This is a genomic window from Undibacterium sp. TC4M20W (genome assembly GCF_049340245.1).
GTDB lineage: Bacteria > Pseudomonadota > Gammaproteobacteria > Burkholderiales > Burkholderiaceae_D > Undibacterium.
Genome location: NZ_JBMPPI010000011.1, coordinates 1 through 56,741, shown reverse-complemented (window position 1 = coordinate 56,741; position 56,741 = coordinate 1). Strand labels below are relative to the sequence as shown.

Genomic DNA, 56,741 nt, shown 5'->3' with positions numbered 1-56,741 from the left:
GCAAGAGCCGGTGATGGAGCAGTTGTTGCCCCTGACAGCGGACAAACTGGCGACAGATAAAAATGCCCATACCTGGGATTATCTGTATGAACCAGATGCTGCAACCGTGATTGATGAATTGTTGATACGTTATGTAGAAGCACTGATTTTCCAGGCCGTAGCGGAAAACATGGCATCTGAACAATCGGCCCGTATGGTGGCGATGAAATCAGCAACTGATAACGCAGGTAACGTGATTGGCGAACTGAAACTGGTTTATAACAAAACCCGTCAAGCCGCCATTACCAAAGAGCTCTCCGAGATCGTCGCCGGCGCGGCAGCGGTCTAAACTGAATTTAAATATTAAGAAGGAACGAACATGGCTAATGGCAAAATCGTTCAGTGTATCGGCGCTGTTGTGGACGTTGAATTTCCACGCGACGCGATGCCTAAGATTTATGACGCCTTGAAAATGGAAGGCTCCGAGCTGACATTGGAAGTTCAGCAGCAATTGGGTGACGGCATTGTCCGTACCATTGCTCTGGGTACTTCTGATGGTCTGCGTCGCGGCATGATTATTTCCAACACTGGCAAACCTATCATGGTACCAACCGGCAAAGCAACGCTGGGCCGCATCATGGACGTACTGGGTAACCCTATCGATGAATGTGGTCCTGTCAGCCGTGAGCAGACAGCATCCATCCACCGTAAAGCCCCTGCATACGACGAACTGTCCCCATCCCAGGAATTGCTGGAAACCGGTATCAAAGTTATTGATCTGGTTTGCCCATTCGCTAAAGGTGGTAAGGTCGGTCTGTTCGGTGGTGCGGGTGTGGGCAAGACCGTCAACATGATGGAACTGATCAACAACATCGCCAAGGCACACAGCGGTTTGTCCGTGTTTGCCGGTGTGGGTGAGCGTACTCGTGAGGGTAATGACTTCTACCACGAAATGGCTGACGCAAAAGTGGTTGATCTGGAAAATCCAGAAAACTCCAAAGTTGCGATGGTGTATGGTCAGATGAATGAACCACCAGGTAACCGTCTGCGCGTTGCTCTGACAGGTTTGACGATTGCTGAAGGTTTCCGTGACGAAGGCAAAGACGTTTTGTTCTTCGTGGATAACATCTACCGTTACACACTGGCCGGTACTGAAGTATCCGCTTTGCTGGGTCGTATGCCTTCCGCTGTGGGTTATCAACCTACTCTGGCTGAAGAAATGGGCCGTCTGCAAGAGCGTATTACTTCCACTAAAACTGGTTCCATTACGTCCATTCAGGCCGTATATGTTCCAGCGGATGACTTGACCGATCCATCTCCTGCAACTACGTTTGCTCACTTGGATTCCACCGTTGTTCTGTCCCGTGACATCGCTTCCCTGGGTATCTACCCTGCGGTTGATCCACTGGATTCAACATCCCGTCAGCTGGACCCACAAGTGGTTGGTGTAGAGCACTATGAGACAGCCCGCGCTGTTCAAGGTACTTTGCAGCGCTACAAAGAATTGCGTGACATTATCGCGATTCTGGGTATGGATGAATTGGCTCCTGAAGACAAACTGCTGGTTGCACGTGCACGTAAGATGCAGCGTTTCCTGTCTCAGCCTTTCCACGTTGCTGAAGTGTTTACCGGTGCTCCAGGTAAATACGTTTCCTTGAAAGAAACGATTCGTGGTTTCAAAATGATCGCTTCCGGCGAACTCGATCACTTGCCAGAACAAGCGTTCTACATGGTAGGTACTATCGACGAAGCAATCGAAAAAGCGAAAAAACTGGCTGCTGCTTAATTAATTAAGCGCACTGGCGGTGCAGTTGATATTGACTGCACCATAGCTTTTTTGAGCGAATAATAAGGGTCCAACATGGCACACACTATTCACGTTGACGTGGTTTCTGCAGAAGAGCTGATCTTCTCCGGTGAAGCCGAATTCGTCGCGTTGCCGGGTGAGGCTGGTGAATTGGGTATCTATCCGAAACATACACCACTGATTACCCGCATCAAGCCGGGCGCGGTGCGCATCAAGGTTCCGGGCAAAGCCGAAGACGAATTCGTATTCGTCGCCGGTGGCCTGCTTGAAGTGCAACCGAATGCAGTGACAGTTTTGGCCGATACAGCGATTCGCGGTCACGATCTGGACGAAGCCAAAGCCAGCGAAGCCAAGAGACTGGCAGAACAAGCTTTGGTTAATCGTGATTCCAAGATTGACTATGCGCAAGCACAGGCAGAACTGGCATCCGCGATCGCCCAATTGGCAGCGATACAAAGATTGCGTCAAAAGCGTTAATTTCGCTGCGAAATTTTTTCGCGACGAAAGCAGTACAATGGAAAGGCAGCTCAGGCTGCCTTTTTGTTTTTCCAAGCTGTCAAACTGGACCAATACTGGAACTGCCCATGCCTGTGGAACACGACTTGATTGCCGAGATACTGAGCAAAAGTAAAACCATCGCCGTCGTTGGTCTGTCGTCAAAAACTTCCCGCCCCAGTTATGGCGTGGCGGCCTATCTGCAGGCGCATGACTATCGCATCATCCCGGTCAATCCGCGTGAGGCTGGGAATATGATACTGGGAGAACATTGTTACCCTGACCTGATCACTGCCGCAGCAGAACACCGTATCGATATTGTCGATTGCTTTCGCAATGCGGCTGATATTCCGCCGATTGTGGAAGAGGCCATACAGATAGCCGCGCCTTATCTGTGGATGCAGTCAGGCATCATCAATGAAGCTGCTGCTGCCAGAGCCGAAGCAGCAGGTATTAAAGTAGTGATGGACAGGTGCATCAAGATAGAACATCTTTACCGTGTCTGAGTTTGCTTTGCTGATCGCAATTGCTGTATGTAGGCAAGTTCGTTTTGCGCCAGTTTATTTTCAGGTTCGATTTGCAGGGATTCCTGAAAAGCTTTTTCTGCCTCATCGAGCTGCTTAAGCTCTATCAAAGAAAATCCTATGCCGCGCAGGGACATCGCCAGGTAAGGGCGCTGTGAGTAATATTGTTTGCTCAATTCGTGAGCATGACGATAGGTTTGCAAGGCTTCCGTTGGCTTGGCCAGCTGATTCAAGACATAGCCAATTTCTACCGAGGTGCCAGCAGAAACCGGGGCCAGATATTCCACTTTTCTGAGCATGGACAAGGCCTGTTGCAAATCCCTTCTTTCAACCGCAACAAAGGCCTGGACTTGCAGGCAGTTTTTATAACCCCATTCTATCCATTCAAAATCCAGTTTGCTGGCTTTGCTGAATTCCTCAAATTCTTGAGTCGTCTGGAAAGAGAATTGCTTTTTGCTGCTGTCAAAGATGGATTCATAAGACCGGCAATTTTCTTTCGCTTTTCTGTCTGCCTCTTCAAATTTACCCTCCTTGATCAGCAGATTCAATGCTTTTGATGCAGCTGAGAATTCCACCCCCTTGGCACTGTCTGCGACTAAATTGGTATGGGTGGTAATCGTAATAATCTTGTCGTCAGCCGTAGCACAAGCGGGCAAGGCCGCCGCCAATGAAAAAGCAGCTATCCATTTGCGGAAACGCATTATTCTATGTGGAGTAAAAAAATCAGTCATGTTCAGGGTAAGGTGATTATTCATAAAAAGCCCGGTGTGGCTCCACGTAGATCAATTTTATCGACTTGAGCAGTTTGAAAATGATCGCCGCCAGCAATACATAGAAATACCCTACCAGCAGGCCGTATAAGCCGCCTATCATAAACAGATAGAACAGGTCAGCGATATAGATGCGCCTTTCGTTGATCATCATAATGACCGCAGCACTAACACCAAATGCCAGCGCCATGACGAACGGTGCAAAATGGCAGTAGAAAACAAACTTGTTTTCATCCAGACGAAAAAAAGCAATGCTGAACACCAGCAGCGTCAGTAAATACGGTATGCCACCAATGAACAGAGATCCAATCAGAAAGCGCGATAATTCGCGCAACACGCCGAATTGCGCGCATGCGACACTGCGTAAGCTCAGGGCTATGGGCAATAACAATGCGGCCAGATAATAAGTTTTCTTTCGTATCATGTGCAATGAGTTGGCGATGTATGCCACACAAACAGTGTCAGCCTGTTGAAAGCATTTGTAGTCTTGCTAGGGTATGCGGCACTTTTCATATTATCATCAAAACATTATCTCTAATTTTGAGATCTATTTTTTGTAAGCTAAACAATATTGATTGGAGACTTGAATGACAGTTGCGGACTTGTTTCGGGTAGGTAAAGGTTTTCAGGTCAAGGATGCTAATGCCAATAAAAAGCTGGTGGGTACGGCCGCCACTGAAAAAAATGCAGACAAGGCCGCCGACAAACTGGCAACCTTAAAACTCGCAGAAGAAATTTCTGACCTGCAAAATGTTTTGTACGCTGCTCATGACCGCAAGCTATTGATCATCCTGCAGGGTATGGATACTTCTGGTAAAGATGGCACGGTCAAAGGTGTGTTCGGGCAAATCAATCCCCTGGGAGCCCGCACGGTGGCTTTCAAAGCCCCCAGTACCGATGAAAAAAATCATGATTACTTGTGGCGCATCCATAAAGAATTGCCGGGCAAGGGCGAAATTACCATCTTCAACCGCAGTCATTATGAAGATGTGTTGATTACCCGCGTACATGACTGGATAGACCAGGCGGAATGCAAGCGCCGTTATGCGCAGATACGCGATTTTGAACGTATGCTGGCCGAGACGGGGACGGTGATCTTGAAATTTTTCCTGCATATTTCCAAGGCCGAGCAAAAAGTCAGGCTGGAAGAGCGCCTGGCTGATCCTGAAAAACATTGGAAATTCGATCCCCAGGATCTGGTAGAGCGCAAATACTGGGACGCATATCAAGAAGCCTATGAGGATGCCTTGCAGGCAACAGACGCCGATCATGCGCCCTGGTATGCCGTGCCGTCGGACTCCAAGACCCAGCGCAACCTCGTCATTGCCAGCATTGTGCAAGAAAAACTGCTAAGCCTGAAACTCAAATACCCACCTAGTAATCCTGAATACAGCAAACTCAAGGTGGAATGAAGGTCAAGCCAAGGTGAAGTCCAATTCCAATAGTAAATTCAACTACTGGCCTGAACTGATTGCTGCAGCCTTATATCCCTTGCTGGCCTGGCAAGGGCGGCGCACCCGTGCGGTGACACCGCGCTTGCCCGAAGCCAGTGACCAGACATATGGGCTGTGGGCTCCTGCCCATCTTTCTGTGGATAACTTGCGGGTTCTGGGTATAGGCGAGTCACCGGTTGCCGGAGTTGGCGTTGCAAATTATAAAGAATCCATCACGGCACAATTGGCCAAAGCCCTGGCTGGCAAACTTGATACTGCTGTGGAATGGCAGGCTTTGGGGCAAAACGGCGCACGCCTCTCATGGGCCAGACAAGTTTTGCCTGCGTTTCGTCAGGCACAAGGCCATGCATCGCCAGCGTGGGATCTCATTCTGGTCGCTTTTGGTGTCAATGATACGACCAGCTTTTGCGCGGTTAATAGTTACCGCGCAGAGTTGCAAAGCTTGCTGGACGAATTGCAGGTGTTGCTAAAACCAAGTGGTCTTATCGTATTGGCGGGCGTGCCGCCGATGCAGGTTTTTCCCGCTTTGCCCGCTCCTTTGCGCCAGATTTTGGGCATGAAGGCGCGTGCGCTGGATCAAATAAACCGCGAGATGGCAGCGTCCCGGCAACGGGTTTTGCATTTGCCGTTTATCGCAAATCTTCAAGATGTGCGCCAGATGGCAGAAGATGGCTACCATCCGTCAGCACTTGGCGTCAGTATTTGGGCAGAAGAATTAGCGAAAACATTTCTGCAAAATCGTCAAGAAAAATAATAAAGCTTTGGTACTTATGCACAATTTCGTTTGCACGCGATTTATGCTAAAAAACGGGAATTTTTCATAAACTGGTATTCCTTCCCAATAAAATCAATGACTTACAGAATAATCCTGTTAACCGAATTTAAAATAAATCAGTAAACTGGCATTCTGTCATTTCTATCCACAAAGTTATCCACAGTTTATTACTGGAAATTTTGCTGAAAATTGCGCCACTTGTTGCAGATCAGATGCCTATCCTGCGCGCATAGGCGATAATGTCGCTTACACAGCAATAGCTTGCGTAGTTTGACAATGTCAGTAGATAAGCAGATGCACGCAGCGTCACCGAAAGCACTTATGTCCATGAATTTTGCCCCACTCAAAAACGACACCTTCCTGAGAGCCTTGTTGCGCCAGGAAACTGATTACACACCCTTGTGGCTGATGCGTCAGGCTGGCCGTTATTTGCCAGAATACCGCGCCACCCGCAAAGGTGCGGGTTCTTTCCTGAGCCTGGCCAAGAACCCTGGTTTCGCCACTGAAGTGACTTTGCAACCGATAGACCGTTATGGCCTGGATGCTGCCATTCTGTTCTCTGATATTTTGACTGTGCCAGATGCGATGGGCCTGGGCCTGTACTTTGAAGAAGGCGAAGGCCCTAAGTTTGAACGCCCGCTAAAAGATGAAAAAGATGTCATGGCACTCAAAGTGCCAGAAGCAGGCAGCCTGCAATATGTATTTGATGCTGTAACGCAAATCCGCACCGCTTTGGATGGCCGCGTGCCGCTGATAGGTTTTTCCGGCAGCCCATGGACACTGGCTTGTTATATGGTGGAAGGCCAGGGTTCGCGCGACTTTCATACCGTCAAGAGCATGATGTACAAGCGCCCAGACCTCATGCATCACATCTTGCGCACCAATGCGGATGCTGTTGCTACCTATCTGAATGCACAAATCGATGCCGGTGCCCAGGCCGTGATGATCTTTGACAGCTGGGGCGGTGCACTGGCAGATGGGGCTTATCAAGAGTTCTCGCTATCTTATATGCGCGATATCGTCAGCCAGCTGCAAAAAGAAAAAGATGGCAAGCGCATTCCAGCCATTGTTTTTACCAAGGGCGGTGGTCTGTGGCTGGAACAACTGGCGGATATTGGTGCTGATGCTCTGGGACTGGACTGGACCATGAATTTGGGTCAGGCACGTGCCAAAGTGGGTGACAAGGTCGCCTTGCAGGGTAATCTTGACCCGGCAGTACTGTTTGCTGAACCTGAACAAATCCGCAAGCAAGTCATTGCTACGCTGGATAGTTATGGCAAGCCTGCGGCGGGGCATGGCCATGTATTTAACCTGGGTCATGGGATTTCGCAATTTACCCCGGTTGAGTCAGTCACCGTGCTGGTCGAAACGGTGCATGAATACAGTCGCCAGCAACGTCAGTCTGCTTAAAGACAGGTATTTATTTATAAAATAAGCATGATTTTTCGCCACGGACTGATAGCAGAGTGGCTGGTCCAGCCAGTGTTTCTGGTCAGGCCGCTGGCAAAGTCTGTATATTCAGGCACTGGCAAAACAACAAGTGGCTGAGACGCTTGTCTTTGCGTCATGTTGCTCTGCAAAACATAGTACTGGCGTGCTTTTCCAGCCTGAAAGCTGTGGAAAACCAATGGATTAGCGGCAGAAAAATTTTGCATTTCTATGCACATTTTCTGTCACTTATGCACAAAATCGGGGCGGCAAAAAATATTTTCAAAAATATTTTTTTGTCTTCCAGCATTTTTTATAAGTCATTGATTTTAAACGACTAAATTCTTGGCTCTGAGACAGGGCTTTTTGTGGAAACCCCCGTAAACGCTAGCGAAAACCGATGTCAATAGACCTTTCTCCACAAAGTTATCCACAGAAACTGTGGATATGTCAAAAAGCCTTATGAAATCAATAGTTAGCGCCGATTTTCATGTTCAGGCTTAGATCGTGAAACAAGTTTATTTACGCATAGCCCTCGATACCCCACTTGACAGCACCTTCGATTATCGGTGGACCGCACAAGAAGAGGGAGGGGCTGTTGCCAACCTGCCCCAGCCCGGGCAACTGGCTGCTGTGCCCTTTGGCCGCCAGGAAGTCGTCGGCCTTATCATGGACGTGGTGAACGAGACGGATGTCCCGCCCGCCAAGCTGCGCGACGTCATTGCTGTCAGGCATGAGCTGCCAGCCATGAACAAGGAATGGCTGGCGCTATGCCAGTTTGCTGCCGAGTATTATCAGCGCCCCATAGGTGAGGTGGCTGTACCCGCCTTGCCCAAGAACCTCAAAGCCATCAAGACAGTATCCCTGCAGCGCGCCATCAAGAAGCTGGCCAAATTGCCTGAGCAAGCTGATGTCAGCCCGCTGGGTGAGCCTCAATTGAATCCTGAGCAACAGGCCGCGGTGGATGCGGTTGCCAATGCCGAAGGCTATGCCCCGCATCTCTTGTTCGGGGTAACCGGCAGCGGCAAGACGGAAGTGTATTTGCAGACAGCCGCCAAAATACTGGCAAAGACGCCTGATGCCCAGATTTTGATCCTGGTGCCAGAGATTAACCTGACGCCACAGCTTGAATCCCATATCCGCGCCCGTTTCCCCGGCCTGATGCTATCCACCCTGCACAGTGGCATGGCAGAAGGTGAACGCATGTTGCACTGGCTGGCTGCACATACGGGACGTGCCCGCATCGTACTCGGCACACGCCTTGCCATGCTGGCATCCCTGCCCAGGTTGAAGCTGATCATCATCGATGAAGAACATGATCCGTCCTACAAGCAGCAGGAAGGCCTGCGTTATTCTGCGCGTGATCTTGCCGTGTGGCGGGCGCGCCAACTGTCGATACCCATCTTACTGGGTTCTGCCACGCCTTCGCTGGAAAGCTGGCAGGGTGCGCAGACTGGCCGTTATCGCTTGCTGGAATTGCGTGAGCGCGCAGTTCAGCACGCCGTCTTACCCATCATACGTATCATCAACCTGGAAAGAGAAAAACCCAGCGAAGGCCTGACACAAAGACTGATAGGTGCTATCAAACTACGTCTTGAGAAGGGTGAGCAATCACTCCTGTTCCTTAACCGGCGCGGTTACGCACCAGTACTGGCATGTGATGCCTGCGGCTGGATCAGCAATTGTACGCGCTGCACTGCCCATCTGGTCTTGCACAAAGGCGACCATAGATTGCGTTGCCATCACTGTGGCCTGGAACAACGCATACCGCGCTCATGCCCGACTTGCGGCAATATTGACCTGCAACCCCTGGGTCGCGGCACCCAGCGCATGGAAGAAAGCCTGGCCCTGCTGTTCCCCGAGGCCAGGGTTTTCCGCATCGATGCCGACTCCACCCGCCTCAAAGGCAGTGCCGCCGCCGCTTTTGAACGCGTGCATGCCGGTGAAGTCGATATCCTGATAGGCACGCAAATGGTGGCCAAGGGGCATGACTTCAAACGCCTGACTCTGGTGGCAGCGCTGAACCCGGACGCTGCGCTGTTCTCGCAAGACTACCGCGCCAGTGAACGCCTGTTCGCCCAGCTCATGCAGGTGGCAGGCCGGGCAGGGCGGGCGGCGCAAAAAGAAGGCGGCAATGCATCCGAGGTGCTGGTACAAACCCGCTACCCCGATCATCCGCTCTACCATGCGCTGATGTCACACAATTACCCTGACTTTGCCAAAGACTTGCTGGACGAACGGCAGCAAGCCCATATGCCGCCTTTCATGTACCAGGCTTTATTGCGGGCAGAAGCCAGAGAGCTGGAAACTGCCATCGCCTTTTTGAAAGAAGCTGCGCTCTGTACCGAGCATCAGGGCATCATGATCAATGACCCCATCCCCATGACCATGACGCGGGTGGCTAACGTCGATAGGGCACAATTGCTGGTCGAATCAGTCTCACGCCCGGCGCTGCAAGCCTTTGTCAAAGCCTGGATAGCAGATTTGCGCGCCATGAAAAGCCGGGTCAGGTGGTCGGTGGAAATTGATCCTGTGGATATCTGATGGATTATCCACATGAGCATGGGCTAGTGATCAGTTAAAATTGCTGTTCAGAAGATTATCAAACCCTATACAGCACCATGCCACTCAGCCCTTACCTGACTACCTTTCCTGAAGTATCTGAAAATTGCTATATCCACCCCAGTGCCCAGATCATCGGTGATGTACAAATCGGGCCGGATAGTTCGGTCTGGTGCAATGCCGTCTTGCGCGGCGATGTCAATCACATACGCATAGGCCGTAGCAGCAATTTCCAGGACCTGGCCATGGGCCATGTCTCGCACAAGAATGCCAATAAGCCTGCTGGTTCACCTTTGATTATTGGTGATTATGTGACGATAGCCCATTCCGTCATCCTGCATGGCTGCAATATCGGTGATGAATGCCTGATAGGCATGGGCAGCATCGTCATGGATGATGTCATTATCCACAAGCATGTCATGCTGGGTGCTGGCAGCCTGGTGCCACCGGGCAAGGTACTGGAAAGCGGCTACCTGTATGTAGGCCGCCCGGCAGTCAAAGTCCGCGCCCTGACGGCAGAAGAAATCAGCTATTTCAAATACTCGGCAGAGCACTATGTGCGCATCAAGAATAATTACCTGGCCAGTGCTGTAGGCCAGCCATCTGAATGAACTTGAAAGTGGCTAAGTGGTCTGAACCTGGCAGTACATTTTTGAAAGATTCTCAAGCACCCAAACAGGAGGACAAAAAGGCATGAACGCAACACAGGCTGACGAATACTGGATCACCACAGACAAGGACAAGATCGATATCGACCTCGTCCATCAATTTTTGACGACTGAAAGTGGCTGGGCCACAGGTATCTCACGACCTGTAGTAGAGGAATCCCTGCGCAATTCCCTGTGTTTCAGTATCTTCCAGCAAGAACGCATGGTGGGCTTTTGCCGCATCATTACCGACATGGCCACCTTTGGTAATCTTGTCGATGTATTTGTTGTCACTGATATGCGCGGCAAGGGTATTTCCAGATTGCTTATGGAAGAAGTCATGGCACACCCGGTAGTCAGCAAGTTGCGCCGCTTTACGCTATCAACCAGTACCGCCGCTGGCCTGTATGAAAAGTTTGGTTTCACGCCACTGAGCAAGCCTGAGAACTTTATGGAAGTGTACAAGCCCAGGATTTACCTGGACTGAAACCACATTATTTTACTGAGCAGGCTGGTAATTCAGTTCACCGACATTGCTGGCCTCGAAATACATCATCATCTGCCGCTGGCTGCCTTTTTTGATTTCCGTCACCTTTTTGACGATCTGCTCAGAACGTTTAGCCTTGTCATGGTATTGCGCCTCCACTTCATAGCGGCCTTCGGGCAGGCTCAGGAATAACCAGGGGCCATCCAGCGTCGTTGTCAGCAGCACGGCTTTGGTTTTGTCGTCTCTCACAATAACTTTGATATCCGCCAGATAAGCGCCGGATTTATTGGCAGCAGTGCGCAGCCACAGATTGTATTGCCCGGCCTGCTGTTGTAATTCTTCCCTTTCTGTAGCACCTATACCACCGGTGACGCAGGCAATGTCCTTGTTTGAACAATTGCTGCCCATGGCCAATGCAGGCATGTTTAGACAGAGAAAAAATGACAAGGGTAATAGCGCAGTTAATTTCATATATTTCACGGCTGAGTTCTCCTGTGTAAAACATGCAATATAGTATTTGTGACATGAAGGTGTTTGAGATGAGTCAAAGCTGCAACACCTTGCATACCAGCATGATGTTTATACTTGTCTGTGACCATCAAACTGCGGCATATTGAAAGGGACAGGCCCCCGGGGCCTCATTGCATAGACTACAGATTCTTTTTTTCCCATTCAAGATGCTTTCATCCCTGCTTAAACCTGCCATAGCCATGACGGTGGCACTGGCTTTCGCCGCACCCTCGCAAGCACTGGAGTCTGCCCTGAGTCTCAAGGACATCTACGCCAGCACCGTGGTGCAGCAGGTACAACCGCCGCCAGAAGACTTGCAATCTTATATAGAGCAGATGGCGACCGCCCTCAGCAGTAACAGCATCACCAGCCTGCCTTCTCAATATATTATGCTGGTCGATCGTAACCCCAAGGTCCAGGTTGCGATGTTGTTCTGGTTAGACCAGGAAGGGCAATACCAGTTCATCGGTGCTTCGCCTGTTTCTACAGGGCGCTCTCCAGGCTTCGAACATTTTGAAACCCCTGTCGGGGTATATGCGCATAGCCTGGCCAATCCTGATTACCGTGCCGAGGGCAGCAAAAACAGCAAGGGCATACGTGGCTATGGCATCAAGGGTAGGCGTGTCTTTGATTTTGGCTGGCAAAAAGCCAAAAAAGGCTGGGGCGATAAAATCATCGCCGACATGCGCCTGCAAATGCATGCGACCGACCCCGGCGCACTAGAATCACGCCTGGGTACAGTGCAATCCAAGGGCTGTGTACGGATACCAGGTACTTTGAATCTCTTGCTGGACCGCTACTCGGTGCTGGACGCAGACTATATGCAAGGCGTGGCAGAGGGCAAGAAATTCTGGGTACTCGACAAAAACCGTCAGGACAATCCCTGGGCCGGGCGCTATATGGTCATCATCGATAGCGGTAAAGAGCAAAAACCGGAGTGGGCAGCTTATATGCCACCTGCACCTTCTGTGCCATCTACGCCCGCAACCCGCAAGGTAGCCAAAGCTTCTTGAGCCTCAGGGTAGGTGTCCTGCCCTGAAATCGACTAAGATATCCCTGAGAGCTTATTCAAATTACTTTAGGGAGCCCGCATGTCTATAGAAACCTGGTTGCTGTATGTCCTTGCCGTTCTGGTATTAACCATTACACCCGGCCCTGCCGTACTCATGTGTATCACCAACAGCATCAATTTCGGTGCGCGCATGACCCTGTTCCCGGCGCTGGGGAATATCACTTCCCTGATTGCCATCATGACTTGTTCGGCAATAGGCATAGGTGCGATTCTGGCGACCTCGGCGCTGGTATTTACCATTATCAAATACCTCGGAGTGGCTTACTTGCTCTATCTGGGTATCAGCAGCTTGCGTGCCAAGAGCAGTGATTTTGTTTTGCCAACAGAAACCGAGTTGCGCGGCACCCGCCTGCGCCTGTATGTCAAAGGCATGCTGGTCGGAGCCAGCAATCCCAAGGCCTTGCTGTTCTTTACCGCCTTCTTCCCGCAATTCATCAATCCGGCTGCAGCCAAGCTGCCGCAATTCCTGGTCTTGTGCAGCACCTTTGTCTTTTTTGAATTCAGTGTGCTGATGCTATATGCGGTATTTGCCGAACGCATGGGGCCGTGGCTGCGTTCCAAAGGCAAGGCAAAAATGTTCAACCAGTTTTCGGGTGGGGTATTCGTGGCAGCGGCGGGTTTGCTGGCCACCGTGAAAAAGGCGAATGATTGAGGAGCAAGATCATGTCACATAGCAAAGCGTACAGTGAAAACGGTTTTTGGAACAAGCTTAAAAAATCTGCACAAGCTGCTGGCAGTGAAGTCATAGAAAAAGTACTCTGTCTGTATTATGCAGCGCAAAGGCCGGAGACACCAGCCTGGGCCAAGACCGTCATCTTTGGCGCATTGGGTTACTTCATTTTCCCTCTCGATGCCGTGCCGGATATGTTGCCCGTGGTTGGTTACAGCGATGATCTGGGCGTGATCGCCGGTGCGCTGGTGACCGTCAGTTTTTATATTACGGATGAAGTGAAGCAGAGCGCCAGAGATAAGATGAAGGGCTGGTTTGGCAGTGGGCAGGTTTGAAGTCTTGCTGAGGCTCAATCCAGCTCAGGGCTGACTGGATTGAGTCAGAATTGAGTCATATATTTTTATCCGCAAAAATCAGGCCTTCAGCCAGCAGCCTTCCTGGTAGAATTTTTGATAAAGTCGCCATGCCTGAACCGTAATGCCGACCAGTCTTCATCAATCGCCACCATCCTCACCGTATCAAACCCCGCCGCCTTGATCACATCCCAACCAGTATCGCGGTTGAATTCACATTGATATTTCTTTGAGCTTCCCTTGGGGTAAGCAAACCACAGCAAGGCATCTCCCTCTACCAGCTTGCTCAGGGCCAGGGAGATTTCATCAAGCTCTTGCTGCTTGCTGACGAATACCAAAGCAAAATTCAGCTTTTTGATGCCAGACAATTTCTTGAGCACCTTGACACCGGTCAAAGCCGCGATTTCCGGCTCAAATGATGCTGGTGCATGCAAGACCAGGATTTCACTCTGATCTTTCAAATTCAATTTGTTAAAAATGGCAGACATGGACACTCCAGAATTTATAGTTGCTCACCCAACTCGCGAATTTTGCGCATGCTCAAAAAATTAGGCAAGAAGCGCCAGGCGGCAAGGCCTGAGACCAGCAGCAATATCCAGTAAAAATTGCTCTTTCTGAAAAAGACAAGTGCGACGATGATGGCAATGGCCAGAAAAACCCGCATTTCTTGCCCTGCCCAGCCCTGGTTTTCTGTGCGTCTTGCCAGCAGTTGATTGAGCTCGCGGGATATTCCTGCGGCAATGTGTTCTACCCGCGATGCACTCTTCTTTGCTTCCTGCCATGCTGCTTCCGTGCTGGCTGAGGCGCGCAGTTTTTCCAGCAATACATAATACTCTTCCAGTGCCTTTTGCAAGTCTTCTACTGCGCTGTCAGGCAAGAGACTGTCAGTGGCAGCCGTGCGCAAGCTTTTGATACTTTGCAAGACTTCCTGCTTTATTGCTGCGGCGGCATCCTGCTCTGTGCTACGCAGCCAGGCATCGGCTTTTTGCTGGCGTTCAACGGCTTTTTGCGCCTCCGGCAACAGGGCTTCGAGCACCAGCAGCGAGGCCACTGGCATTTGCTTTATCTCACCCAATGCAGATAACCAGGGGCAATAAGCCTGTAGGCCGGCATAGGCGATCTGCAGGCGCTTGCGCAGGCGCTCAGGCCAGCGTTCATCATAGACCAGCGCCAGCACCCGGGCATGCAATCTATGCAGGGGGGCGCTGTCATCTGTCTGAAGGCCGTACATGAGTTTGTCGATATTGCCATGTTCCCCCGGCAATTGCTTGCTGGCATAGTCTTTCACGAGGCCAAAAGCTTCTTGCCAGGCCTGCTCGATTTGCTTGCAGCAAGCCTGCCATTTTTGCACTATGCTGGCGACCTCTTTGTTACCCGCATCGGCATAGGCTTCCAGCACGCCATAGTTGTACAACTGCTTCAGCCAGTTGCTGGCAGCTTCATCACCTTTCAATGAGCGGTTGGCATAGCCCAGTATCGCTGGCAGTTCTATGGTTTCACCGCGCCAGACCGGTGGTATGCCGGGTGCCAGATGCAATATCAGTCGCAATAGCTGTACATCGACCGAGAGCTTTTTATCCTGACGCATATCGAGCAAGACCCGCACCGCATTCTGGTCTTTTTGTACATCGCGAAACCAGGACAGCAATTGCGCATTCGAGATATCCCTGACGCCATCATCCCAGTTGCGGGCTAGCGCCACTGCCAGTTGTTCGCGGGTGTGGCACAGATACTGACCTATATGATACGGCTCACGAAAACCGCCCATGGCCATGGTTTCAACGGCATCTGGCAAGCTGGCATCGCGCGCCAGCCAGCGCATGATCTGATCCTCACCCCAGCGTTTTTTTGGATCACGCAACAGCAGGCCACGCAGCAGCTTGCGCAGATAGGCATCCGGCACGGCATTGAGTTCCAGTTCGCGCGTGGTCAGGTGGTGCAGGATCACGGCTTCTGACAAACCGGCAAATGGATGCTGGCCCAAAGCCAGTTCCAGCATGATCATGCCTAGTGCCCAGTAATCTGCTTTGGCATCGATGACGCCGGACAAGCTTTCTGGTGAGGCATAGGGCAGGGTGCGCGCCGTGCCAGTCAGTCTTTGCGTGGCGTCCAGCACGGATGAAATACCAAAGTCGGTCAGTATCAAATCCAGCGGCTGCACGGTGCGCACCAGGATATTTTCAGGCTTGAGGTCACGGTGGATAAGTCCTGCCTTATGCACACTGGCGATGGCCGTTGCCAGTTCACGCACTATACTTTCCAGCATGGCCGCATTTGGCAGCTTGTCTTGTACGAATTTTTTTAATGAGCCAAGCTCACAGTATTCCATGAGCTCATAGGCATGTCCGTCAGACACACCAGCTTCCAGCACGACTACGCGGTGTTCGGCTGGTACCGCTTGCAGCCTTTCACTGACTTCGGATTTGCCATGTATGCCGTGGCGATAAATCTTGGCGACACGCTGTATGGCAGAGGTATTTTCTGCTACCAGTAACAGTTCGGCCTCTGCTCCCAGGGTTGGCAGGTGATGTAGTATTTTGTAGCGATCACGCAGGGCTTGCGGCAGTGATAGCAGGCTATGAATTTGGCTGCTATCTTGAGTTGCTGGTTCCTTGCTCAGTGGGCGATTGCAATATACACATAGTTCACTACCTGGCGGATTACTTTGTTCGCAATCTTCATAACTGCAAATTAATTCTGTTGCTGTGACGGTGCTTGCTGGCTGCGTTATCTCAATTGATGGTTCTGCCTGCCCGCGTTTTTCCATCAAGTCCACACCCGACAGTAAAGTGCCGCAAACACAGCGCATGACTTCAGGCGCGTTGTCGGTTTCACAGGCGGGACAGCGGCGTATGTAAATCTGACTCACTCAGGGTCTCCAGCTTACACTATCAAAGCTCAAACCACGGCTGGCACATAATTGCTCGAGCGCCTGCATGTCACCACGCGCCGGTATGCCTACATACCATACACGCTGGCCATCTATCATGGTCTGTATGCGCTTGTCCTGTTCATCGATGGGAGCATCAACATAAGCCTGCATACGCGCCCTGGCGCGGTCTGACAACAGCACCAGCGGTTGATTGCCTGAGCCGCGCCAGGCCTGTGTCAGCGGCTTATTGACGATAAAAGGTTCGGGGATCAGGGCATCAAGTTTTTGCAGCAAGCCTGCATGTTTTTTTTGCAGAGTTGCGAATGGATAACCGCTATAGCAGAGTATGTCAAAATCCATCGCCGCACTGCTGCGCCAGTGATGCAGGCCATCCAGCAAGGCATGCAGGGCTTTGGGCTGCTCAAAAGGTTCGCCACCTGAGATGGTGATGCCATCAAATTGCCCGGCACTGACTTCGCGGCACCAGCTCAGCAAACCAGCGACTGTCATTTCCTTGCTGCCATCCCTGGCCCAAGTATCTTGCGAGACACAGCGCTTGCAAGCTATGCTGCAACCCTGTACCCATATACCGATGCGCCGCCCCGGCCCGAGCACGGTGACCGGGAAATGCGCTTTATTGATGGCAATCTTCATGCTAATTGCAGGCTCAGGCTGATGACTTTATCGGCTTCGGTAATTGCCGTTACGGTGACACGCTGCTTGCCTGTCAGTTCCTGTTCAAACAGGGCGCGCGACAAGGGGTTGATGAAATTCGATTCGAGCTGGTTGCCTATGCCACGGCCACCATTGCTGAGGTCACGTATGCAACGTGCCAGCAATTCATCGCGCACTGTTGTTGGCATGGCCAGTTGCAGTTTGAGTTCTTCCTGCAAACGGCGTGCCACATTGCGTAGCATGCCATCAAAAATTTTAGCGGCGACTTCAGCAGAAATAAAATCAAAGACCACGATATTGTCACCGATGCGGTTCAATAATTCTGGCCGTGATAAATTGAATTTGAAATAATTGCCTATGGCTGCACGCACCTTGAATTCCACGGTTTCATAGCTATCACCTGGTTTGACATTTTCATGGCGTTGCCCGTGATTGTCTTCTACATAGATACCAAGGTTGGAAGTGAAGATCAAAATGGTTTCAGAAAAATACGCAGTGTCGCCACGGCCATCGGTGAGGCGGCCATCTTCGAGTATCTGCAAGAATTTATCGAGTATGCGCGGATGGGCTTTTTCGATTTCATCAAACAGCACGACAGAAAAAGGTTTTTGCCTGACGGCGTTGGTGAGTTCGCCACCAGCTTCAGAATCGACGAAACCCAGTTGGGCGCCGAGCAACCTGGCACTGGTATGTTCTTCTGAAAATTCACTCATGTCAAAACGTGAGTAAGCAGCTTCATCACCAAACACCAGTTGCGTCAGGGTCTTGGCCAGCTCGGTTTTACCGACGCCAGTGGGCCCAGCAAAAAACAATACCCCGCGTGGCCTGCTACCAAGCGAGCGTGTCTGCGCACCTGTCAGACTCATGACAGAACGTTTCAGAATATCCAGGGTCTTGATGACAGCAGGACGCTGACCTTTGACACGGTCTTCGATGAAATTTTCAGCATCGCGTATCTTGTCACGCAGGTATTCCTTGCGCCAGGGATTATCCAGCACCCCAACTTTATAGCAGCGTACTGCATCATCTATATCACTGATAGCGAGTTTTTGCCGGTCCGCCAGCTCAGTGATATCTGCCAGGGCAGACAGGGACATGCCATCCGTTCCTTCAGTAAAAGCTTTGACGAATTGGGTGCGGACATCAGCTTTCGCATCAGCAAACCCGGCAAACAAGGGTGCCAGTTGTTGTGCCGCAGCCTGGCGCATTTCAAAGTCGGGTTTGCCGATATGCAGGGTCGCAATCCGCTCGCTATCGAGCGTGAACCAGGATGGCAAATCCTGCGCACGATTAACCAGCCACAGTATGGGATTGTATAACGGTACCCCACCATTCTGACGCGGGACTATGGCAGAGGCATTCAGCGAGATTTTTTCTGCGGCGACAAAGAAGCGGTGTTCAGCCTCACTCAACTGCTCAGGCTTGCGGCTGATGCGTGAGGCAAAATCCAGCACCAGAGCGCAACGCACTTCGCGTTCTGCACTGATTTTTTTCATCAGCTTGCTCAGGCTTTCCAGGCTCATTTGCTGACAACCATCTGCCAGCTTCACATCGAACAGGCGGGCGGCCAGATCACGCTGCGCCGCTTCGTCAGGATAGACACGCAAGCCATCGACAGGGTCATACGCAAGTAAAAGGCTGTAGTCCTGGTTTTTTAAAAATTCCCACAAGGCCCTGTTGAAAGGCACCAGGGTGGCACTGCCAGAGGCGGCATCAAGCGGCAATAGAAAACTGTCGCGTATGCTGCCAGAAACCACATACTGGGATCGTATAGGCAGCAGGCGCTGCAAGTCTTGCAGCCAGCGTATGTCAGGTACATTCATGGCAATTTATTGCTACGTTGTTGTGTGTGGCTTTCGATTTGCTCTTCTTCTGCAAATCGCGGCAGCTTGTCTTCCACGACCAGTTGCACTGGCAATTCTCCGGCCTGCAATAGCCGTGTCACCTGCATGTGTATGCCACGCGCTTCCAGTGCTGCCATCAGAGTCGGGAATTCACTGCACCAGCGGTCTTCTGCCAGATGGTCAAGCACGCTGCGTTCATTTTCACCCTGTTTGACAGAGCGGATAACATTGAAATTGGCTTGCCCGGTCTTGGCATCCATGCGCATGCGCACCATGTATTTGTCCCAGCTGTTGCGGCGAAAATGAACGGTGCCGCCTTCTACAAACAGGGTGTGGGATATCTCTTCAACCTGGTAGCCAAGGTCTTTCAACGTCTGCTCGAGTATCAGGGCCTGGGCTTCATCTACCTGACATTTTTTCTCGGCTTCCAGCAGGTTCTGGATATGCAGACGTAAATCGCTGGCAAGCAGGTCTGCCCGCTCGCCGGGCAGGGCTATTTCCAGCTCTCTTGCCAGTCCTGCGATATCTTCTGGTAATTGTGACAGGTGGGCGACGCGTTTCAGCAGGCGCGCCAGCCGGTCTTGCGGCAGAGTTGCACTGCTGGCCGTTGCCACATCAAAATCTGTCTGATCAAAGAGGGCATCGGCCCGTCTGGCAGACTCTTGCAAAAGCACAGGTCTGAGCTTATACACCAGTGCCTGCAAGTGACGCAGGTAAGTAATGATTTCCTGCTCATCCACTCCTGGTGGAGACAGCGGACGAATCGCCTGTACCTGATCACTGCAGCCTATTTTTTCAGCCAATAGCAGTAGATCAGCATAGTCTTGCGCTGTCGTTTGCAATTGCTGCTGCAAAGCCTGTTGACTCAAGCCAGTTGCAGCACGCAGGCGTTCTTGCAGAATGGCTTGCTGCTCATTCTGTTGCGTGCGCAAGAGCCCGGCATCCTGATGCGCCTGCTTGACAGCCATGGCAGCACGTATGCCTACTGCTGACAGCAAAACCCGCATCGCATCGGCTCTGGTCAAAACGGTGGTAGGACCGCTCATAAGCCCTGTTCAGGAAGTTGCAAGAAAACATAATATAGCATGCACAAGAAGACCCTCGCCATGGGCTGCAGGCTTATGCTGCCGCCTTACTGGATTACAGGCTTATTGGAACACACAGTAACCAGCAATCAGCCAGCGCTGATCGACTTTGACGAACTTGAATTCAGCTTCCCACTGATAAGGCGAGACTACGGTGACGCTGGCTTTGTCACCGTCCAGCTTGATGGCCTTAGCCTTGATTTTCTTGATGAAAGAGCTCTTGTACTCATATTCCTGGGCACAAAAGAAGATGTCCATGTCTTCTGTTTCCATCAGCGGCCCACGGCCATCCTTGGCCATCTGGGCAAATTCGGCATCGGTATAAGCCTTGAATTGCTGCTGGTACTTGCCATAGTAACGCTCCAGCGCCGCCGGAAAGTCAGGTGCAAAATAGCCGGAAGCCATGAACTTGCCACTGAAAGCCTTGAGGTTTTTGGTATCCAGCTGAAATTTCTTGCTGCCCGCAATATCCTTGATTTGCGGCTGCAGGGCCGAGACCTGTTTACCATTTTTCAGTACCCAGCCATAAAAACCCTGCACGCCAGCCATCAAAGCCTGTTCATCCTGGTTACTTGCTTTGACTATTGGTGCCTTGCTCAATAAAGCGGCAAGCAGAACTATGCTGAGACCGGTTTTCATATTTGCAGCCTTCATGAGTAGATTTGCAGATTCGACAATAAGAATGGTAACTCATTCATGCTGAAAAATCGTGGTACCTGTGGATAAGTCGCCACCTGTCCCGCATCGCCAAACCAGCACGCTTGCATACCTGCCGCGATGGCGGCTTGTATGCCTACCTCGCTGTCTTCAATCACGACGCAATCTGCCGGTGCAAAACCCATTTGCCTGGCAGCGTGTAAAAACAAATCTGGCTCTGGCTTCCAGGAAGAAATGTCATACGAGCTGAAGATATGATCACCAAAAAACTTGCTCAGTCCGGTCAGACTTAATGCTCTCCTGATTTTCTGCTGCGGCCCGGCAGATGCAACGCACATGGGTAAATCCAGTTGTTGCAAAACTTCGACAACACCAGAAAAAACCTGCAAGGATTCGTCGAATAGCAAATCGACGGTGTGCCGGTAGCTGTGGATAAAGTCCTCATCCAGACACAAGCCATGCTGCAGCGACAAGGCACTACAAATATCCGCCAACTTGCGGCCACGAAACCGCTGTGTCAGATCAGCGAGATTTTCTTCTACGCCGTAGCGCTTCAATTCTTTCTGCAAACCCAGGTTGCACAGGCTCTCGCTATCTACCAGCGTGCCATCACAATCAAAAATCAGGCAGATAGGTCTATTCATTCGTGAGTGCGGATGGTGACACAGGGATGTTCCAGCTTGCCGTCACCATAAGTACGCAAGACCTCAGCCACAACAACCTGGTAACCATCGAGCCAGTTAGCCTGGGCAGCTTTGGCTTGCTGGTGTATGGGATTGGCAATCAAGGCCTGCAAGGCTTCCAGACTATCCCAGTAATATACATTGGAAATCTGGCCCGTAGCGGTATTCTCCCAGGCCTCTTCACCGAGATAACCGGGCGTGGCTTTCGCCAGAGAGGCAATTTGCTCATCCAGCGCATAAAAAACATCATCGTACTGTTTTTTCTTGAAAGTGAACGTAGAGGTGTACATGCGCAAGCCCGGCTGATTAAATGAGTTGCAAATCATACATAAATTTGTAGCCTTTTTGAGCTTTTAATTCATGGTTGATCATGGTCTGAATATTGACCGTTGCTCCAGGCAAGGCTGGGGCCTATGCCAGACGTCGGAACTCAAGCCCAGAGCAGAGTATATTGTTTGTTCAAGCCAGTATATAAAAACCGTGATATCCCACATTTACGCCCTGGCCTGCGCTTTTCCCCGTACTGTCTATACTGAATACTGACAAGGCTTTCCAGCCTGCCAGGGTGTTTGTCTGGTGTTTTATATTTTGAGCCGCAGATAAGCTACATCATTTTATGCATATAGATGTCAGCGGCGCGGATGCTAACCTCGCCCCATAAGAATTTCATACCGGAGCATTCATGTCTGACCCTATTCGTTTCTATTACCAAGGCCAAATCCAGCAAGTCAGCAATGCCGCGCCTACGCGCACGTTGTTGCAGCATCTGCGTGAAGACCTGCATTGCACCGGCACCAAGGAAGGCTGTGCTGAAGGCGATTGTGGGGCCTGTACAGTTGTCGTTGGGGAAATGAAACATGGTCAGCTGGAATTGCAGTCAGTTAATTCCTGCATACAATTCCTGCCTACCCTCGATGGCAAGGCAGTTTTTACCGTAGAAGACTTGCAACAAAAGAATGGTGAACTGCATCCTGTGCAACAGGCGCTTGTGGAATGCCATGGCTCGCAATGTGGCTTTTGCACACCAGGGTTTGCCATGTCCCTGTGGAGCCTGTACCTGAAAAAAGAAGGGGATACTGTCCCGCCATGCCGCAAGGAGATAGACGAAACCCTGTCCGGCAACCTCTGCCGTTGTACAGGCTACCGCCCCATCATTGATGCCGCCAAGCGCATGGGTGAATTGCCTGCGGCTGAGTTTGACCGTGCGGCTGTCATCAGCGGCTTGCAAGGTTTGCAGCGTGGCGAGATGTTCAGCTATACGACTGATGCCCAGACTTTCTACGCGCCGCGCACTTTGCAGCAACTGGCTGAAGTGCGTGAAGCTAATCCCAAGGCCACCATACTGGCAGGTTCTACCGACGTCGGCCTGTGGGTGACCAAGCAAATGCGCGACCTGGGCAATATCATTTATGTGCGTGAAGTTGATCAGTTAAAGCATATCAAGACCGTGGATGGCATGCTGGAGATAGGTGCCGCCGTGTCACTGAATGATGCCTATGGTGCAGTTTGCCAGCATTACCCGGATGAACTGACCGAGATGTGGCAGCGTTTTGCTTCGCAGCCCATACGCAATACCGGCACGCTCGGTGGCAGTGTCGCCAATGGTTCGCCGATCGGGGATTCTGCACCGTGGATGATTGCCCTTGGCGCTGAGATCGTCCTGCACAGTGTGCGCGGCCAGCGCGTTATGTTACTGGAGAGTTTTTACCTCGACTATATGAAAAAAGATATGCAGCCCGGCGAATTTGTCGCTGCCGTGCGCATACCCTTGCCCAAGGCCGGGCAGCAATTCCGTACCTATAAACTCGCCAAGCGTTATGACCAGGATATCTCTGCCGTCTGCGCCGCTTTTGCAATTAACCTGGATGGTGACATCGTGCGAGATGCGCATATCGCTTTCGGCGGCATGGCCGCTACCTCGCGCCGCGCACCGTTGGCAGAAGCAGCCTTGAACGGGCAAGCCTGGAATGAAGCGACTGTGAAAAATGCCATGGCCTTTCTGGCGCAGGATTACACACCGCTGACCGATATGCGTGCCAGCAATACCTACCGCATGCAGACAGCACAAAATCTCTTGCGCCGTTTCTGGCTGGAGACGCGTATAGATGCGCCGCTGAAACTGCAGGCCATCAATGTCTTTGCCCCCGTCACCGTCACAGCTTGAGCTCAGGAGAAAACATGAATACCCAAACTGAAGCTTTTCTGACCGACAAAAACCTTGCCAAAGACAATGCAGACTGGGCAGAGGTAGGCAAATCACATCCGCATGAATCCGCAGTGCTGCATGTGCTGGGTGAGGCGCGTTATACCGACGATATACCTGAAGTGCAGGGCACCTTGCATGCCGCGCTTGGCTTGTCGTCCAAGGCGCATGCGAATATTGTGTCCATGAATTTTGATGCAGTCAAAAGCGCACGTGGCGTCGTGGCGGTCTACACCGCCAAGGATATCCCCGGCACCAATGACTGCGGCCCCATCATCCACGATGACCCTATCCTGTCAGAAGGCCTGGTGGAATATGTGGGCCAGCCCATCTTCATCGTCGTCGCCGACACGCATGACAATGCGCGCCGTGCCGTGCGCAAGGCCGAGATAGTCTATGACGAATTGCCTGCGATACTGACACCGCAAGAAGCGAAAAAAGCCCAGTCCTTCGTCTTGCCGCCCATGCGTTTGCAGCGTGGTGATGCGCAGGCTGCGTTCGAACGCTCACCGCGCCGCGTCAAGGGTGAATTGTATGTAGGTGGGCAAGAACAGTTCTACCTCGAAGGCCAGATTTCTTACGCGATACCGAAGGAAGACCGTGGCATGCTGGTCTTGTGCTCTACCCAGCACCCCAGCGAAATGCAGCATGTGGTTGCCCACGCGCTTGGTGTACACAGCCATAACATCGTGGTTAAATGCCGCCGCATGGGTGGTGGCTTTGGTGGCAAGGAATCGCAATCGGCATTGTGGGCAGCAGCAGCGGCGATTTCTGCCGTCCACCTGAAACGCCCGGTCAAGCTGCGTGCTGACCGTGATGACGACATGATGGTCACTGGCAAACGCCATTGCTTCCATTATGATTATGAAGTCGGTTATGACGATGAGGGCCGCATCATTGCCGCCAGGGTAGAGATGGTCTCGCGTGCCGGTTTCTCGGCCGATTTGTCTGCACCGGTAGCAACCCGCGCTGTCTGCCATTTCGACAATACTTACTACCTTGGAGACGTCGATATCCGCGCCATGTGCGGCAAGACCAATACCCAGTCGAATACCGCCTTCCGTGGTTTTGGTGGCCCGCAAGGGGCGATTGCGATTGAATACATCGTCGACAATATCGCCCGCGACCTGAACAAGGATGCGCTTGAAATACGCAAGATCAATTTCTATGGCCGTAATGACGCAGAGGGGCGCAACATCACCCAGTATGGCCAGAAGGTTGTTGATAACGTCATCCATGAACTGGTGGCAGAACTTGAAACCAGCAGTGAATACCAGCAACGCCGTGCTGACATCAAGGCTTTCAATGCCAGCAGCCTCGTCCTCAAAAAAGGCCTGGCACTGACGCCGGTTAAATTTGGTATCGCCTTCAACGTCACCCATCTGAACCAGGCTGGTGCTTTGGTACACATCTATACCGATGGCTCGGTGCTCGTCAACCATGGTGGTTGTGAAATGGGGCAGGGCGTGAATACCAAGGTCTGCCAGGTAGTCGCCCATGAACTGGGCCTGAACCTGGACAAGGTGCGCGCTACTGCCACTGACACCAGCAAGGTTGCCAATACCTCGGCCACGGCTGCTTCGACGGGTGCAGATTTGAACGGCAAGGCCGCGCAAAACGCCGCGCATACCCTGCGCCAGCGCCTGGCTGAATTTGCAGTAAAGACTTATGGTGGCGAACTGGCAGACATACGCTTTGCGGCGGGCCTGGTCAGTGTCAATGGCCTGGATATCCCGTTTGAAGCCTTGGTGCAAAAAGCTTATCTGGCGCGGGTGCAATTATGGTCTGACGGTTTTTATGCGACACCGGGTTTGCACTGGGACCCCAAGACCATGAGTGGTAATCCTTTCTCTTACTATGCCTACGGTGCCTCAGTGTCTGAAGTCATTGTCGATACCCTGACCGGTGAATGGAAACTCCTGCGTGCCGATGCGCTCTACGATGCTGGCAATTCACTGAACCCCGCCATCGATATCGGCCAGGTAGAAGGCGCCTTCATACAAGGAATGGGCTGGCTGACGACAGAAGAATTATGGTGGAACAAGGGCGGCAAGCTGATGACGCATGCGCCTTCGACTTACAAGATACCAGCGATTTCTGATTGCCCTGAAGACTTCCGCGTCAGCCTGTTCAAGAACCGCAATGTGCAAGACAGCATACACAGATCCAAGGCCGTCGGTGAGCCACCGCTGTTGTTGCCGTTTTCTGTTTTCTTTGCGATACGTGATGCGATTGCCAGCGTGGCAGATTATCGCTATAACCCGCCACTGAATGCACCGGCAACCAGTGAAGCGATTTTGTCGGCCATCAATGGCGTAGAAGCCATGGCTGCTGCCAGCTAAGATAAAGTCAGACATAAAGTGAGACAAGCGAGTTCATCATGAAGCTTTGGTTAAATGCAATTGCCACACAATCCGCCCCAAAGATACTGGTGACGGTTGCCACGGTATTGGGTTCCGGCCCGCGTGAGCCGGGTGCCAAGATGCTGGTCACCGCAGATGAATTATTCGATACCATAGGTGGTGGACATCTGGAAATGAAGGCAACAGAAATTGCCCGCAGCATGCTGGCCATGCCCGAAAGCCAACTTGCCGCCCAGCGCCGCTTTGAACGTTTCCCGCTAGGCCCCAGCCTGGGCCAATGCTGCGGCGGTGTCGTACACCTGGCCTTTGAACGCGTGCAGGCTGATAGTCTGGCTTACTTGAATTGCCTGAACCAGCGCTGGCGTCTGGGGCAGGATAGCTGGCGTTTGCTGGCGCTGGACAGTGCGCAAGAACCAAGCCTGTGCGATGCCAATGGCACCCACCTGACAGGCCCGGCCTGGCCTGCGGGTTTGCCGGTGCAAATCGATACCAGCAATCCCTGCCACGTCTTGACTGATGCAGCAGGCCAGCGCTGGCTGCTCGATTCCTGCCTCGCTTACCGCGCCCACCTGATGTTGTTTGGTGCCGGTCATGTTGGTGCCGCCATAGTGCGTGCCATGGCTGACCTGCCTTGCCGTATCACCTGGGTCGATGAACGCGAAGACATGTTTTCTACCAGGCTGGCAGCCAATGTCACGGTAGAAGCGACGGATACACCAGAAGCCCTGATTGTCAAAGCCGCTCCGGGCACATCCTTCCTGGTGCTCACACATAGCCATGCACTGGACGAGAAACTGTCTGAACATATCCTGCGCCTGCCGGATGTAGGCTGGTTTGGCCTCATAGGCTCGCAAACCAAGCGCGTACAGTTTGAGCGCCGCCTGCGTGAACGTGGTATACCGGCTACCCGCCTCAATGACATGGTCTGCCCCATAGGTTTGCCCGGCATACACGGCAAGCAACCGGCAGTGATCGCCGCCTCCGTCGTCGCCCAGCTCTTGCAGGTCTGGGAAGAGCATGAAATCCACCAGCAAAAAGAACTCAGCCGCGTGCTTGCGCGCATAGGTGCGGAAGCGAGCCAGCATGTTTCTGCTGCCGCACAGACAGAAAAAATGGTCGCAGATGAACGACACTTGCTGGCTAAGCGTTAAACTCTCGCTGTTAGCGCTTAGCACCCACCAGAACAATGCGAATGTGATGCCAGACCGGCAGACTTGATGAACAAGTCGTGGTCTGGCTTGATTGCGCCTGCAAGACAGAATTCAGAAAGACCATGATGAGCAATATTTCAAATAAAAACACGCTGCAAGCTTACCGCGCCAGTGTGCTGCATTTCCAGCAAGACCCTGCCTTTCATGAGCAGGCTTATGCCTGGCATGAAGATGGCCTGTTGATCGTCGAAGACGGCAAGATCGTCGCCGCCGGCGAGTATGTGCAATTGCATGCCAGCCTGCCTGAAGGGACAGAGGTCATCGATTACCGTGGCAAACTCATTGTGCCGGGTTTTATCGATACCCACATCCATTACCCCCAGACTGACATGATCGCCTCGCCAGCGCCCGGTTTGCTGCCCTGGCTGGAGACTTATACCTTCCCGACTGAACGTCAGTTTGCAGACATCAATCACAGCGCCCAGGTCGCGCATTTTTTCATTGATGAGTTGCTGCGCTCAGGCACCACGACAGCCATGGTGTATTGCACCGTCCATCCAGAATCCGTCGAAGCCTTTTTTGCCGAGAGTGAAGCACGCAATCTACGCATGGTGGCAGGCAAGGTCCTGATGGACAGAAATTGCCCTGAATTCCTGCGCGACACTGCCGAGGGTGGCATACGCGACAGCGAAACCCTGATCAAGAAATGGCATAAGCGTGGCCGCCAGTTGTATGCGATCACCCCACGCTTTGCACCTACCTCCAGCGATGCGCAAATGCAGCTCGCTGGCGAACTGGCGCAGGCTTATCCCGATACCTTTTTGCAGACCCATGTTGCAGAAAATACCGATGAAGTGGCCTGGGTCAAAGCACTGTATCCAAAAGCCCGCAGCTATCTCGATGTGTATGACCAGTACGGCATGCTGCGCCCGCGTGCCATGTACGGCCATTGCATCTGGCTCGACGATGCCGACCGTGCGCGCATGGCAGAGACGCAATCAGCGGTGGCGATGTGCCCCACTTCCAATCTCTTCCTTGGCAGTGGCCTGTTCAATTTTGAACGCGCCGATGCCCAGCAAGTCAGCCTGTCACTGGCCACCGATGTCGGTGGTGGCACTTCATTCTCCATGTTGCGCACCATGAATGAAGCCTACAAAATGGCACGTCTGGGAGGTACTTACCTGCCTGCGCTGCGCATGTTTTACCTGGCAACCCTGGGCGGTGCACGCAGCATGCAACTCGAAGGCACGATAGGTAATTTCGTCAAGGATGCAGAAGCCGATTTCATCGTGCTTGACCCGCAGGCCACACCTTTGCTGGCACGCCGTACCGGGCATACCGAGAGTCTCGATGAATTGCTGTTTGCCTTGGGAATGCTGGGCGATGACCGCACAGTAGCTGCCACTTATGCAGCAGGCAAACTGGTACATCAGCGACAGTTGTGAAAATCTTGTCTGACTGATTTATGATGGTGGGCATTGTTCATTAACTGTTCAACACCTTTTAAGGAAAAACCATGCCCACCATCAATGTACAAATGTTTGAAGGCCGTACGCTGGAGCAAAAGCGTGCTTTTGTCAAAGCTGTTACCGAAGCCAGTGCCCAGACCCTGGGTTGCTCCCTCGATGCTGTTGATATCATCATCCAGGAAATCAAGCGCGAAGACTGGGCGTCTGGCGGGATTTTGTGGTCGGACAAGAAATAGAATCTGAATAAATTCAAGTCAAGAAGTCTTGGTAGGGTGCGCCATGCGCACCATTTTTTGACGCAGGCATAAGCTTCTTTGAATGAAGCCATACTTCTCCTGAGATTTTTGACGACAAGGGCGGTGCGCACGGCGCACCCTACTTGCGCCTCTTGCACACGCACTTTTCCATACAGCTTCTCATTCCACTTTCAACTTGCCCTTGATAATCGCCTGACTGGCTTCACGCAGTTTTTGCAGCACAGGCCGCTGGCGCAGGATATCGCAATCAGAATATGCGGCATCGGTGCTGATACCGGTCAGTGATACTGCGCCTTCCTTCAAACCATATTCTATTCTGGTTGCAGTTGATCCACCCAGGATGGCAGCGACCGCCAGGCTGATGGCCGTATCACCATGTACCTGCGTATTGTCGATAACCTTGCCTGCAGTTTTGGTGCACTGGTTGACATAGCTGCCTATCGCCCGTGCCTTGCCATTACCAGCAAGCGCCTTGAATACGCCATTATTGCTGCTGCCAGCCGCCGCATAAATGATATCCACACCGTCAGCCAGCATGCTCTTCGCCAGCGCCTCGGCACGCGCTGTGTCATTGAAGGGCTGGCCGCCTTCTATCCAGACGATATGGTTCAGGTCAGCATCCGGCCTGACGGACTTCGCACCGGCGATAAAGGCATCCACAGGTTTCTGCTTCAGCGGCGTCTTCACTGCACCTATGACACCTATCTTGCCACTGGCTGATACCAGCGCCGCCTCCATGCCCGCCAGATAGCTGGCTTCACTTTCGCGAAAGCTGATGCAGAGCAGATTCGGTGGTGGATTAGCAATGCACTGTTCCAGCATGACGAAGCGAACGTTAGGTGCAGTGCGTGGCACGGTATCGAGCAGTTCCCTGAATTCATAGCCTATCATGACAATGATATTCGCTCCCAGCCTGGTGGCATTTTCCAACTGCTTTTGCCTGCCTGCACGGTCAGCCTGGCTGGCCAGGGTAGTGGCTTGCATCTGGTACATCTGCGCTTCCTGTTTGATGCCATCACTGCCTTGCTGCAGGTAGGGGTCATCGTTGTCGGGAACCGGGCGTACGTAGAAAATCTTTTGTGCTTCTGCGGCTTGGGCTGCGCTGTTTGTCATGCTGATCATGAGGCTCATGATCAGTAGCACTGCCCTGATGATTGTGGTGTTGCGGATGCGGGTTTGCATGGTCGTCCGCCAGGTATTTTTCTGCTGGCTTCGGGGTCAGCATGAGGTTTTATCTTGGAGGAAAATTTTGCTTATTCAGAGTATTGAGGACAATATTGGATATGGGTTTGGGGGAATAGTGAGGGAGGGTGCTTGTGCTAGGTGTGATATCTATGTACTCAACTGATTACTGCGCTAGAATTTATGGAACTCCAAGCACGCTGGTGATTAATTTAAACTGAATTGAAGAATTTTCTATGTATACTTTTGAATTTGTGACTGACACTGCGACTATGTGTGTTTTTGACTTGGCGTGTTTGAAACATCGTCTTGAAGAAGATGCGGATTGGTGGAGTATTCCAAGTGCTGAAATTCAGGAAGTGAATAACGGTAATGTGGCTTTTTTGAATTTAGAAAGTGATGGTAAATACTCTGTCTCTATCGTCGATACTATAGACGAGCCGGATATGAGCGTAAATTTGAAGTTTAATTCTGGACGAGTGTTTTTTGGTTCTGCTGAAGAAGTGAGCAGTGATGGATTAGAGCCTGAAGCCTTAAGAGGTGGAATATTCCTTGAGTTTCCTGTTGGACTTTATGCTTTGCATATTAAGAAAACTGGGTTTTCAATATCACTTGCGATAGAGATTTCTGACATCAGTACCAACTCATTTTTCAGTGTCGTGCGAATTTGAAATACTATTCATTTAGCACAGGGGGAGTCGCCACTACGTGCGTTGATATAAAAAAGTGTGGGAACGAATAGTGAAAAAACTAAAGGACCGGGTACTAGGTGACCTCAATTATGATTATGGTTGGACTCGACCATATCGTTGTATTTTTTTGGGTAAAGCAATAAGCGTCAACCTTGCTATACCTTGTGATGAGGACGATGAAATTGAATCTAGTCAGCGAGAGGCCTTTCAGCGGTTTGACGAAAAAGCAGACTTATTTCTTGCACAAGCTGAAGAGGCTATATTTGATTACTACCAAGATAATTGCCAGGAATATAGAGAAAGATTTGGCATCGAATTTGCTGATGAACTGGCTCCAATTATTCACAGTCCATCACAACTAGGCACTATCGTCTTACTAACTGAAATTATTATTCAACACTCGTTTGGCGCAAATGAAAGAATAGTTGGCTTGCTTTATGATTGCTCATGGGAGCCGTCGCTGGGGCTGGCAGTAAAATTTGTTGATGAATGTTTGGATGAAGTAGGAGTTCAGGATATAGTTCTTTGATGTTATCTATGGTTTTTAGGAATGTTTGATTACACAGACGATGATTAGTGCAGGCGAAAATCATGTGCATGTCCATGATCGCATGAAAAGACACATAGCTAATCACCCCTGTGCGCTAATTGTAGTGGTCAAGTATTTAGTAGAAAATTTGGTATTTAAGGAGATATCTTGAACTCAATTCTGGAAAGTCAGGCAAAAATAGATTTTGATATAGCCAATGCTTTGATCATGGCTACACCAGAGTCATGGACTTCTGCGGAAATGGAAGTTGAAAGAGATGAAAGTAATGGTACTGAAAAAATCTCAGTTCTTATTTTTAATAAGGAGGGGCGTAAAGAGATTGTTCAAGGTACTGACGATATCTACGATGGTCTCTATAAGCTGTCAGGGCTATTAAAGGACAGTGATGCGGAAATATGGGTGCGGGCCTTTTACTCGATTGCAATGGACGATAATGAACATTGGAAATATAAAGTTAAATTTGAATATTAAATTGTCGGCGCGCGCTCTAAATTAGATATGGAAGCAAAGCTAGGATAAGAACTGCAATAGGGATACTGGCTAGAATTTATTCTTTACCCATTAATTCTTTTTGAGATTAATTAGTCTCACAGTTGCGTGATCATTTCTCGAATGAACGTTTGAAAGTTTGGAGCAACGACGCTGACTTGCAAGTCTAAGGGTGTGACTTCAACGACACGCCAGGCTTCGTCGGTTTTGAAGCCAGCATTGAAGCCTTGAAAATCGTCGCCAAAAAAAAGAATATTTTCAACTTGTTGACGATCATCACCGTAGATAAAATCCGGATCAATCAAACCGGAATACAAGCTGTATTGACTATCTCCAATTGTCCCGGCACCAATTGAAGTCAAGAATTCTACATAGTCGGATGGCAATTCGCCATGAGTACGCTGATTTTCTTGAATCCTAACTGGGTCAACTGGCTTCAACTTTCCTAACAATGCGCCAACATTTAGCAAGTGCGATAAATCAGAATATTGACTCATTTTTCTTTCACTTATCAAATGGTTTACGCAGCAGAGTAACAACGGTTCAAGGCTGACTCTTCATATGATCTAGTTTGCGGGCGATTACGCAAAGCTAATCGCCCCTACTATCATGTACCAGTTAGAAAATTTTTTCGCCTTGCTTTACTCCGCCTGATAAACCCATTTCCCACCCTTGATCTGCACCATGACACGCGCCCTTTGATCGAGGCCGAGGTGATCAGATTTGCTCATGTTGACAACACCGTTGGTAGTCGCCAGACCCTGCGTCGCTTCCAGGGCATCGCGCAAGGCTGCGCGGAATTCTGGTGTGCCGGGCGCGGCTTTTTTCAAGGCGACGGGGATGGCTTGTTGCAGCAGCAGGCCAGCGTCCCATGCATAGGAGGCGAATGCGGCCAGGCTGCCTGCGCCGTAAGTGGTTTCAAATTTAGTGGAAAAATCCAGGGCAGCTTTTTTGACAGGGTTGTTGTCGGCCAGTTGTCTGGCGACCATGACCGGGCCGGTGGGCAGGAAAGTGCCATCGCAGTCTTTGCCGCAGACGCGCAGGAAGTCGCTGTTGGCGACGCCGTGGTTGTGGTAGATGCGGCCTTTGTAGCCGCGTTCTGCCAGGGTTTTTGGAGGCAGGGCAGCGGGTGTGCCTGAAGCGCCGACGACGATGGCGTCGGGGTTGCCAGACATCAGTTTCAAGACCTGGCCGACCACGCTGTTGTCATTGCGGCTGAAGCGTTCTGTCGCCACGACCTTGATCTTTTTGAGCTCGGCATACTTCGTCACTTCGACCAAAAAGGCTTCACCAAGGGCGTCCGAAAAACCGATGAAGCCCATGGTCTTGACACCTTTTTTGCTCATGTCTTCGGCAATTGCAATCGCCATCATGGTGTCGGTCTGTGGCGTCTTGAACATCCAGGCTTTATTCGCATCCATGGGTTCTATGATGCGGTTGCTGGATGCGAGGCTGATGGCCGGAGTCTTGCCTTCACCGATGACGCCGAGCATAGCGAGGGAGTTGGGCGTAGTGGTCGAGCCTATGATGGCATCGACTTTTTCTTCCGATATGAGCTTGCGGGTATTGGTCACGGTTTGCGTCGTGTCGGAGGCATCATCTAGGATGATGTAGTCCACTTTTTTACCTGCGATTTCTTTAGGCAGCATGGCAATCGCATTTTTCTCGGGGATGCCCAGCGAAGCTGCCGGGCCAGTAGATGAAATGGTCACGCCTATCTTGATCTGTGCCTGCGCATTGATACTGGCACAGAGCATGATTGCCGCAGCTGCGAGCAGGCTTTTTTTGATGTGGGTATTTGTCTTCATTTTGTCTCCGTATTTTTGTTGTGAGTCGTTTTATAGTTTGCAGGGTACTGATAAAAAACCGCGGAAGCGTGCGCGCCCACCCCTGACGGGTGCTGCGCTTAATTCATAATTCGGGAAGCGGGCCAGCAGACGAGAAATTGCTACCCTGCCTTCCAGCCGCGCCAAAAACATGCCTGCGCACTGGTGTATGCCGGAGCCGAAAGCCAGATGGCGGTTTGGGCTACGGCTGATGTTCAGTTTGTCTGGGTCAGGAAATTGCAAGGGGTCACGATTGGCCGCGCCTATGCACAGGCTGATGCGGCTGCCAGCGGCGATAGCGACATCGCCGATCTGCGTATCCACCGTTGTCATGCGGTTGCCCAACTGGTTGGAGCTTTCAAAGCGCAGGAATTCTTCTATGGCAGTGTTGATCATTTCTGGCTGGGCGATCAGGCGGGTTTTTTGTTCTGGCCAATCCTGCAGGGCGACCAGGCCATTGCCTATCAGGTTGGTGGTGGTTTCATGCCCGGCATTGAGCAGGAAAACACAGTTTTGCAAGAGTTCAGTTTCAGTCAGTTTTTCACCATTGGCTTCGCCTTCTATCAGGCGCGTCAGCATATCGGTTTTGGGGTCACCGGGATGCAAGCGGCGTTGTGCCACCAGTTGTTTCAGGTAATCCAGAAATTCGGCGACACATTGATTGGCATAGGCAAAAAATTCTGGCGTGATGGCGGGTTCCAGCGCACCGAGGATGGCGAGTGACCATTCCCGCAGCGGCTCGCGTTCATCATGCGGCACGGCCAGCAGATTACCAATGATTTCTACCGGTATGGCCGAGGCGAAATCGCTGATGAGATCGACATCATTTTTACTTGCCATCTGATCCAGCAAATCCTCCACCAGTTTAATGAGGCCAGGTTCGGTATCGGCCATGGCTGCAGGTGTCAGGCCATCCATGATGAGGCGGCGCACTCTTGTGTGCAGCGGCGGGTCATTGAAGACCAGGCTATTGGTGTGGTGCTCATACAGCAGCGAATCACCATAGCGGGGTTTGAACTCCTGCTTTTTGTCCGAGCTGAAGGTTTTTGCATCCTTATACACATGCACCAGGTCGGCATAACGCGTCAGCAGGTAAGAGCCATCCGGCATCTTGCGCACGGGTGTCTGCTCGCGCAGGGCGTGGTAGTAAGGGTAGGGGTTCTGGTAAAAGTCTGCGGGCAGGTGGCGCAGGTCAAAATCATCACTGATGAGCGGCACTGATGTGACGATATTCTGATACTGAGAAGACATAAAAATCCCGGCAAAGGACAGAGTTTGCACTGTGTCCGATTTGCCGGGTACTGTCAATCAGGCAGACGACAATTCAGATCATGGCAGGGGTGCGTAATTCAGTGGCGTCCAGGCATAGCCCTTGCCTTCTTTGCGCACATAACCGAGGGCAGGGAAGGCCAGGTGGGCGGCACCTACCAGATAGCCTTGCTGCGCTGCATCAGCGTAGGCTTTTTGCCTTTGTGCATAGGCTGCCTTGCTGTCGCTATCAAATTGTATGGTGACCGTAGGGTCGTCAAACTGCACGGCAGCAACGTGCATCAGATCACCCCACAACATCAGGGTCTGGCCCTTGCTTTCGACTTTGTAAGTGCTGTGGCCAGGTGTATGGCCATGGGCTACTACCGCTTTGATACCGGGTACCAGTTCAGTATCACCTTCAAATGGTTTCAACTTGCCAGCCTGCACATAGGGTTTCAGGATGGCGATGGCTTTTTCAAAACTGCCTTTGGCGTCCGCTTTGGCCTTGTCCAGGTTGGCCTGGCTTAACCAGTAATCGGTGTCATGCTGGTCTATGCGTATGGTGGCGTTAGGGAATACTGCTTTATCGCCATCTACCAGGCCACCGATGTGGTCAGTATGCATGTGGGTGATGTAGATTTCATCAACCTGCTCAGGCAGGTAACCAGATGCTTTCAGGTTTGCCTGCAGCTTGCCAACTGTAGGGCCAAAAAATACACCTGCACCGCTATCGATCAGCACCAGCTTGCTACCGGTATTGATGAGGAAGGCATTGAACGAGGTGACGACCGGGCTTTGCTGATGGTATTTGGCGAGCGCCTTGCCGACTTTTTCTGGCGTGGTATTGGTCAGCAGTTTATCCACAGGCAGGGGTACGGTGCCATCAGACAAGGCAGTGACTTCAAAATCACCCAGCATGGTGCGGTAAAAGCCGGGGGCGCTGGTTTTTACCATAGGCGCGGCAGCGTGAGCGCTGATGGCAGGTATACCAAACACGGCGATGCCAGCGAGTATGGAAGAACTGAACAGGCCGGAGCGGAGCAAACTTTTCAATTGCATGGTTTTTCCTTGGAGGATGGCAGGGGCGCAGCAGGCTGCTTGCTTTTACAAGGCAGCAAGCTGTGGCGGGCAAAAATTGCAAATGCGACAGCCATTATGCCGAATTTCTGCCAACTTCGTTGGAGAGCAAAACAGAAGGGCGAAGTGTTAGTCGTTAGCTATTTAGCTGTTAGCAGCTAACTGATCAGGGATGCAGTCAGTGCATCAACTTCTTCTGCCGATTCTGACAGGATGGAAGTCAGAGTACCTTCACCCACCGCAAAATCAATTTCCGAGGCTGACTGGCGTATGCTCTCAGGCGAGCGCGGGTCCAGCGGCGATGGTACTGCGGCCAGCTCATTGGCCAGCAACAGGGTGTCGCCCAGGGTTTCTGGTGGCATGACGCGCATGCCATACCACAGGGCTTCTACTGCCGAGACCACGCGTTTGGGTACCAGCAATTTATTCAGCACAGCGCGGCCTATGAAGGTTTCATCGGTTTCTGCCAGCGCATCTGGTGGGGGCGGGCTGGGATCGATTTCCAGCAAGGCCGGGAATTCCTGGGCGCGTGACAGCAAGTAAAACCCGCCGACTTCATGCACGATACCGGCGAACAGCGCTGTCTCGGCATCCACCTTGCTGACCTTGCGCGCAATCAGATGGGCCAGTGCCGCTACATAGGCAGAATGACGCCACAAGGCTTCCATCTTGGCACGTATGGCTGGGTCAGAAACGGCAGCGCTGAGCTGGCGCATGACGACAGCGGCGGTGACCGAGCGCAGGGTATTGAAACCGAGGATAGTAATGGCAGTGCGGATATTGGTGACACCACCGCCAAAGCGGTTATAGGCAACAGAATTGGCAATGGCAACCACGCGGGCTGACATCAGGGGTTCAGTCATGACCAGTTTTGCGGCTGTTTCTATACCGCAATCAGGGTCGTCCAGAGCCTGTTGTATCTTGAGTGAGGCGTTGACATTGGTCGGAAAGACCAGGTCACCCTTGCTGGCTTGTTCAACGATGCTCTTTAATGCTGCCGACTTGTTCATAATGTGTTTGTTGGAGCAGACCTCGGGCAGGGCGTCTGCTCCCTCACGTTCTGCTAATTTTTATTGAAACCCAGTGCCCTCACTAGTTTACCAGCAGTTGCCTTGATTAAGGAGGGTTCGTCTTCAGTATAGTCGTTACGCACGGGAGTAGCTTGCACTTGCTGTACCCTGCGTACGGTATTGCTGGATTTATCGAGTTTGAAGGCAGACACTGCCCTGGCAAGAATATTGGCCTGTTCTTCCATGCTCTCTGCGGCTGCGGCTGCCTGTTCTACCAATGCCGCATTTTGCTGCGTCATTTCATCCATCTGGTTGATGGCGCGGTTGACTTCTTCTATGCCTGAACTTTGTTCCTGTCCGGCTGCTGTGATCTCGGACATGATCTCGGCCACATGTTTGACCGAGCTGACAATTTCATTCATGGTCTTGCCCGCTGCATCCACGAGCTTGCCGCCTGCATCAACTTTTTCTACCGAGTCACCTATCAGGGTCTTGATCTCTTTGGCGGCACTGGCGCTGCGCTGTGCGAGATTGCGTACTTCCGAGGCCACTACCGCAAAGCCGCGGCCCTGCTCACCGGCGCGGGCAGCTTCTACCGCTGCATTCAGGGCCAGGATATTAGTCTGAAAGGCAATGCCGTCGATGACGCTGATGATATCGACAATCTTGCGTGAGCTTTCCTTGATGGAGTTCATGGTGTGCACCACCTTGCCGACTTCTTCACCACCCTTGATGGCAAAGTTCGATGCCGAGGTGACCAGGCCATTCGCCTGTCTGGCATTGTCGGCATTGTGCCTGACAGTAGCCGTGATTTCTTCCATCGAGCTGGCGGTTTCTTCGAGAGCCCCGGCCTGGGTTTCTGTGCGCGAAGACAGGTCGGAATTACCGCTAGAGATTTCTACGGCTGCAATCGCAATCGCATCAGTACCTTGCCTGACTTCGCTGACGATGTTGTGCAGGTTATCACTCATTTCTTTCAGGGCATTCAGCAACTCGCTGATCTCGTCCGTACCATCTGCCGCTTCACGGAAAGTCAGCTCGCCGGCAGCAACACGCTTGGCGATGGAAACTGCATCGCGCAAGGGCGTGGTGATGCTGCGCGTCATGAAGATGGAAAAGCCTGCACCAAATAACAGGATCACCGCACCAATGGCGAACAGGGTGAAGGTCAGTTGTTTGCCCTTGCTCTCTGCCGTGGCAGACAGTTCAGAGGCCGCCTTGTTCTGGATTTCTACCAGCTTGTTGATTTCCAAAATGGCTTTTTGTTGCAATGGATCAACTTGGGTGGCGATCAGTTTGACGGCATCTTCACCGTTGAAGGCCAGCAACATCTTCATCGCTTCCTTAATAGGAAAATCGATTTGCTTGTCGAGCTCAGAAACTGCATCAATGATTTTTTTCTCTTCGGCACTCAGGCCCAGGGCGACGAGTTTGCCCCTGGCTTCAGCAAAGCGGGCTTGCTGTTTTTTGGAGATGACGTTTTGTTTGTCACTTTCGCCGAGGTCGGTTTGCAAGCCTATGTTGCGTATTGCGATACCGCCTTCCAGCATGCTGCTTTTCATGGTCGCAGCAAGTTCGCTTTTACTGTGAGAGAGTTCGAGGCCTGCAACCATTTCCTTGCGGTTATTGGCACTGAAAATGCCATCGATGATAAGGATGAGTACCAGGCTAGCCAGTATCACACCAAAGCCCACAGCAAGTCGGGTACCTATGCGCAAGTGACGCAAATTCATAGTGAATCTCCCACAAAGAAGTTCAGTTACTACGAGGTCGTGCCTATATAAAATCTTTGCCTGGTATTGCGCTTACTTTGATGATCAGGCTGAATGACAACATGCAAGCTGCATGCCAGCGACAGACTTGATTTCATCATGCCACGTATGGCTTTTGTCACTCCAGGCAATCATGTGAATGAAGTACAAGATTTCAGATCAGCCCCTTAGAAAAAATATTTTTCATAAAACAACATATCAGAATCCGGGGAAGAGAAAATCTGGTATCTCTTACCGGTCTTGGAATAAGCTACGGTGCAGTCTGCCTTGCCGGTACGATGTACCTTTACATCCATACTATGCCAAAATTGCTTTGGCGCAAAGCATGCATGGCACAAGATTTTGTTAAATTCTATTGATTGAGGGCAAGCCCGATGCACTTACTTTTTGGCGTTGTTGTACTTGTGCTGGTTGCCAGTCTGATGTTTGTCTGGATACGCTGGCGCCGGGCAGCGCAGGCCGACTATATACGCAGCTACATGTTTCCACCCGGACTGTTGGAAAGACTACACAAACAACGTCCCGATCTGAACGTCAAAGACCAGCAACTGGTCGCGCGCGCCTTAAGACAGTTCTTTCTGGTGTATCTGAAATCTGGTTTCAAGCATATTTCCATGCCATCACAAGTGGTCGATGATCTCTGGCATGAATTTATACTTTATACAAAAAACTACGAGCAATTCTGTAAAAAAGCTTTTGGCCGCTACATGCATCACACCCCGGCTGCAGTTCTGGGTGCCAACCGGCGTGGCAACGAGGGTTTGCGCCGCACCTGGTGGTTTGCCTGCCTCGAAGAAAATATCAACCCGCGCCGGGCGACACGTTTGCCACTACTGTTTGCACTCGATGCCAAGTGGAATATCGCCGATGGTTTCCGTTACGCGCCCGATTGCAGCGCACTGCGCAAGAATGGGGATGGCACGGTGTATTGCGGCGGTGACTTTTATGCAGGTAGCGATGGTGGCAGTAGCAATGACCCAGGCTATGATTTTGGTGATTCCAGCCACCAAAGTAGCCACAGCAGCCATGCCGACAGTGGTGGTGGCGATAGCGGCGGTGACAGTTCGGGCTGTAGCGGAGGTTGCGGCGGCGGTTGTGGTGGGGGAGGCGATTAGCGTTTGTGTTTTGCTATTTAAGCATTGCCGGGTCTGAGCGCGGCATTGCTGCTTTCCAGCCTGTCCATCAGGATTTTCTTTTCACCGGCATGGAAGTTCAGGAATTCCAGGCCTATGCGGAATGAGAATTGCGACAGTATGATATACACCATCTTGCTCTCGACTTCTATTTTTTGCGCCTGCATACCTACGTTCAGCGGTGGCAGCGTCATGACCAGTTTGACCTTGCCGCTAAAGAAGACATTGTAGTCACAGAACATGCTGAGGCCATTTTCGGAAATATCATTGACCTTGCCGTAATAACTCAGTTTTTCCCCAGCCTGTTCATGCGTCAGCGTCACTTGCCATTTGACCAGATAGCGCGTGTGCGAACGTAGTAGTTGCGTTCTGACGACATTGAATTTGGCGAGCGTATCCGAGATAGCCGGGTTTTCGGACGGGGGAGTATCCTGCACCAGGATGGCCTCAGCCAAATCCGGAGCGGTCAGAGGTGGGGGTAGGGGTGGCGTCAAGAGGCCTGCGTCAGGGGCCACATCCTTCAAAGAAGCGGGCGCTTCTGGCGCTGTTGTTTCAGCGCCATACGAGACTTTTCTTTTTCCGGGTAGCTTGTGCATGCAAAGATTATATCCAGAAAAGTCTCAGAAATAATTTCCACATGGAAATTAAGCTAAATTTCCTTGGCTTTTTTGTATGAAATTTGTAGCCTGACTCTCAGGTACTAGTTGCGAGGCGTCTTGCTGGTCTGAATTGCTCACGATAACTGGCAGGTGACAGGCCAGAATGTTTTTTAAACAGCCTGCGGAATGAGCTGGGGTCGCTATAACCTGTGCGTTCTGCCACTTGTTCCAGTGTCAGCGTGGTGGTTTCCAGCAGACGCTTGGCGATATCCATTTTGACTTGCTGGGCATAACTGGCTGGTGTTGTGTCGAGAGTCTGGTGAAAGTGGCGTATTACAGTGCGTTCACTGACTGCCAGATGCCTGGCCAGTGCAGGCAGGCGAAAAGGCAGGTGATGATGCAGGCTCAGCCATTTTTGCGCACGTTGCACCAGGATGTTTTCATGCTGGTGGGTATCTTGCTGGGTCAGGCTCAGCATTTGCATGTATGGCATTTGCGAAGTACGGTTGGCATCGATAAGCAAAGTCTTGGCGACGCCGCTGGCAATATCCTGGCCACCAAAGCGTTCGACCAGATGATAGGCAAGATTCAAAAAGCTGGTGGCGGCACCGCTGGTCAGGATATTTTCATATTCATCCAGTACTTCTGACAAGCGCAGGCTGACTTCTGGGTAACGGGTCTTAAATGCTCTTTCCAGCCACCAGGTTGTTGTTGCATGGCCGCCATCCAGCAAACCAGCCTCTGCCAGCAAGAAGGTGGCGCTGCAATTGGCGGCCAGCACACAACCCTGGGCGTGTCTGGTTCGCAAGATGGGGAAAAGTTCACGCATCGCATGCATGCTGCTGGTCAGGCCGGTAACACCGTTTTCCATGTACAAACCGGGTAATAAGATGATGTCGGCCTTGCTGTCAGCACGTATGCAGGCATCCGCACCCAGACTGACCCTGGCAGGTGTCATGACAGGCTTGCCATCAATGGAATGGGTGCTCCAGGTGAACAGCGGATCTACATCATCGACGTTCTTCAGCGACCAGATGGCATTGGCGACCGCAAACACATCCAGCGGACCAGTGACCGCAGATGCCATGCATTGAGGGTAGAGCCAGACTTCGATATGTGCCATTTGTCGTAATCTGCATCAAAAGAGTCAATACTGACACTGTCAGCGCTTTCCTGCAATAACTAGAATGTAGCCTGGAAAGTAGTTTATATGAGCAAAGGAAAAATGATGTCCTCAGCAGATACTGCCGCTAACACACTAGCATCAGAAGAACAGGCACAACGCCTGAACCAGTTCGGTGCCCAATTTTTACCCGGTCACCTGGGTATCAATATCCTGACGGTGGAAAAAGGCAAGGTGACGGCAGAATTGCCAGTGCTGCCACATCTGCTGGCCCCTAACGGCTATTTGCATGCCGGCAGCGTGGTGACCCTGGCAGATACCGCCTGCGGTTATGGCTGTGTCGCCAGCCTGCCAGAAGGGGCACAGAGTTTTACGACAATTGAACTGAAATCCAATCACCTGGGCACCGCCCGCGCCGGCACCATCAGCGTGGTCGCCACTGCCGTGCATCTGGGCCGCACGACACAGGTCTGGGATGCCATAGTCAGTTATGAGGGCAAGACGATTGCCCTGTTCCGTTGTACCCAGATGATTTTATTCCCCCGGAAGGATGCATGATGAGTGATGTAAAGAATGACGCAAAGGGTGACGCAGCAGCGATTTTGAAACAATGGCAGGAACAGGAAGCTGCAGTTCGCGCGCGCATGGCAGAACCCGGCGTGCTGGGTCTGGATCAATTGAAAGCAGTCAGCGGTATTGATTTCTTGCGTGGCATCCTTGAAGGGAAATACCCGGTTGCCCACATAGGCAAGACCCTGGATTTCATCCCGGTAGAAGGCGAGGCCGGCCGCATCGTGTTCCAGGGTACGCCGGGTTTGCAGCATTACAACCCGCTGGGCAGTGTGCATGGTGGTTACTTCTGTACTTTGCTTGATTCTGCCGTTGGTTGCGCCGTGCAATCGATGTTGCCAGCTGGTGTGGGCTATACCACGCTGGAAATCAAGGTGAACCTGATCCGCGCGATGAATGCCAAGACCGGGCCTGTGCGGGCTGAGGGCAAGGTCATACAGGTGGGTAAGCAGGTTGGTACTGCTGAGGGGCGTATTGTGGATGCGGCGGGGAAGATTTATGCGCATGCAACGACGACATGTTTGATTTTTCCTTTGCCTTGAGAGAAGGTGGGGCTTCGTCGATGAACGGTAAAAAATAAGCCAAAGTGCAATCTTAAATTCGTCGCTCCAGCGCAGGCTGGAGCCTAGTGGCGTTTGTTGCATTGCCGTACTTTGATTAAAACGATTGCCCTCCGTGGACACAAGCCGGGTCTCGGCCCGGCGGCCGAAATTCTTTCTTTGCGTCGCCAAAGAAAGAATTCAAAGAAAGGCGACCCAGGCATAGCCGCCCCTACGGGGTGCCCATTTGTGCAGTACAAAAAATGGGAAATGCCCAAAACTCGCTGCGCTCAAACACGGGCATTTCTTAATCCATTTTCTGTACAGCACAAATGGCGGCTACACATGGGAACGGCGAAAAGTCAAAGGCAGACCCAACGTCAAAACCAACCCCCTCCACGACCGCAATTAAATTGCTTGAAGCTTAAGTCTTAGCTTTCGCCGCTTCCTTCTCCTGCAGTGTCCGCCACATCACTTTCCCAGTCCCTGATTTCGGCAAACTATCCACAAACTCGACAAATTTGGGCACCTTGTACGCGGCCATTTTTTCATGCGCCCAGGTCATGATGTCCTCTGCAGTCACGTCGCTGCCAGGTTTTTTAACAACCACGGCTTTGACGGTTTCACCGCGGTAGGCATCGTGGGCGGCGATGATGCAGCACTCCTGGATGGCGGGGTGCTGGTACATCATGGATTCGACTTCGGCGGGCCAGACTTTGAAGCCAGCTGCGTTGATCATGCGTTTCAGGCGGTCGGTGAAGAAGAAGAAGCCTTCAGGGTCCATATAGCCTAGGTCACCGGAGCGGAAGAATTTTTTGCCGTCGAGTTCGGCAAAGGCATCGGCGGTTTTTTGTGGGTCGTTCCAGTAACCCTGGAAGACTTGCGGGCCGTGTATCCAGATTTCGCCGGTTTCGCCCTGTTTTACTTCTTGCAGGGTGGTCGGGTCAACGATGCGTGAATCGACATTGAAATAGGGCACGCCCAGGCACTGCTGCTTCATGCGCTGTGCAGGATTGACATGGGAAGCGGCCATGGTTTCTGACAGGCCATAACCTTCCATGTATACCTGCCCGGACAAGTCCAGCAGCTTTTGGGCAATCGCGGCGGGCATGGCTGCGCCGCCACCAGATACCCGGGTCAGCCTGGAGATATCATATTCAGCCAGACGCGGGTTGGACAGGAAATCTATCATCATCGATGGCACCAGCGTCCAGTTACTGACGGCATAGCGGGTGATGAGCTGTCCGGCCGCATCCCTGTCCCAGCGTGGCAGGATGACCAGGGTGCCGCCACAGTAAATCATGCTGTTCATCACCGATTGCATGCCCGTCACATGGAAGAATGGCAGCACTGCCAAAGACACATGATTGGCAACTATATTGCCCGACCAGGTGGGGCTGGCCACCGTATTGAAAATGACTGAGCGATGGGTATGTATGCAGCCCTTGGGTTTGCCTGTCGTGCCTGAGGTATAAGGCATGCAGGCCAGGTCTTCCGGCCCCGCCTGATGGACTTGCGCCTGATGTCCTGCTGTCAGCGCAGCTTGCCAGCTACTGACGCCAGCCTGTACGGGCACCTGGCGCTCTGCCTTCACAAAATCAGGGATGGTCAGGTTGGTTGCTGCAGTCAAATGATCAGAGTAAGTAGCCACTATCGCATTTTGCAAGATACCCTGGCCTACTAATGGTTGCAAGCGCGAGAAAATTTCTTGCGAGACCAGGGCGGTTCTGGCACAGCTGTCATCAATGTAATGCGCGAGTTCATCTGTCATCAGCATGGGATTGACTGGTACCACCATGGCGTCTGCGCGCAGGATGGCATAAAAACCTATGACAAATTGCGGGCTGTTTTGCATGTTCAGCAAGACCCGGTCGCCTTTTTGCACGCCGCATACTTCTTGCAGATAGCCCGCCAGGGCCAGCACTTCTTCATGCAATTGGCGGTAAGTGATGACGGTGTCATAAAAGATGATCGCCGCCTTGTCCGGGTAACGCAGTGCGGACACCTGCAGATTTGTATACACGCTGGCTTCCGGCGCGATCAGGTGATGCGGCAAGCCTTGCGGCCAGTGGGCGTAGTGCAGGGTATTCATCGTCAGTCTCCAGTCTGTTTGGAATTTTTTTGATTAGAGTGCCATACCTAATTATTTTTTGCACGATCGTTCGCAAAATATTGATGTTTTCCAAAAACTTGAAACATTTTGTCAACATTTAGCTGAAAGGTATTGCAAACGCTGGCATGAAGCTACAATGTTAAGCATTCCCCTATTCAGCAAGACATCGGAGTCAGCGTGGTTCAGCAAATCAAAACAGCCCTAATCGTTTTTTCCAGCCTGGCTATGGTGGCCTGTGGTGGAGGCAGTGGCGGTAGTGGTGGTAGTGGTGGTACGGCGGGTACAGGCACTCCCACGGCCAATCCCATGGCAATTGCCGTCCCTGATGCTCTGTCCGTGACTAGCGGCGCGCCTCTGAGCCTCAACGGCCAGGCCAGCAGTACCGCCGGCATCATCACGAATATGTATTGGCAGGTAGAAAACCTGACCTTGTCGGCCAACCCGCTGGCAGCGGTGACAAATGCTGACTGCAAGACCATCAGCAAGAGCAGCACAGGGGCAGATGCGAGTTGCGTGCTGCAAGTGACACCACCTACCTTATTGACGGCGGACTACACCTATAAATTCACGCTCAATGCGGTCGATGTCAAAGGCAATACCATCAAGGCATCCACAACTTTGCTGGTCAAGCAGGAAGCCTCTGCTACCGCCAGCCCAACTGCCAAAGTCAGCGGGACGACTAACGCAGCCTCGGGTGACAAGGTCAGCTTGAGTTGCGCCGGTAGTGGCGGCACACCAGCGGCAATAGGCGAGCCTTACTCTTATCAATGGGTAGTCAGCGATGCTGCCGGTACTACCATCACCCTGGCACCGACAGATGCTGCCGCGACCAGCTTTACCGCGCCAGTAGTGAAAGAATCCACGGCCTTGAAAATTCAGTGTCGTGTGACTGATGACAAGCAAAAAGTCGGTACCGCAACCCAGACTGTGACAGTGACGCCTATCGTCAAACCTACCGTTGTGCCTATCTCTTACAGCGGTGGTGTGGTGGCGGCGGGTTCCACTATCACGCTTGATGGCAGCAAGTCAGTCAAATACGATGCAAATGGCAAGGTCGACAGCAGCACGCCTATCTATTATTACTGGAAGCAAAAATCCGGTCCTTCGGTAGAAATCTTCAACGCCTTCAGCAGTGTCGCCAGCGCGGCTTTGCCCAAGTTTGTTGATACCCGCACGCCTTTTGTATTTACCCTCAATGCGTCCAATTCTGTCATCCAGCCCGGTGGTTTTTCGCTGGACCCGCTGGTACAACTGGATGTGGTGTTTTATGTCGATCCGCTGCCACCTATCTCGCTGGTGTCGTATACACCGGTGCAGTTAGTGCTGACCAATAGTGCCGTGACCCTGAAAGTCGATGCACCGTCGAACACCAGCAATATCATCTATTACAGCTGGACGCAGATTGCCGGACCTACTGTTGCAATCGCCGGTGCAGGTACCAGCAATGCCGGGTTCATTGCGCCTGCCACTCCGGGCACACTGATTTTCCGCGCTACTGGCAGCTACCAGCCAATTACGGTGGCCAATCCAGGTACTGCTTCGATTGATGTCATTGTTACGGTACAGGCACCAGCGGTAGCAAAGTAATATCTTGAAATAGTCGCTTAAAGTAAAGCAGCCAGCCAGTAAAAAAGCCCCGTCATCTTGCGATGCGGGGCTTTTTGCTGGATGCAAAGATTTATTCGCGTTCTATGATTTTGCGTCTGCCCAGATTGCGCTGACGCGTCAGGGTCTTGGTTGCTACAAAAATCTCTCGCATGAAATAAATGAAGCTGCCTATCAGGGAAAACACCCCGCCTACAAACAGCGTGGCGATCAGCTTGTCGAGGTTCAGGCTGGTCGCGTCCCCCATGAAAAGGGTAGCAATCACCAGACAGATCAGCAGACCACAAGAGGTGCTGAGGGTGATGGCGCGGTTGATCAGGTGCGAACGCTCATACAGCTCATGTAATTCTTCTTCGACGCCCGGAGGGCTCACAGGCGGGCTGTTCTCTCCATGCAGCAGATCTTCTACCACCCTGGAGCGGTCTATGATGCGTGCCAGGCGGCTGGTCAGCACAGAGAGCGTGGTACCGACGCCGGTCAGCAGAAATACCGGGGCGATCGAGAGTTGTATGATGTGGCTGACATCACTTAGTTGTAGATTAATCATGGGCAAGTCCTCAGGTTTTCCCCGGATTTTACAGGGACGCGGGCTTGCCTGGACAGGGGGAGACAGACTTTTTGAGCATTGCTGATGCCAGCAACAGCTCTGTGTTGTGCAAAGTTGTGCAAATCAGGCTGCACCACTGCCCGGCAGGGCTGGCATAGCCTGCGGGGCAGCGAGGGGAAAAACGAAAAAAGGACTCAGGCCGTTTGCAAGGGCAGGGTCAGACGCACTTCCAGGCCACCTTCGGGCAGATTGCTTAACTGCAATTTACCGCCATGTTGCTGAGCGATATTCTGGGCTATCGTCAGGCCCAGTCCGGTACCGCCGGATTCTCTGGAGCGCGAAGTTTCCATACGAAAGAATGGCTCAAATACCTTGCTTTGAAATTCGGGCGGTATGCCATGACCACCGTCACGTATCAATACATGCAAGACATCCTTGGCGGCGTCCTTGCCTGACACCAGGCTGACCGTTGCATATTGACCATATTTGACGGCATTGTCGATGAGATTGGTCAGGCAGCGGCGCAGGGCTTGTGGTCTGGCCATGACAGTCAAACCGGGTTTGCCTTCAAAGCTGACATTTTGTCCGGCATCAGCAGCGTCGGCGCAGACGCTGTCGAGCAGAGAATCCAGGTCCAGCGGTTTCAGGGCTTCATTGCTGTCCATGCTGCGCGCTAGGTCCAGGCCTTCGCGTATCATCATTTGCATGCCGGATAAATCTTCGATGAGTTTGTCGCGCAATTCTTCGTCCCTGACCTTTTCCAGGCGCAAGCGCAGGCGCGTCAGCGGGGTTTGCAAGTCATGAGTGATCGCCGCCAGCATATGGGTGCGCTGGGCAATATGCTGGCGTATTCTGGCTTGCATGGCATTGAAGGCACGGGTGGCCTGCAAAATTTCTGTCGCGCCTTTTTCTGGCAAAGGCGGGCGGTTGATATCCTGCCCCAATGCGGTGGCTGCCTTTGCCATTTGCTGCAAAGGCCGCATGGTCATGCGGGCGATCAGGTAAGCCAGTACGGCTATGCTTGCCAGGAACAGGAACAGGTATTGCAAAAAGTCAGGGCGCAATGGCGGAGCCGGATTACGCGGCGGTAATACTGTCAGGCGCAGGGCAGTGCCATCATGCAGGGTGATACCCAGCGCTTCGCAGGGCAGGCGGTTGGTCTGTACATTTTGCGGGTTGCGCGGGCATGATTCAGGGTCCTGCGCCAATGACATCACGCGAAACGTCTTGCCCAGTCTTTCGCTGACTGCTGCTGCATAGTCAGAACGTGGTGCCTGGTCAGTGGTTTCCGCTGGCAGGGTAGCCACCTTCAAACCCAGGCGCGGTGCTGTTGCCAAAAATTTTTCGCGGTTCTCGGCTGGCAGCGCATCCAGTGCCAGCACCAGTTGTTCGGCCCGTTCAACCGCGTGAGAATCCCGGTATTGCGATATGGTTTTCTGTCTTTCGCCAAAAGCCAGCGACCAGGTCAGTACCGCCGATGCGATGACGCCTACCAGCAGGATGGCAAATACCCGGCCCCACATCGACGAAAGGATTTTCATGCATCTTGCTCCACGACGACAGTCACGGCTAGTACATAGCCACCGTTCCTGACGGTTTTTATAATCTGAGGCGAACGCGCATCTTCGCGCAGTTTTTGCCGCAAGCGGCTGATCTGAATATCGATGGAGCGGTCAAACGGGTCTGCATCGCGGCCATGTGTCATGTTCAACAACTGGTCACGGTTCAGTACGCGGTTGGGGTGTTCCAAAAAAATATTCAACATACGGAATTCTGCACCCGACAAAGACACCACCATGCCGTCAGGGCTGATCAGGTGGCGGGCCGTCAGGTCCAGGGTCCAGCCCGCAAATTTAAGTTTTTGCAAGGCTTCACCAGAATGTGTGTTGACATTGGTCTGGGTGCGGCGCAATACACTGCGTATGCGGGCCAGTAATTCGCGTGGCTCAAAAGGTTTGGGCAGGTAATCATCGGCGCCCATTTCCAGACCCAGGATGCGGTCCAGTGGCTCGCCGCGTGCAGTCAGCATGATGACCGGCAAAGTCGATTTGCTGCGCAGGGTGCGGCACAGTGTCAGCCCATCATCGCCAGGCAAATTTAAATCCAGTACGACCAGATCGACCTGGTGATTTTGCAGGGCTGCCCACATGGCATTGCCTTCGGCCGCCATGATGGTGCTGTAGCCATTATTATCCAGATAATCAGCCAGCAGGTTGCGGATGTCGCGATCGTCATCAACGATGAGAATTTTATTTGGTGTGTCCATGTTCTTCATTATGAGCCCGATCCAGTCTATAAAAACCCTGATTTTGTATCGTCTTGTTATCTTAAACCGTAACATACCACCTTATCATTCTCTACTGTTACACGTCGATACAAAGCGAGAGCAGACGGACATTTCGACGTTACAAGCTTGCTGCAAGATGCACCACATGTCTGAGACCGCAACACCGGACTTGCATCCAGTCCCGCAAGCGATCAGTCAGCTTGACTCACAAATTTGCAGAGTATGTGCAGCAGACCTGTGAGTTTATTCTTCTGAACAGAAAGAGAAAATAAATGATGAATACCTTACAAAAGCAACTCCAAAAGAAACTCATGATCGCAGTGACGGCTGTTGGCCTGAGCATGATCGGTAGTGCAGGCAGCGCCTTGGCACAGCCTCCTTCACCAGCATCTGCTTCTGCCAATGCCGGTCATGGCCAGCCACATGGCGACCCTGCCAAGTGGGCAGAAAAAATGAAAGAGCGTATGGCCAAGCACCAGGCTGAGCTGCATGACAAATTGAAGATCACGGCTGCGCAAGAACCAGCCTGGAAAACTTTTATTGATGCCATGAATCCAGGCACCATGCCAGCCCGTCCTGACCGCAAGGAAATGGAAAAACTGACGACGCCAGAGCGTATGGAAAAAGGCCTGGAAAAAATGAAAGAGCATCTGGCGAAAATGCAAACGCGCCTGACCGCCCTGAAAACTTTCTATGCTGTGCTGACACCTGAGCAGCAAAAGATTTTTGATGAAAGCCATCGCCGCATGGCATCGCATATGCGTGATCGCATGGGCAGGCCTGGTGGTGAGCATGGCCCTGAACACAAGACAGGTGACCGCCCAGCCATGACGGACAAGAAGTAAGTTGTAGCAAGTAAGCTGTAGCAAGTAAGCTTTAAGAAGCCAGATGCTGCACGCAGTATTTGGCTTATATGTTGTGATAGAAGGCTGTTGCGAGACGGGGGAGTGAAGTATCTTGCCCGTTTTGTGACAGCCTTTTATTTTCTGAGATTGATCCAGCTGATGAGATTTTCTTCCAGCATCGGGCGGCCTATGTAAAAGCCCTGGGCTTCATGGCAACCCATCGCTGCTAATGTCTTCCAGTGGGCTTCATGCTCTACCCCTTCGGCAATGACTTGCAGGCCGAGTTTCTTACCTAGCTGGGTAATCAGTTCGGCGATACGCGGCCCTTCGGGCGTATCGATCTGGTTGACGAAGGCGCGGTCTATCTTGAGTCTATCGACCGGCAATTTGTCCAGGTAACTCAGTGAAGAAAAGCCAGTGCCAAAATCATCGATAGCGATTTTGACACCCAGTTTTTTCAAACTGGCGAGTTTGCTTTCAAACAGGATGGCGCTGGTCATCGTGACTGATTCGGTAATTTCCAGTTCCAGGTTTTCTGGCTGCAAACCAGTATCCTTCAATGCGGATTCCACAATGGCGATGAAGTCGTCCTGGCGGAATTGCACGACCGAGACATTCACCCCCATGCGTTGCGGCGCAATCCCGGCTTTTTGCAGCCTGACCATCATGAAGCAGGCGGTGCGCAATACCCAGGCACCGAGGCTGATGATGAGGCCGGAATATTCAGCCAGCGGGATAAAATCATTCGGTGGTATCAGCACACCATCATCATTGCGCCAGCGTATCAGTGCTTCCAGCCCGGTGAATTTGCCAGTCTCCAGATCAATTTGCGGCTGGTACATCAGGAACAGGCGCTCGGCATCAAAGGCCTTGTGCAAATGCTGCATCAGGGTTGCGCGTTCGCGTATCTCTATACCCATTGAGCGGGTGAACAAGGTGCAACTGCCGCGCTGGTGTATCTTGGTGCGTTTGAGGGCAATACTTGCATCTTTCAGCGGCTCGGCACCATCACCGATATAACCTTCGAGTGCTACCATGCCTATCGACATCGATACTGCATGGGCAGTTTCTGCTATCGTGAATGGCTGTACAAACATCAGCTTCAGGGTTTCCGGTTCAAGCAATTCCTTGCTACCGAGCAGACCAAATACGTCACCGGAAATGCGCGCCAGAAAGATGGGTGCACCGAGTTTTTCACGCAGCCTGTCGGCCACGGCCTTGAGTATCAGGTCGCCATAATGGTGACCGAGTACATCATTGATTTCGGCAAAATCATCAATGTCCATGAGCGCCACCATTTGTCCTGGCAGTTCATTGGCCAGGGTCGCACTGATCTGCTCTATGAACTTCAGGCGGTTGGGCAGTTTGAGCAACTGGTCGCGGTAAGCATGGTTCTTGAGCTGGTTGACTAGGCTCAGGTTATCGAGGCAAACGCCTAGATTGGAACAAAACACTTCCAGCAAATGCTGGTTGATCTCTGACAGTGAAAACGGCAAGTCGATAAAGGCCGCCAGAGGGCGGTTACCCCGGCCAGAAAAATACAGCGTCATGCTGTGATCGGTGAATAATGATTCACGGTTTGTCAGCACATGCCGCAAAGCATCGCGCACGCGGGCATTGTGGATATCATCAATCGGGCAATTCATCAGGTTGCTGTAATGCCCGGCAGAAGCGATGACGTTGAAGGTCTCAGGGATTTCTTCATCAAACTCATTGAGCTCACCCTGGGCACACAGCAAGCCTTCAGGCGGTACACCGCACAAGGCAGCAATCTGGGTTATCACGCCGCTGGCAAAAGACTGTATGCCGTGTTCGAAAGTGAAGGCGGCGCTGGAGCTGATGATCTGGTGCAGGCCGCGCCTGCTGGCATCGATGGTGCGTATCTGTTCATACGATCGCACGGCCGCGGTCAGCGAGGTCAGCAGCTTTTTGCGGGTCAGCTCATTCTTGGTTTTATAGTCATTGATGTCGTAATCGCGTATGGCTTCTTCTTCCGGCGCATAACCGGGTTGACCGGTGCGCAGGATGATGCGGGTATCGCTCCAGCCCAGTTCATCGCGGATGAAACTGACCAGTTCCAGTCCGGCATGCTCGGTTTCCATGACCACATCAAGCAATACTACGGCGATATCGCTTTCGCTGGCGAATACCTTGCGGGTTTCACTTTTAGAGTAAGTGTGGATAAATTCCAGGGGGCGGTTCAGGATATGCACATATTGCAGTGCAAAGCAGGTGGTGCGGTGTACGTCTTCATCATCATCGACGATGGCGATTTTCCAGCTGCGCCCTGCTTGCTGAGTCGCGGCTTCTTCTTCCGCATCCTCAACCAGGAACAGCTCATCATCATCGTCTTGTTCGTTCGACATGCCTTCTCCGGATAGAAAAGCCTGCTAATTGATGCAACAAGTATAGTTTAAGTTTTGTCGCCGGGCGCAGCCGTGGCTCACCGACATTGTGACTTTAAGTGAAATATATTAACCAAACCTGACATGAAGCTTGCAAGCGCAATTTTCATGCAAAACGGCGGGCGGCATCCAGGCCCAGGCCTGATCCTATGCTGCCAAACAAATCACCTTCAACCTTGGTGGCAGTGGGGACGATGCTGGCGATCTGCTGGCGCAAGCCGCGTACGCCACTGGAGCCGCCAGTGAAAAACACGGTATCGACCTGTTCCGGTTTCAGGTTTGCCATGTTCAGTACGGTATTGACGGTGTCGCCGATATTGCTGGTCAGATGGGCAATCGAGGCCTGCAAACCTTGCTGGTCCAGTGCCAGATGGCAGACGGGGCTTGCTTGTTTGCTGCGCAGACGCTCGAGTGGCAAGTCTATCGCTTGTTGATCTGATAATAAGATTTTGGCTTCTTCCGACTTGATAGCCAGCCAGTGACCATCGCGTTCTTCGACCAGGTTTAGCAGGCGTTCAAAGCGCAGGCGCAATTCCGGCGTATTGATATCACGATAAACTTCTTGTAATTCACGCCAGACTTTTTGGGTATACGTCAGGTTAATCGTGTGCCAGGTTGCCAGGTTGAAATAATAGCTGGAAGGTACTTCGATCTGGCTGCCGAGGCGGCCACCGAGGCCCAGCAGCGGCATGACATGGTTCAGACTCAGGTATTTGTCAAAGTCAGTGCCACCTATGTGGACGCCGCCATTGGCGAGGATATCGTCTTTCCTGTCTATTTTGTGGGCACGTTCCGGCGCCAGGCGCACCAGCGAAAAGTCTGAGGTACCACCGCCTATGTCGGCAACCAGTACCAGTTCTTCCTTGCTGATGCGTGATTCATAATCAAAGGCGGCAGCAATTGGTTCATACTGGAATTGCACTTCCCTGAACCCTGCTGCGCGGGCGATTTGTTCCAGCGTGTCTTGTGCGAGTTTGTCGGCCTTGCTGTCATCATCGATAAAATGCACAGGCCGGCCTATGACAGTCTGGGTAAAGTTGCAGCCCGCAGATTTTTCTGCACGTGCTTTGAGTTCACCGATAAATTGCGCCAGCAAATGGCGGAAAGGCACGGACTTGCCCTGTACCTCAGTCTGGCCATCCATGAGGCTGGTGCCCAGCAAGCTCTTCATCGAGCGCATTAGACGGCCTTCATAGCCAGCCAGATAATTGCTCAGCGCCGCCCGGCCATAACTGACTTGTTCATCTTCCACATCGAAAAATACCACCGATGGCAGGGTGACTTTGCCCTCTTCCAGCGCTAACAGCGCAGGCTGGCCCGGCCTGTGCCAGCCAACAGTTGAATTCGAGGTGCCAAAATCTACTCCACAAGCGTGCGACATGAAAATCCTGATAAAAACGGGTAAGTCAGCAGCTTTGCAGAAGCTGCTGTTGACGGTGATAAAAATGGGTTAAGACCTGATGCTGAAGAAACCAGATAGCAAAACAGTAATAATTATGGTGATTTGCTGGTATCGGCCGCATCATCGAGTCTGACGACCAGCAATTGATCTATGCGGTAGTGGTCAATATCGACGACTTCGAATTTGTAAGCCCCCAGCATGACAAAATCAGTGCGCTTGGGTATCCTTTTCAGCATCGTCATCATGAAACCGGCAATGGTCTCATAGCTTCCCTGCTCAGGCAAGCTATCGATGTCGAGAGCGCGGCAGACATCCTCGATTGTTGTCGCACCGTCAATGAGCCAGGAATTGGCATCACGCTGGACGATCTGGTCTTCGAGGAAGGGGTGAACCAGATTGCCCATCAGGGTACTCAGCACATCATTGAGGGTGATGACACCCACCACCAGGGCATATTCATTGAAGATGACAGCAAAGTCTTCGCGCGTTCCCTTGAATTGTTCCAGCATTTCAGACAGGGTCAGCGAATCAGGCACGGCAAGAGCTGTGCGTATGGATAATTCCTGCACCTTGGTAAATGCTTGGTTGGTCAGCACCCGCTTCAAGATATCCTTGGACTCGACATAGCCGACCACATTGTCGATATTGCCATCACATACCAAAAACTTGGTATGCGGATGCTCGGCGATCTTCTGGCGTATGACCACATCAGTATCTTGCAGAGTGAAATAGACAATGCTGTCGCGCTGCGACATGGCTGATGGCACGGTTCGGCTTTCCAGCTCGAACACATTGCCTATCATATGGTGCTCGCTTTGCAACACCACCCCTGCTTCGGCACCGGCATCAAACATGGCGTAAATTTCATCTGAAGTGATTTGCTCATTCCTGGTCGTCGGCAAATTAAACAGACGCAACATCAGGTTGGCCAGGCCATTGAAGACCCAGACCAGGGGCTTGAACAGGCGCACGCACAAAAGTATCGGGCTGACTACCAGCATCGCCACGGTCTCTGGCGAAATCATGGCAATCTTCTTGGGCATCAGGTCTGCAAACAAAATGAAAATCGAGGTCACGAACAAAAAGGATGTGACAAAGCTGACAGTCTCTACCCAACTGGTCATGCCAAAGATAGCGACCAGAGCTTTCAGGATATACGGTGTCAGGGCTTGTTCACCAAGGATACCGCCAAGTATGGCGACCGCATTCAGGGCGATTTGTACGACCGTAAAAAAATGTCCCGGCTCTTGCTGTAGTGCCAGCACTTTGCCCGCACGTGGCTCGCCCTCTGCATACAGTATCTGCAGCTTGACCTTGCGCGCAGCCGCCAGTGAAATCTCGGACATGGAAAAAAATGCGCTGATGGCGACCAGCAAGGCAATGATGAGAAAGTGATCAAACAAAGCCATAATGGCTCCCGTGCAATTGTACTTGACGGTAATCATATACTATTAGGCTACGTAAATTCCGCTAAAAGGATGTCTGGTATGACAAGTTCTGAACAGGCAGATGCTGCCAAGCCGCTGCCGACCAATGTACGTTTTGTATTGATCACGGTATTCCTCGACATCCTTGGCATAGGTCTCATCATCCCGGTCTTGCCACGGCTGGTGGCTAGTTATACCTTGCAGGCAGACAGCCAGGCTTACTGGTATGGCGCGATTGTCGCTGTGTATGGCGTCATGCAATTTGTCTTTGCTCCTATGATAGGCGCACTCAGTGATCGCTTTGGCCGCCGCCCGGTGTTATTGATCTGTGTATTCGGCCTCGGTTTGAATTTCCTTTTGCTGACTCAGGTCACCAGCATTTACTGGATGCTGGTGGTGCGTGCCATAGGCGGTATTACTGCAGGTAATCTGTCCGTGGCAAATGCCTATATTGCCGACGTATCGACACCAGAAAACCGCGCCAAGGCACTGGGTAAAATAGGTGCGATGTTTGGCCTCGGTTTTATCTGTGGGCCTGTTGTTGGTGGCTTGCTGGGTGAGGCGCATATACATTACCCGTTTTATCTGGCTGCCGCTGTATCGCTGGGTAATGTGGTGTATGGTTATTTCTCGCTGCCAGAATCCCTGCCTGCCGACCACCGCAAGGACTTTCATATTTCTGCCGCGAATCCCTTTGCCGGTTTGCGGGGGCTGGCGCATTTGCGTGGTGTAGGCGCACTGGTGTGGGTCTATGCGTTGACCATGTTTGCTCAATTTACTCTGCAAACCACTTGGGTTTTATCGACAGAATTGCGCTTTGGCTGGACACCCATGCAAAATGGTTTTTCACTGTTCATGGTCGGCGTTTCCAGCGTACTCATGCAGGGCGTGTTCCTGGGGTCTTATATCAAACGCGTTGGCGATGCGAATGCAGTATTGATAGGCCTGGCCTCTTCGACTCTGGCACTGACTTGTTATGGCCTGGCGAACCAGGGCTGGATGATGTATGTGCTTATCCTGTGCAACGTGCTGGCCTTTGCTGCCGGGCCTGCCTTGCAAGGATTTTTCTCGCGTGCCGTCGATGCACGTTCGCAAGGACTGGCCATGGGATCGCTGACAGCGTTGGCCAGTATCATGAGCGTTTTTGCCACGCTGATAGGGACGTCGATCGTCGGGCAAGTCAGCCATTTTCCCAAAGGCAGTATCTTGCTGGGTGCACCTTTCTTTCTGGCTGCGACCATACAATTGATGGCCTTGACTCTGGCATTGCGGCATTTGAAAAAGTAACTGAAGCCGGAATGCAAAAAGCGGACTCAAGTGAACTGAACCCCAAAAGTTGGACACCAACTTTTGGGGTTTTTTCATGACTAAATACGATGAGCAGTTCAAGTTGAAAATAGTGCGGAAGTATCTTGCTCATAAAGGAGGATATAGAGCGCTTGCCGATAAGCATGATCTCCATCATTCGGTGATAGAGCGGTGGGTAAATTTACATCGTCTCCATG

General features: G+C 51.9%; 56 protein-coding genes (1 of these 56 running past the window's edge). 28 read left to right on the top strand and 28 right to left on the bottom strand.

Annotation, left to right across the window (positions count from 1 at the left end):
• From atpG to ACO0LL_RS15060, 4 genes are all read left to right on the top strand, one after another.
• On the top strand, positions 1 to 328 hold the 3' portion of the coding sequence (gene atpG, locus ACO0LL_RS15075; RefSeq protein ID WP_422951670.1) for a F0F1 ATP synthase subunit gamma. 542 nt of this gene lie to the left of the window's left edge; 328 of the gene's 870 nt are visible here — the last part of the coding sequence; its start codon lies off the left edge, out of view; its stop codon occupies positions 326 to 328.
• Between the two features lie 30 nt (positions 329 to 358).
• The gene (gene atpD / locus ACO0LL_RS15070) at positions 359 to 1,765 is read left to right on the top strand and encodes a F0F1 ATP synthase subunit beta (RefSeq protein WP_422951669.1); all 1,407 of its coding nucleotides are present in this window, start codon (positions 359 to 361) and stop codon (positions 1,763 to 1,765) included.
• A gap of 75 nt (positions 1,766 to 1,840) precedes the next feature.
• Positions 1,841 to 2,263, top strand: coding sequence for a F0F1 ATP synthase subunit epsilon (locus ACO0LL_RS15065; protein ID WP_422951668.1), 423 nt, complete (start codon positions 1,841 to 1,843; stop codon positions 2,261 to 2,263).
• A gap of 107 nt (positions 2,264 to 2,370) precedes the next feature.
• Positions 2,371 to 2,787: a CoA-binding protein gene (locus ACO0LL_RS15060; RefSeq protein ID WP_422951667.1), complete on the top strand. Its 417-nt coding sequence runs from the start codon at positions 2,371 to 2,373 to the stop codon at positions 2,785 to 2,787.
• On the opposite strand, the gene ACO0LL_RS15055 is transcribed toward ACO0LL_RS15060, so the two are convergent.
• Both ACO0LL_RS15055 and ACO0LL_RS15050 read right to left on the bottom strand, forming a co-directional pair.
• Entirely contained in the window at positions 2,775 to 3,506 is a 732-nt protein-coding gene (locus ACO0LL_RS15055; RefSeq protein WP_422951666.1) for a tetratricopeptide repeat protein, read from the bottom strand. The genes ACO0LL_RS15060 and ACO0LL_RS15055 overlap by 13 nt on opposite strands.
• 46 nt (positions 3,507 to 3,552) lie before the next feature.
• On the bottom strand, positions 3,553 to 3,999 hold the full coding sequence (locus tag ACO0LL_RS15050) for a hypothetical protein (RefSeq protein WP_422951665.1): 447 nt from the start codon (positions 3,997 to 3,999) through the stop codon (positions 3,553 to 3,555).
• A gap of 163 nt (positions 4,000 to 4,162) precedes the next feature.
• On the opposite strand from ACO0LL_RS15050, the gene ACO0LL_RS15045 reads away from it, so the two are divergent.
• The 3 genes from ACO0LL_RS15045 to hemE all read left to right on the top strand — a co-directional run bounded on the left by ACO0LL_RS15045 (position 4,163) and on the right by hemE (position 7,214).
• Positions 4,163 to 4,987 carry a PPK2 family polyphosphate kinase gene (locus ACO0LL_RS15045; RefSeq protein ID WP_422951664.1) on the top strand — a complete coding sequence of 275 codons (825 nt, stop codon included), beginning with the start codon at positions 4,163 to 4,165 and terminating at the stop codon, positions 4,985 to 4,987.
• Between the two features lie 13 nt (positions 4,988 to 5,000).
• Positions 5,001 to 5,783 carry an SGNH/GDSL hydrolase family protein gene (locus ACO0LL_RS15040; RefSeq protein ID WP_422951663.1) on the top strand — a complete coding sequence of 261 codons (783 nt, stop codon included), beginning with the start codon at positions 5,001 to 5,003 and terminating at the stop codon, positions 5,781 to 5,783.
• Between the two features lie 342 nt (positions 5,784 to 6,125).
• The gene (gene hemE / locus ACO0LL_RS15035; protein WP_422951662.1) at positions 6,126 to 7,214 is read left to right on the top strand and encodes a uroporphyrinogen decarboxylase; all 1,089 of its coding nucleotides are present in this window, start codon (positions 6,126 to 6,128) and stop codon (positions 7,212 to 7,214) included.
• Between the two features lie 14 nt (positions 7,215 to 7,228).
• Here hemE and ACO0LL_RS15030 read toward each other — a convergent pair whose 3' ends face one another.
• A complete protein-coding gene (locus ACO0LL_RS15030) occupies positions 7,229 to 7,459 on the bottom strand; it encodes a hypothetical protein (RefSeq protein ID WP_422951661.1) in 231 nt (76 codons plus the stop codon).
• A gap of 280 nt (positions 7,460 to 7,739) precedes the next feature.
• Between ACO0LL_RS15030 and ACO0LL_RS15025 the strand changes: the two genes are divergently transcribed.
• From ACO0LL_RS15025 to ACO0LL_RS15015, 3 genes are all read left to right on the top strand, one after another.
• Positions 7,740 to 9,776, top strand: coding sequence for a primosomal protein N' (locus tag ACO0LL_RS15025; RefSeq protein ID WP_422951660.1), 2,037 nt, complete (start codon positions 7,740 to 7,742; stop codon positions 9,774 to 9,776).
• A gap of 77 nt (positions 9,777 to 9,853) precedes the next feature.
• Complete coding sequence (locus ACO0LL_RS15020) at positions 9,854 to 10,405, top strand: gamma carbonic anhydrase family protein (protein ID WP_422951659.1); 552 nt, start codon at positions 9,854 to 9,856, stop codon at positions 10,403 to 10,405.
• Between the two features lie 82 nt (positions 10,406 to 10,487).
• Positions 10,488 to 10,928, top strand: a complete 441-nt coding sequence (locus ACO0LL_RS15015; RefSeq protein ID WP_422951658.1) for a GNAT family N-acetyltransferase — start codon at positions 10,488 to 10,490, stop codon at positions 10,926 to 10,928.
• Between the two features lie 12 nt (positions 10,929 to 10,940).
• On the opposite strand, the gene ACO0LL_RS15010 is transcribed toward ACO0LL_RS15015, so the two are convergent.
• Positions 10,941 to 11,351, bottom strand: coding sequence for a hypothetical protein (locus ACO0LL_RS15010; RefSeq protein WP_422951657.1), 411 nt, complete (start codon positions 11,349 to 11,351; stop codon positions 10,941 to 10,943).
• Between the two features lie 254 nt (positions 11,352 to 11,605).
• Between ACO0LL_RS15010 and ACO0LL_RS15005 the strand changes: the two genes are divergently transcribed.
• The 3 genes from ACO0LL_RS15005 to ACO0LL_RS14995 all read left to right on the top strand — a co-directional run bounded on the left by ACO0LL_RS15005 (position 11,606) and on the right by ACO0LL_RS14995 (position 13,515).
• Positions 11,606 to 12,451 carry a L,D-transpeptidase gene (locus ACO0LL_RS15005; RefSeq protein WP_422951656.1) on the top strand — a complete coding sequence of 282 codons (846 nt, stop codon included), beginning with the start codon at positions 11,606 to 11,608 and terminating at the stop codon, positions 12,449 to 12,451.
• Between the two features lie 78 nt (positions 12,452 to 12,529).
• Positions 12,530 to 13,162: a LysE family translocator gene (locus ACO0LL_RS15000; RefSeq protein ID WP_422951655.1), complete on the top strand. Its 633-nt coding sequence runs from the start codon at positions 12,530 to 12,532 to the stop codon at positions 13,160 to 13,162.
• Between the two features lie 11 nt (positions 13,163 to 13,173).
• Positions 13,174 to 13,515 carry a YkvA family protein gene (locus ACO0LL_RS14995; RefSeq protein WP_422951654.1) on the top strand — a complete coding sequence of 114 codons (342 nt, stop codon included), beginning with the start codon at positions 13,174 to 13,176 and terminating at the stop codon, positions 13,513 to 13,515.
• A gap of 86 nt (positions 13,516 to 13,601) precedes the next feature.
• Here the strand turns inward: ACO0LL_RS14995 and ACO0LL_RS14990 are convergent, their stop codons facing one another.
• The 8 genes from ACO0LL_RS14990 to ACO0LL_RS14955 all read right to left on the bottom strand — a co-directional run bounded on the left by ACO0LL_RS14990 (position 13,602) and on the right by ACO0LL_RS14955 (position 21,639).
• Entirely contained in the window at positions 13,602 to 14,021 is a 420-nt protein-coding gene (locus tag ACO0LL_RS14990; RefSeq protein WP_422951653.1) for a hypothetical protein, read from the bottom strand.
• Positions 14,022 to 14,035: 14 nt separating this feature from the next.
• A complete protein-coding gene (locus tag ACO0LL_RS14985) occupies positions 14,036 to 16,402 on the bottom strand; it encodes a protein kinase domain-containing protein (protein ID WP_422951652.1) in 2,367 nt (788 codons plus the stop codon).
• Entirely contained in the window at positions 16,403 to 17,059 is a 657-nt protein-coding gene (locus ACO0LL_RS14980; protein WP_422951651.1) for a 4Fe-4S single cluster domain-containing protein, read from the bottom strand.
• A complete protein-coding gene (locus tag ACO0LL_RS14975; protein ID WP_422951650.1) occupies positions 17,056 to 18,903 on the bottom strand; it encodes an AAA family ATPase in 1,848 nt (615 codons plus the stop codon). The genes ACO0LL_RS14980 and ACO0LL_RS14975 overlap by 4 nt, the downstream gene beginning before the upstream one ends.
• On the bottom strand, positions 18,900 to 19,970 hold the full coding sequence (locus ACO0LL_RS14970; RefSeq protein WP_422951649.1) for a hypothetical protein: 1,071 nt from the start codon (positions 19,968 to 19,970) through the stop codon (positions 18,900 to 18,902). Before ACO0LL_RS14970 ends, ACO0LL_RS14975 begins: the two co-directional genes overlap by 4 nt.
• Before the next feature lie 102 nt (positions 19,971 to 20,072).
• Positions 20,073 to 20,648 (bottom strand): hypothetical protein, encoded by a 576-nt coding sequence (locus ACO0LL_RS14965; protein ID WP_422951648.1) that lies wholly within the window; start codon positions 20,646 to 20,648, stop codon positions 20,073 to 20,075.
• Between the two features lie 11 nt (positions 20,649 to 20,659).
• Positions 20,660 to 21,310, bottom strand: a complete 651-nt coding sequence (locus ACO0LL_RS14960; RefSeq protein WP_422951647.1) for an HAD-IA family hydrolase — start codon at positions 21,308 to 21,310, stop codon at positions 20,660 to 20,662.
• A complete protein-coding gene (locus ACO0LL_RS14955) occupies positions 21,307 to 21,639 on the bottom strand; it encodes an antibiotic biosynthesis monooxygenase family protein (protein WP_422951646.1) in 333 nt (110 codons plus the stop codon). The genes ACO0LL_RS14960 and ACO0LL_RS14955 overlap by 4 nt, the downstream gene beginning before the upstream one ends.
• Positions 21,640 to 22,031: 392 nt before the next feature.
• Here ACO0LL_RS14955 and xdhA point away from each other — a divergent pair, with 392 nt between their 5' ends.
• The 5 genes from xdhA to ACO0LL_RS14930 all read left to right on the top strand — a co-directional run bounded on the left by xdhA (position 22,032) and on the right by ACO0LL_RS14930 (position 28,771).
• Positions 22,032 to 23,513: a xanthine dehydrogenase small subunit gene (gene xdhA / locus ACO0LL_RS14950; protein WP_422951645.1), complete on the top strand. Its 1,482-nt coding sequence runs from the start codon at positions 22,032 to 22,034 to the stop codon at positions 23,511 to 23,513.
• 14 nt (positions 23,514 to 23,527) lie between these two features.
• Positions 23,528 to 25,894, top strand: a complete 2,367-nt coding sequence (gene xdhB, locus ACO0LL_RS14945; RefSeq protein ID WP_422951644.1) for a xanthine dehydrogenase molybdopterin binding subunit — start codon at positions 23,528 to 23,530, stop codon at positions 25,892 to 25,894.
• 38 nt (positions 25,895 to 25,932) lie between these two features.
• A complete protein-coding gene (gene xdhC / locus ACO0LL_RS14940) occupies positions 25,933 to 27,066 on the top strand; it encodes a xanthine dehydrogenase accessory protein XdhC (RefSeq protein WP_422951643.1) in 1,134 nt (377 codons plus the stop codon).
• A 125-nt stretch (positions 27,067 to 27,191) separates the two neighbouring features.
• Positions 27,192 to 28,511: a guanine deaminase gene (gene guaD, locus ACO0LL_RS14935; RefSeq protein ID WP_422951642.1), complete on the top strand. Its 1,320-nt coding sequence runs from the start codon at positions 27,192 to 27,194 to the stop codon at positions 28,509 to 28,511.
• A gap of 71 nt (positions 28,512 to 28,582) precedes the next feature.
• Positions 28,583 to 28,771, top strand: coding sequence for a 4-oxalocrotonate tautomerase (locus ACO0LL_RS14930; RefSeq protein WP_422951641.1), 189 nt, complete (start codon positions 28,583 to 28,585; stop codon positions 28,769 to 28,771).
• 180 nt (positions 28,772 to 28,951) lie between these two features.
• Here ACO0LL_RS14930 and ACO0LL_RS14925 read toward each other — a convergent pair whose 3' ends face one another.
• Positions 28,952 to 29,974, bottom strand: a complete 1,023-nt coding sequence (locus ACO0LL_RS14925; RefSeq protein ID WP_422951640.1) for a BMP family ABC transporter substrate-binding protein — start codon at positions 29,972 to 29,974, stop codon at positions 28,952 to 28,954.
• 236 nt (positions 29,975 to 30,210) lie between these two features.
• On the opposite strand from ACO0LL_RS14925, the gene ACO0LL_RS14920 reads away from it, so the two are divergent.
• From ACO0LL_RS14920 to ACO0LL_RS14910, 3 genes are all read left to right on the top strand, one after another.
• Positions 30,211 to 30,645, top strand: a complete 435-nt coding sequence (locus tag ACO0LL_RS14920) for a DUF6386 family protein (protein WP_422951639.1) — start codon at positions 30,211 to 30,213, stop codon at positions 30,643 to 30,645.
• A 70-nt stretch (positions 30,646 to 30,715) separates the two neighbouring features.
• Positions 30,716 to 31,195: a DUF6985 domain-containing protein gene (locus ACO0LL_RS14915; RefSeq protein ID WP_422951638.1), complete on the top strand. Its 480-nt coding sequence runs from the start codon at positions 30,716 to 30,718 to the stop codon at positions 31,193 to 31,195.
• Between the two features lie 168 nt (positions 31,196 to 31,363).
• A complete protein-coding gene (locus ACO0LL_RS14910; protein WP_422951637.1) occupies positions 31,364 to 31,687 on the top strand; it encodes a hypothetical protein in 324 nt (107 codons plus the stop codon).
• Between the two features lie 116 nt (positions 31,688 to 31,803).
• On the opposite strand, the gene ACO0LL_RS14905 is transcribed toward ACO0LL_RS14910, so the two are convergent.
• From ACO0LL_RS14905 to ACO0LL_RS14880, 6 genes are all read right to left on the bottom strand, one after another.
• Positions 31,804 to 32,202, bottom strand: a complete 399-nt coding sequence (locus ACO0LL_RS14905; RefSeq protein ID WP_422951636.1) for an SMI1/KNR4 family protein — start codon at positions 32,200 to 32,202, stop codon at positions 31,804 to 31,806.
• Positions 32,203 to 32,346: 144 nt separating this feature from the next.
• Entirely contained in the window at positions 32,347 to 33,462 is a 1,116-nt protein-coding gene (locus ACO0LL_RS14900; RefSeq protein ID WP_422951778.1) for an ABC transporter substrate-binding protein, read from the bottom strand.
• 81 nt (positions 33,463 to 33,543) lie between these two features.
• Positions 33,544 to 34,782, bottom strand: a complete 1,239-nt coding sequence (locus ACO0LL_RS14895) for a cytochrome P450 (protein ID WP_422951635.1) — start codon at positions 34,780 to 34,782, stop codon at positions 33,544 to 33,546.
• 78 nt (positions 34,783 to 34,860) lie between these two features.
• The gene (locus ACO0LL_RS14890) at positions 34,861 to 35,841 is read right to left on the bottom strand and encodes an MBL fold metallo-hydrolase (protein ID WP_422951634.1); all 981 of its coding nucleotides are present in this window, start codon (positions 35,839 to 35,841) and stop codon (positions 34,861 to 34,863) included.
• Positions 35,842 to 36,017: 176 nt separating this feature from the next.
• Complete coding sequence (locus tag ACO0LL_RS14885; RefSeq protein ID WP_422951633.1) at positions 36,018 to 36,869, bottom strand: HDOD domain-containing protein; 852 nt, start codon at positions 36,867 to 36,869, stop codon at positions 36,018 to 36,020.
• A gap of 53 nt (positions 36,870 to 36,922) precedes the next feature.
• Positions 36,923 to 38,602, bottom strand: coding sequence for a methyl-accepting chemotaxis protein (locus tag ACO0LL_RS14880; RefSeq protein ID WP_422951632.1), 1,680 nt, complete (start codon positions 38,600 to 38,602; stop codon positions 36,923 to 36,925).
• Positions 38,603 to 39,015: 413 nt separating this feature from the next.
• Between ACO0LL_RS14880 and ACO0LL_RS14875 the strand changes: the two genes are divergently transcribed.
• Positions 39,016 to 39,756, top strand: coding sequence for a glycine-rich domain-containing protein (locus ACO0LL_RS14875; RefSeq protein ID WP_422951631.1), 741 nt, complete (start codon positions 39,016 to 39,018; stop codon positions 39,754 to 39,756).
• Between the two features lie 17 nt (positions 39,757 to 39,773).
• On the opposite strand, the gene ACO0LL_RS14870 is transcribed toward ACO0LL_RS14875, so the two are convergent.
• Both ACO0LL_RS14870 and ACO0LL_RS14865 read right to left on the bottom strand, forming a co-directional pair.
• A complete protein-coding gene (locus ACO0LL_RS14870) occupies positions 39,774 to 40,370 on the bottom strand; it encodes a PilZ domain-containing protein (protein WP_422951630.1) in 597 nt (198 codons plus the stop codon).
• A gap of 97 nt (positions 40,371 to 40,467) precedes the next feature.
• A complete protein-coding gene (locus ACO0LL_RS14865) occupies positions 40,468 to 41,496 on the bottom strand; it encodes a GlxA family transcriptional regulator (RefSeq protein ID WP_162061349.1) in 1,029 nt (342 codons plus the stop codon).
• A gap of 105 nt (positions 41,497 to 41,601) precedes the next feature.
• Here ACO0LL_RS14865 and ACO0LL_RS14860 point away from each other — a divergent pair, with 105 nt between their 5' ends.
• Positions 41,602 to 42,054, top strand: a complete 453-nt coding sequence (locus ACO0LL_RS14860) for a PaaI family thioesterase (protein ID WP_422951629.1) — start codon at positions 41,602 to 41,604, stop codon at positions 42,052 to 42,054.
• Positions 42,054 to 42,608 carry a PaaI family thioesterase gene (locus ACO0LL_RS14855; protein WP_422951628.1) on the top strand — a complete coding sequence of 185 codons (555 nt, stop codon included), beginning with the start codon at positions 42,054 to 42,056 and terminating at the stop codon, positions 42,606 to 42,608. Before ACO0LL_RS14860 ends, ACO0LL_RS14855 begins: the two co-directional genes overlap by 1 nt.
• 421 nt (positions 42,609 to 43,029) lie before the next feature.
• Here the strand turns inward: ACO0LL_RS14855 and ACO0LL_RS14850 are convergent, their stop codons facing one another.
• On the bottom strand, positions 43,030 to 44,697 hold the full coding sequence (locus tag ACO0LL_RS14850; RefSeq protein WP_422951627.1) for a long-chain fatty acid--CoA ligase: 1,668 nt from the start codon (positions 44,695 to 44,697) through the stop codon (positions 43,030 to 43,032).
• A gap of 198 nt (positions 44,698 to 44,895) precedes the next feature.
• Here ACO0LL_RS14850 and ACO0LL_RS14845 point away from each other — a divergent pair, with 198 nt between their 5' ends.
• Positions 44,896 to 46,305: a hypothetical protein gene (locus ACO0LL_RS14845; RefSeq protein WP_422951626.1), complete on the top strand. Its 1,410-nt coding sequence runs from the start codon at positions 44,896 to 44,898 to the stop codon at positions 46,303 to 46,305.
• 91 nt (positions 46,306 to 46,396) lie between these two features.
• On the opposite strand, the gene ACO0LL_RS14840 is transcribed toward ACO0LL_RS14845, so the two are convergent.
• From ACO0LL_RS14840 to ACO0LL_RS14830, 3 genes are all read right to left on the bottom strand, one after another.
• Complete coding sequence (locus tag ACO0LL_RS14840; protein WP_422951777.1) at positions 46,397 to 46,867, bottom strand: DUF2721 domain-containing protein; 471 nt, start codon at positions 46,865 to 46,867, stop codon at positions 46,397 to 46,399.
• A 197-nt stretch (positions 46,868 to 47,064) separates the two neighbouring features.
• The gene (locus ACO0LL_RS14835; protein WP_422951625.1) at positions 47,065 to 48,411 is read right to left on the bottom strand and encodes an ATP-binding protein; all 1,347 of its coding nucleotides are present in this window, start codon (positions 48,409 to 48,411) and stop codon (positions 47,065 to 47,067) included.
• A complete protein-coding gene (locus ACO0LL_RS14830; protein WP_422951624.1) occupies positions 48,408 to 49,136 on the bottom strand; it encodes a response regulator in 729 nt (242 codons plus the stop codon). The genes ACO0LL_RS14835 and ACO0LL_RS14830 overlap by 4 nt, the downstream gene beginning before the upstream one ends.
• Before the next feature lie 296 nt (positions 49,137 to 49,432).
• On the opposite strand from ACO0LL_RS14830, the gene ACO0LL_RS14825 reads away from it, so the two are divergent.
• Complete coding sequence (locus tag ACO0LL_RS14825; protein ID WP_422951623.1) at positions 49,433 to 50,002, top strand: Spy/CpxP family protein refolding chaperone; 570 nt, start codon at positions 49,433 to 49,435, stop codon at positions 50,000 to 50,002.
• Between the two features lie 134 nt (positions 50,003 to 50,136).
• Here ACO0LL_RS14825 and ACO0LL_RS14820 read toward each other — a convergent pair whose 3' ends face one another.
• The 3 genes from ACO0LL_RS14820 to ACO0LL_RS14810 form a co-directional block, all read right to left on the bottom strand.
• Positions 50,137 to 52,368 carry a bifunctional diguanylate cyclase/phosphodiesterase gene (locus ACO0LL_RS14820; RefSeq protein ID WP_422951622.1) on the bottom strand — a complete coding sequence of 744 codons (2,232 nt, stop codon included), beginning with the start codon at positions 52,366 to 52,368 and terminating at the stop codon, positions 50,137 to 50,139.
• A 145-nt stretch (positions 52,369 to 52,513) separates the two neighbouring features.
• Positions 52,514 to 53,788, bottom strand: a complete 1,275-nt coding sequence (locus ACO0LL_RS14815; protein ID WP_422951621.1) for an Hsp70 family protein — start codon at positions 53,786 to 53,788, stop codon at positions 52,514 to 52,516.
• Positions 53,789 to 53,901: 113 nt separating this feature from the next.
• Entirely contained in the window at positions 53,902 to 55,218 is a 1,317-nt protein-coding gene (locus ACO0LL_RS14810; RefSeq protein ID WP_422951620.1) for a hemolysin family protein, read from the bottom strand.
• 78 nt (positions 55,219 to 55,296) lie between these two features.
• On the opposite strand from ACO0LL_RS14810, the gene ACO0LL_RS14805 reads away from it, so the two are divergent.
• Positions 55,297 to 56,523 carry an MFS transporter gene (locus ACO0LL_RS14805; RefSeq protein WP_422951619.1) on the top strand — a complete coding sequence of 409 codons (1,227 nt, stop codon included), beginning with the start codon at positions 55,297 to 55,299 and terminating at the stop codon, positions 56,521 to 56,523.
• Positions 56,524 to 56,599: 76 nt separating this feature from the next.
• A partial coding sequence (locus tag ACO0LL_RS14800; RefSeq protein ID WP_422951776.1) for a transposase occupies positions 56,600 to 56,741 on the top strand: 142 nt, incomplete at its 3' end.

Bases quoted from the DNA above. Each gene is read 5' to 3' on its own strand.
- atpD (WP_422951669.1), top strand. From the start codon at position 359: ATGGCTAATGGCAAAATCGTTCAGTGTATCGGCGCTGTTGTGGACGTT.
- ACO0LL_RS15065 (WP_422951668.1), top strand. From the start codon at position 1,841: ATGGCACACACTATTCACGTTGACGTGGTTTCTGCAGAAGAGCTGATC.
- ACO0LL_RS15060 (WP_422951667.1), top strand. From the start codon at position 2,371: ATGCCTGTGGAACACGACTTGATTGCCGAGATACTGAGCAAAAGTAAA.
- ACO0LL_RS15055 (WP_422951666.1), bottom strand. From the start codon at position 3,506: ATGCGTTTCCGCAAATGGATAGCTGCTTTTTCATTGGCGGCGGCCTTG.
- ACO0LL_RS15050 (WP_422951665.1), bottom strand. From the start codon at position 3,999: ATGATACGAAAGAAAACTTATTATCTGGCCGCATTGTTATTGCCCATA.
- ACO0LL_RS15045 (WP_422951664.1), top strand. From the start codon at position 4,163: ATGACAGTTGCGGACTTGTTTCGGGTAGGTAAAGGTTTTCAGGTCAAG.
- hemE (WP_422951662.1), top strand. From the start codon at position 6,126: ATGTCCATGAATTTTGCCCCACTCAAAAACGACACCTTCCTGAGAGCC.
- ACO0LL_RS15030 (WP_422951661.1), bottom strand. From the start codon at position 7,459: ATGCAAAATTTTTCTGCCGCTAATCCATTGGTTTTCCACAGCTTTCAG.
- ACO0LL_RS15020 (WP_422951659.1), top strand. From the start codon at position 9,854: ATGCCACTCAGCCCTTACCTGACTACCTTTCCTGAAGTATCTGAAAAT.
- ACO0LL_RS15015 (WP_422951658.1), top strand. From the start codon at position 10,488: ATGAACGCAACACAGGCTGACGAATACTGGATCACCACAGACAAGGAC.
- ACO0LL_RS15010 (WP_422951657.1), bottom strand. From the start codon at position 11,351: ATGCCTGCATTGGCCATGGGCAGCAATTGTTCAAACAAGGACATTGCC.
- ACO0LL_RS15005 (WP_422951656.1), top strand. From the start codon at position 11,606: ATGCTTTCATCCCTGCTTAAACCTGCCATAGCCATGACGGTGGCACTG.
- ACO0LL_RS15000 (WP_422951655.1), top strand. From the start codon at position 12,530: ATGTCTATAGAAACCTGGTTGCTGTATGTCCTTGCCGTTCTGGTATTA.
- ACO0LL_RS14995 (WP_422951654.1), top strand. From the start codon at position 13,174: ATGTCACATAGCAAAGCGTACAGTGAAAACGGTTTTTGGAACAAGCTT.
- ACO0LL_RS14990 (WP_422951653.1), bottom strand. From the start codon at position 14,021: ATGTCTGCCATTTTTAACAAATTGAATTTGAAAGATCAGAGTGAAATC.
- ACO0LL_RS14980 (WP_422951651.1), bottom strand. From the start codon at position 17,059: ATGAAGATTGCCATCAATAAAGCGCATTTCCCGGTCACCGTGCTCGGG.
- ACO0LL_RS14975 (WP_422951650.1), bottom strand. From the start codon at position 18,903: ATGAATGTACCTGACATACGCTGGCTGCAAGACTTGCAGCGCCTGCTG.
- ACO0LL_RS14970 (WP_422951649.1), bottom strand. From the start codon at position 19,970: ATGAGCGGTCCTACCACCGTTTTGACCAGAGCCGATGCGATGCGGGTT.
- ACO0LL_RS14965 (WP_422951648.1), bottom strand. From the start codon at position 20,648: ATGAAAACCGGTCTCAGCATAGTTCTGCTTGCCGCTTTATTGAGCAAG.
- ACO0LL_RS14960 (WP_422951647.1), bottom strand. From the start codon at position 21,310: ATGAATAGACCTATCTGCCTGATTTTTGATTGTGATGGCACGCTGGTA.
- ACO0LL_RS14955 (WP_422951646.1), bottom strand. From the start codon at position 21,639: ATGTACACCTCTACGTTCACTTTCAAGAAAAAACAGTACGATGATGTT.
- xdhA (WP_422951645.1), top strand. From the start codon at position 22,032: ATGTCTGACCCTATTCGTTTCTATTACCAAGGCCAAATCCAGCAAGTC.
- xdhB (WP_422951644.1), top strand. From the start codon at position 23,528: ATGAATACCCAAACTGAAGCTTTTCTGACCGACAAAAACCTTGCCAAA.
- xdhC (WP_422951643.1), top strand. From the start codon at position 25,933: ATGAAGCTTTGGTTAAATGCAATTGCCACACAATCCGCCCCAAAGATA.
- guaD (WP_422951642.1), top strand. From the start codon at position 27,192: ATGAGCAATATTTCAAATAAAAACACGCTGCAAGCTTACCGCGCCAGT.
- ACO0LL_RS14930 (WP_422951641.1), top strand. From the start codon at position 28,583: ATGCCCACCATCAATGTACAAATGTTTGAAGGCCGTACGCTGGAGCAA.
- ACO0LL_RS14925 (WP_422951640.1), bottom strand. From the start codon at position 29,974: ATGCAAACCCGCATCCGCAACACCACAATCATCAGGGCAGTGCTACTG.
- ACO0LL_RS14920 (WP_422951639.1), top strand. From the start codon at position 30,211: ATGTATACTTTTGAATTTGTGACTGACACTGCGACTATGTGTGTTTTT.
- ACO0LL_RS14905 (WP_422951636.1), bottom strand. From the start codon at position 32,202: ATGAGTCAATATTCTGATTTATCGCACTTGCTAAATGTTGGCGCATTG.
- ACO0LL_RS14900 (WP_422951778.1), bottom strand. From the start codon at position 33,462: ATGCTCTGTGCCAGTATCAATGCGCAGGCACAGATCAAGATAGGCGTG.
- ACO0LL_RS14895 (WP_422951635.1), bottom strand. From the start codon at position 34,782: ATGTCTTCTCAGTATCAGAATATCGTCACATCAGTGCCGCTCATCAGT.
- ACO0LL_RS14890 (WP_422951634.1), bottom strand. From the start codon at position 35,841: ATGCAATTGAAAAGTTTGCTCCGCTCCGGCCTGTTCAGTTCTTCCATA.
- ACO0LL_RS14885 (WP_422951633.1), bottom strand. From the start codon at position 36,869: ATGAACAAGTCGGCAGCATTAAAGAGCATCGTTGAACAAGCCAGCAAG.
- ACO0LL_RS14880 (WP_422951632.1), bottom strand. From the start codon at position 38,602: ATGAATTTGCGTCACTTGCGCATAGGTACCCGACTTGCTGTGGGCTTT.
- ACO0LL_RS14875 (WP_422951631.1), top strand. From the start codon at position 39,016: ATGCACTTACTTTTTGGCGTTGTTGTACTTGTGCTGGTTGCCAGTCTG.
- ACO0LL_RS14870 (WP_422951630.1), bottom strand. From the start codon at position 40,370: ATGCACAAGCTACCCGGAAAAAGAAAAGTCTCGTATGGCGCTGAAACA.
- ACO0LL_RS14865 (WP_162061349.1), bottom strand. From the start codon at position 41,496: ATGGCACATATCGAAGTCTGGCTCTACCCTCAATGCATGGCATCTGCG.
- ACO0LL_RS14860 (WP_422951629.1), top strand. From the start codon at position 41,602: ATGTCCTCAGCAGATACTGCCGCTAACACACTAGCATCAGAAGAACAG.
- ACO0LL_RS14855 (WP_422951628.1), top strand. From the start codon at position 42,054: ATGAGTGATGTAAAGAATGACGCAAAGGGTGACGCAGCAGCGATTTTG.
- ACO0LL_RS14850 (WP_422951627.1), bottom strand. From the start codon at position 44,697: ATGAATACCCTGCACTACGCCCACTGGCCGCAAGGCTTGCCGCATCAC.
- ACO0LL_RS14835 (WP_422951625.1), bottom strand. From the start codon at position 48,411: ATGAAAATCCTTTCGTCGATGTGGGGCCGGGTATTTGCCATCCTGCTG.
- ACO0LL_RS14830 (WP_422951624.1), bottom strand. From the start codon at position 49,136: ATGGACACACCAAATAAAATTCTCATCGTTGATGACGATCGCGACATC.
- ACO0LL_RS14825 (WP_422951623.1), top strand. From the start codon at position 49,433: ATGAATACCTTACAAAAGCAACTCCAAAAGAAACTCATGATCGCAGTG.
- ACO0LL_RS14820 (WP_422951622.1), bottom strand. From the start codon at position 52,368: ATGTCGAACGAACAAGACGATGATGATGAGCTGTTCCTGGTTGAGGAT.
- ACO0LL_RS14815 (WP_422951621.1), bottom strand. From the start codon at position 53,788: ATGTCGCACGCTTGTGGAGTAGATTTTGGCACCTCGAATTCAACTGTT.
- ACO0LL_RS14810 (WP_422951620.1), bottom strand. From the start codon at position 55,218: ATGGCTTTGTTTGATCACTTTCTCATCATTGCCTTGCTGGTCGCCATC.
- ACO0LL_RS14805 (WP_422951619.1), top strand. From the start codon at position 55,297: ATGACAAGTTCTGAACAGGCAGATGCTGCCAAGCCGCTGCCGACCAAT.